The organism is Jannaschia aquimarina (assembly GCF_000877395.1).
Taxonomy (GTDB): Bacteria; Pseudomonadota; Alphaproteobacteria; order Rhodobacterales; family Rhodobacteraceae; genus Jannaschia; species Jannaschia aquimarina.
Genome location: NZ_JYFE01000016.1, coordinates 54,133 through 108,587, shown reverse-complemented (window position 1 = coordinate 108,587; position 54,455 = coordinate 54,133). Strand labels below are relative to the sequence as shown.

Here is a 54,455-nt window from a genome sequence, read left to right as displayed (position 1 = left end):
CTCTCGGTCGTCACCGAGGCGAAGGCCAAATCCCTGACCGCGCGGCTGCTGCTGCAGTCGGCCAAGCTCGCGCGCGGACAGATGGCGAAGCGCTACAAGGCCCGCGTCGCGGCCTTTGCGGCCCGCCTGGAAGGCGACCGGAAGGCCTGACGGCTCGGCGGTTTTCCGCCTTGGATTGCCCCGCGATCAACCTCCCGGACCGAGGTACGGCTAGCGAGGCGTAGCCTCGGAACGGGGCCCGCGCCTTCGGGCCCGGAGGGAGGACATCATGGAAGATCGAACGAACCGCCTCAGCCGGCGGCGAGCCCTTGGCGCGTTGGGGGCCGGAGGAGCGGCGCTGGCCGCGCTGCCGGCCATGGCCCAATCCACCGCAGTGGAGCCGCGGTCGACGGTTTCAGAGCCGCGCCGACGGTTCGATGCGGACGCGCCGCCCAACGTCTATTTCTGGGACCCCGATATGGTCGCCGCGGATGACCGGTTCTGGGGCCTGATGCAGCCCAACGCGCCGATCCAGCGACTTTGGACCGGCGCGCTCTGGGCCGAGGGGCCCGCCTGGAACAGCGTCGGTAAATTCCTCGTCTGGTCGGACATTCCGAACAACCGGCAATTGCGCTGGCTCGACGAGGACGGGCATGTCAGCACCTTCCGCGCCCCATCCGGCAACTCCAACGGCAACACATTCGACTTCCAGGGCCGGCAGCTGAGCTGCGAGCACCTCAACAGGCGTGTGGTCCGCTACGAGCTGGACGGGTCGGCCACCGTGATCGCATCCGACTTCGAGGGGCAGCGGTTCAATTCCCCCAACGACGTGGTCGCCCATCCGGACGGCAGCTACTGGTTCACCGATCCGCCCTATGGCGGACAGCTCTACGAGGGGGCCCCCGATGCCGCGGGCGGGCCATCGAATCCGGATGGCCTGTTCGACCCGACGCTGGGGCAGCCGCCCGGGATCGGCGACTTCGTGCGCGAGATGGAAACCGCGACCTATCGCGTGGGTCCCGAAGGCACGGTCACGCGCGTCGCCTCGGAGGCGGATGCGCCGGACCCGAACGGGCTGTGCTTCTCGCCGGATTACCGCACGCTCTACGTCGCCTCGACGGGACGGGGGCCGGGCGATCAGGGCCCGGGCGGAGAAGGCAACATCTTCGCCTTCGACGTGGGCGACGACAACACGCTCTCGAACGGTCGGGTCTTCACCGATTGCGTGGTCGACGGCGTGAAATGCGGGCCGGACGGACTGCGATGCGACGTGCAGGGCAACCTCTGGGCGTCGTCGAATGCCGGACGGAATGTCGGATATTCGGGCGTGACGGTCTGGGCACCGGACGGAACGCTGTTGGGCCGCATCCGCCTGCCGGAAATCTGCGGCAACGTCTGCTTCGGCGGCCCCAAGCGGAACCGGCTGTTCATGGCGGCGTCCCAGTCGCTCTACTCGGTCTATACCGGGACCCAGGGCGCCGCGCCGGCCTGACGCCACAATGGTGGGGGGCCCTACAGCCCCTCGCCGAATTCGGCGGCCAGTTCGCGGACGACCTCGCGGAGCGCCTCGTCCCGGTCGGCGCCCCCCTCGATCGCGCGTTCCAGCGTCGCGACCTGCCGCATGGCGCTCGTCCCCCGCTCCGGGATCGTGGCGGCATGCTCCACTTCGGCCAGACAGCCCAGCGCCTCGGCATGGGGGCGCAGAAGCTCGATGAACTCAGCCAGAAGCTTCGGAAACGGGACCATCTCGCCGATGCCGAAATCGATCAGCTCGCCGGTGACGCCGTAGCGCTGCGCCCGCCAGCGGTTCTCCTCGACCAAAAAGCGGTCATATTGGCGCCAGCGCTTGTTTTCCTGCCGCAGGGTCCAGAGCATCCGGAACAGGCTCTGGATCATCGCGGCCAGCGCGATCGTATCGTCCAGGCGCGGAGCCACGTCGCAGATGCGCGCCTCCAGCGTCGGGAAGCGCGCCGAGGGGCGCAGGTCCCACCAGACCTTCGTCGCGTCCTCGATCACCCCGCAGCCGATCAGGGTGTCAATCGAACGCATGTATTCGCCATGGCTCGACAGAAGCGGCGGCAACCCCGTGCGGGGGAGGTTGTCGAAAACCGTCAGGCGATAGGATTGCAGACCGGTCTCCATCCCCTCCCAGAACGGAGAGGACGTGGAAAGCGCCAGCAGATGAGGCAGGAAATAGGACGCCTGATTGAGCAGGTCGATGCGCAGGTCCTCGTCCTCGATACCGACATGGACGTGCATTCCGCAGATCAGCATCCGGCGGGCGACACCGGCCAGGTCCTCCTCCAGCGAGCGATAGCGCTCTTTGTCGGTGAAATGCTGCTTGTGCCAGTCCGCGAAGGGGTGGGTCGAAACCGCGAGGGGAACGATGCCGTGGCTCTCGGCGCTCTCGGCGATGGTGCGGCGCAGCCCGGCCAGATCATCCCGTGCTTCGGCGATGGTGCGGCAGACGCCGGTGCCGACCTCGATCTGGCACTGGAGGAATTCGGGGCTCACCTTGTCGCCCAGCTTCTCGCGGCATTCCTCCATCAGGCCATCCGGCGCGGGGACGAGATTCAGCGTCTCGCGGTCGACGAGAAGGTATTCCTCCTCAATGCCAAGCGTGAAGGACGGGGCCGTGTTCGCCATGGGGGTACCTCCTCGGCCGCACATCCAGCCGTCGGCCCATCGTTCCCTTCGGACCGGCGATGCGCAAGCCCGAGATCAGCGCGAGCGCAGATACTCCATCACCGGGCCGCGCACCGATTGCTCGCCCGTCTCCCGCGCCTCGGCGATGACCTTGTGCACTTCAGACAGGTTCGATCGCAGGAGCAAATGCTTGACCGGCCCGATCGAAGCGGGCCGCATGGACAGGCGCCGCAGACCCATCGCGGCGAAGCAGAGCGCCTCGACCGGACGGCCGGCATCCTCGCCGCAGAAGCTGACGGGAGTTCCGGTTTCGGCGCAGCGGGCGACGATCTGCTCGATCAGCGACAGGAAGCTGACGTTCAGCGTATCGTAGCGGCGGCGTACCCGCTCGTTCTCCCGGTCGGCCGCGAAGAAGAACTGCTTGAGGTCGTTTCCGCCGATCGAGACGAAATCCGCCTCTTCATAGAACCGGCGGGGGGCGAAGGCGATGGACGGCGTCTCGATCATCGCGCCGACGCAGATCCGCTCGGGCAGCGGATGTCCCAGGCTCTTTTCTCGGTGGATCTCGCGCGTCAGATGGGCGCGGGCCTCGATGAATTCCTCCGTCTGCGCGATGAAGGGAAACATCACCCGCAAGGGCCGTCCATTGGCCGCGCGAAGCAGTGCCTGAAGCTGCATCCGCATGATGCCGCGCTTGTCGAGACCGACGCGGATCGCCCGCCAGCCAAGCGCCGGGTTCGGCTCGTCGGCCGGCTTCATGTAGGGCAGCACCTTGTCGGACCCGATATCGAGCGTCCGGAATGTCACGTCCTTGCCCTGTGCGGCATCCATCACCCGGCTGTAGAGCTTGGCGAGGTCCCCGCGCCGGGGCATCTGGTTGCGCACGAGGAATTGCAGTTCGGTCCGGAACAGCCCCACCCCTTCCGCGCCCGAGGAGGGCAGACTGGGCAGGTCGGCCATCAAACCCGCATTCATCAGAAGCTCGATCCGGTGCCCGTCGCGAGTGACGCAGGGCCGATCGCGGATCGCAGCATAGCGCTTCTGAGCGTCCGCGGCCATGGCCAGCTTTTCGCGGAAGGCACTGCGAACCATGTCATCGGGCCGCAGATGGACCAGCCCCTGATCCCCGTCGACGAGGATCGGGTCGCCCGACAGAGCCTCGGCCGTGACGCCGCGGGCCTGAATCACGAGTGGGATCGCCCAGGCGCGGGCTACGATGGCCGCATGGCTGCCGACGGACCCTTCTTCCAGCACCACGCCGCGCAACCTCTGACGACCGTATTCCAGCAATTCACCCGGGCCCAGATTGCGGGCGACCAGCACGGCATTATCAGGGACGGGAACTGTGTTCCCCTGCCCCGTCAATTCCCGTAGCAGGCGGTTCGAGAGGTCATCCAGATCCGCGAGACGGTCGCGCAGATAGGCGTCTCCGGCCTGTCCCATCCGCAGGCGTGCGGTGGTCTGTTCCTTCTCGACGGCCGCTTCGGCGGAAAGGCCCGCGGCGATGTCTTCCTCCATCCGCCTGAGCCAGGATCGGGAATAGGCGAACATGCGGAAGGCCTCGATCACCTCGGCCTGCTCCCGGTCGCCTGCCGCGCTCAGCATCTGGTCCACCGAGATCCGCAACTTGTCCACGGCATCGCGCAGGCGCCGCACTTCCACTTCGGGGTCGTCGGCGACCGGATTGGACACGACCACTCGGGGATCGTGCAGATGCACGACGCCTTCGGCCGCACCCTCCTGTCCCGTCACGCCCCGCATGAGGATCTGTTGGGCGTGCCGGGGGCGCAGGGCTTCTCCTTCGCCGACAAAGGCGCCCAGTTCCGTCATCTCGGCCAACACCATCGCGACGACTTCGAGTGCGTAGACCTCGTCTTCGGAATATTCGCGCGCCTCCTTCGACTGGACGACCAGGACGCCCAGACGTTCGCCGAGACGCAGGACGGGGACGCCCAGAAACGAGGAGAACACCTCTTCTCCGGTTTCCGGCATGTAGCGGAAGCCTCGGGTCGAGGGGGCGTCGGCCGTGTTGATCGGGGCCCGCCTGCGCGCGACCCGGCCCACGAGGCCCTCGCCGACCCGCATCCGGGTGACATGCACGGCTTCGGGGTTGAGGCCACGGGTTGCGCAGAGTTCGAGCGTCTGCTCGTCGCGGTGCAGATAGATCGAGCACACATCCGTGCCCATCGAGTCGGCCACGAGCTCGGTGATCTTGTCGAGACGCTCCTGCCCCTGAGCGTCCTCGGCCATGACAGCCTGCAGGCGCCGCAGCAGCTTGCGGCTCTCGGTTTCCGATCCCATGGGCATATGCGGCGTTCCCCAACTCTCCGACCGCTATAGGGGAGCGGGACGCCGGGGGAAACGGCGCGTTTCCGCATGGGGAAAAAGAAGCGGCGTGGCCCGTGGGACCGTGGTCGGCGCGCCCTCCGGTCAGGCCGCGTGATACGTCACTCTCCGGCGGGGCCCTTTATGGACAGCGGCATCGCAGGCGGCTCTTGAACGGCGACGTGGGTCGGGGCGACCAGCCGACGGGCCTGCCATGAGGATCCGCGGGCCGGCCCGGCGGCGCTACCGGCTGATGGCCTGTTTCGCCGGAAGATCGGCGACCATCGGCCGGCCGGTATCCAGAACGGCCGGGATCGACAAGCCGAGGGCGACGGCGGCGGCGATCCAGAAAAGGGGAAACCTGCTGCGCTTCATTTCGCCGTCATGCGACGGAATGGTGGACAAATCGTTACCGAAGTGGGGCAGGAATGCGGCGGCGGGGCGCGTGTTGTCGAAATGTGTCATGCGGACCGACATGGGAAATCGCCCCGCGCAAAGCCAAAACGCACGTCTGCTAGGCGATAACACAGGGAAAATGTCCACCGCTCGGGGCGGAGGCGACCTGCCGGTTGGCCAGCCTGCCCTGCCTCAGACCTTTTCGAGCTCGAAAACGTCGTGGAGCGCCTGGACCGCGAGTTCCATGAACTTCCTGTCGATCAGAACGCTGATCTTGATCTCCGACGTGGTGATCACCTTGATGTTGACCCCGTAATCCCGCAGCGCCGCGAACATCTGCGCCGCGACCCCCGCATGGGAGCGCATTCCGATCCCCACCACGCTGACCTTCGCCACCTCCGTGTCGGCGATCAGATCGTGGAAGTTGATCGCGCCAGCGGCCTTGGCCCCCTCCATCGCCGTGCGGGCCCGGTCGACCTGATCGACGGGCAGGCTGAAGGTCATGTCCGTGCGCCCGTCCTCGGCGATGTTCTGGACGATCATGTCGACGACGATGCCCGCTTCGGCCAAGGGACCGAAGATCGCGGCCGAGACGCCGGGACGATCGGCGACGCTGACCAAGGTCATCTGTGCCTCGTCGCGGCTGAAGGCGACACCGGAGACGACGTTCGATTCCATGATGTCCTCCTCTGGACAGACCAGGGTGCCGGCATTGTCGCTCATCTCCTCGAACGAGGACAGGACGCGCAGCCGGACATTGTAGCGCATGGCAAGTTCGACCGACCGCGTCTGAAGCACTTTCGCGCCCAGAGAGGCGAGTTCCAGCATTTCCTCGAAGGCGATCTTGTCGAGCTTTCGGGCCTTGGAGGCGACGCGCGGATCGGTCGTGTAGACGCCGTCGACATCGGTATAGATGTCGCATCGGACCGCGTCGAAGGCGGCGGCGAACGCCACGGCAGTCGTATCGCTGCCGCCCCGGCCCAGCGTGGTGATACGGCCCTCAGGGCTGATGCCCTGAAAGCCGGCGACGACGGCCACCTTCATGCCTTCGGAAAACTTCGCGTCCAGATTGGCGGACGGGATCTCTTCGATGCGGGCCGACCCGTGAGCGGAGGTCGTCTTCACGGGAACCTGCCATCCCTGCCAGGATCGCGCATCGATCCCGTTCTCTTGCAGGACCAGGGCCAGCAAGCCCGCGGTAACGTTCTCGCCCGAGGAGACGACAGCATCGTATTCGCGCGCGTCGTAAAGCGGAGACGTCTCGCGCACCCAGCCGACCAGCTCATTGGTCTTTCCGGACATCGCTGAGACCACGACGATGACCTCATGGCCATTCGCGACCTCGACGCCGACACGTTTGGCCACGCGCCTGATGCGTTCGAGATTGGCGACGGACGTGCCGCCGAACTTCATGACAAGGCGCGACATGGCCCCTCCGTGCGGTCGGGGGCCTGTTATGGGAGCGTCCGGCGAGGCGCAAGATGCGGGAACGCCCACCCTTGGGGGCGCCCGCAAACCGGATTGTTGGGTGTGATCTGCGCTGCGGGCCGGGAAAGCGCCGGGCGAAAGCCCGCCGGTTCAGACGTCCGCGGCCGACACGGTCGGGAGATCCGACGGGAGGTCGGGGACGTTCGTCGTCACCCGGCCGTTTCCATCGTACCAGGTCGTCTCGCTCGAGCCACCGGCATAGGAGGTCGTCGACTTCGTATAGGTCGTGCCATCGGTCATGAAGTAATGCTCACTCACCGTCTCGGACGACTTGCCGCAATTCGACGTGAACTCTCCGCACGATACCTTCGCGACCGTCTTCGTGGTCGTCGGCGAACGACCGAGAAAGCCGAACTCCACCGGGGTTCCGTCCTCATTCAAGGTGGCATGCCGGATTTCCATGATATCCCCCTTCGCGGACGCATTGGTCTGAGCATCCGCAGCAAGGTTCGTCGTGAATCTGTCGATCCCGCCAAACATCACTCCAGCCGCCACGATCGCCGTCCCGGTGACGAGTGCCGTCATGATCGACCAGTCAACGGTGATCGCGCCGCGTTCGCTGCGAATGAAGGTTTGCACGGTGTACTTCATACTCATCCATCTCCTGCTACCCGCGAGGGTGGCCCCAAGCGGTTAATCGCCGATGAATTTGGCTGGATCTTGACACGGATCGGGTGATTCCCCAGCGGCTCGGAAGGATGCTTCGCAAATCCGTCACATCTCCGCCGTTCGTCTGACGCGGATCACTCGACCGTGACGGATTTCGCCAGATTGCGGGGCTGATCCACATCCGTACCCTTATGGACGGCCGTGTGGTAGGCCAGCAATTGCGCGGGCACCGCATAGAGCAGCGGCGTCACCATCGGATCGCAGTCGGGCATCGTCAGGATGTCGCGGCAGCCCTGCCCGCCCGCCGCGGCGCCCTCCGCATCGGTGACGAGCAGGACCTGCCCCTCGCGTGCCATCACCTCCTGGACGTTGCTCACGGTCTTGTCGAACAGCGCATCGGATGGGGCGAAGACCACGACCGGCAAGCTGCGGTCGACCAGCGCGATCGGGCCGTGCTTCAACTCGCCCGAGGCGTAGGCTTCGGCATGGATGTAGGAGATTTCCTTGAGCTTCAGCGCGCCCTCATGGGCCAGCGGGAACATCGGCCCGCGGCCCAGGAACAGGATGTCGGAGGCCTCTGCCAGCCATGACGCGAGGTCGGCGCACCGGCTTTCGATGGCCAGCGCCTGACTGACGAGGCCCGGCAACCGGCGCAGTTCGCTCACCAGTTCCGCCTCTCGCTCGGCATCGAGGGTTCCCCGCTGACGTCCGGCGAGGATCGCCAGGCACAGCAGCACGGCGAGCTGGTTCATGAACGCCTTTGTCGATGCGACGCCCACTTCGACGCCCGCCGCGATGGGAAAGGCAACGTCGCTTTCCCGTGCGATGGACGAGGTCGGCACGTTGACCACGGAGAGGATCGAGGCAGCCTCACCCGCCGCATGGCGCATCGCGGCCAGCGTGTCCGCCGTCTCTCCCGACTGGGAGATGAGCATGACCGCCCCGGCCGGATCGATCACCGGATCGCGGTAGCGGTACTCGCTGGCGATATCGCATTCGACCGGCAGACGGGCAATCCGCTCGAACCAGTACTTGGCGACGGTGCCCGCGATATGCGCCGTGCCGCAGGCGACGATCGTCAGGCGCGACAGCGCGGCGAAATCGACCTCGGCGGGCGGCACGATGCGGTCGCCTTCGATATAGAGCTCCAGCACATCCTTCAGGGTCTGCGGCTGCTCGTGGATCTCTTTCGCCATGAAGTGGCGATGGCCGCCTTTCTCCGCACGAGCCAGATCGATATAGACCGCCCGCTCCTCACGATTGGTCTGATGGCCGTCGGCGTCCCAGATCCGCGCCCCCGCGCGCGTCACGACCGCCCGGTCGCCATCTTCCAGATAGGTGATGCGGTTGGTCAGCCCGGCCAGCGCGATCGCGTCCGACCCGACATACATCTCGCCCTCCCCCCGGCCGATGGCCAGGGGCGGCCCGTGGCGGGCACAGACCAGAAGGTCCGGCTCTCCTTCGAACAGGAAACACAGCGCATAGGCGCCGCGGAGCCGGTCGATCGTCGCAAAGGCGGCCTCTTGCGGGGTCTTTCCGGCGGCGAGGAAGGTCTCACACAGACGGACGACGGTCTCGGTGTCGGTCTCGCTCTCCCACGGACCGTCCAACTCATCGCGCAACTCACGGAAATTCTCGATGATGCCGTTGTGCACGATGGCGACACGGCCCGCGCGATGGGGATGGGCGTTCGCCTCCGTGACCCCGCCATGCGTGGCCCAGCGTGTATGGCCGATGCCCGCCTTCCCGGCGAGCGGATCCTCGACCAGCAGGTCGGCGAGGTTCACCAGCTTGCCGACCGCGCGGCGCCGCTCCAGCGCCCCGTCATTGACCGTTGCGATGCCTGCGCTGTCATAACCGCGATACTCGAGGCGTTTGAGCGCATCCACCATGATGGGTGCCGCCTGGTGGTCGCCCAGAATGCCGATGATCCCGCACATCAGTTGGCGCTCCGCTTCTTGGCGGCGCGCAGCTTGGCCATGAGCCGCGCCGCGAGGCCGTCCTTGTTCACCTGCTTGGCACGCGCAAGGGCCAGCGCTCCGTCCGGGACGTCCTCCGTCACGACGCTCCCCGAGCCCGTCATCGCGCCCTCGCCCACCCGGACCGGTGCGACCAGCATGGTTGAAGACCCGATGAACGCATCCGCGCCGATCTCGGTCCGGTGCTTGAAGACGCCGTCGTAATTGCACGTCACACTGCCCGCCCCGATATTGGCTCGCGCCCCGACATGCGCGTCGCCGACATAGGTCAGGTGGTTGATCTTGGCGCCCGCATCGACCTGAGCGGACTTCACCTCGACGAAGTTCCCGATCTTGACGTCCCGGTCCAGCTCGGCGCCGGGGCGGAGGCGGGCATAGGGTCCGATCACGCAGCCTTCGGCGACATGGCAGCCCTCCAGATGACTGAACGCGCGGATGGTCGCGCCGCTTTCGACGGTGACGCCGGGCCCGAAGACGACATGCGGCTCGACGACCACGTCACGCCCCAGATGGGTGTCATGTGCAAAATGCACGTTTTCCGGATCCGCCAGCGTCGCCCCGTTCTCCATCGCCGCCGCCCGCGCGCGGGTCTGAAAGGCGGCCTCGGCGGCGGCGAGGTCGGCGCGGGTGTTGACGCCCATGGTCTCGGCCTCGTCGCAGACGACGACGCGGGCCGACATGCGCCCGGCTCGCGCCAGACCGACGATATCGGTGAGGTAGTACTCGCCCGCCGCATTGTCGTTGCCCACCTGCTCGATCAGCGTGAACAACGTGCCCGCATCGGCGGCCATCACGCCGGAATTGCACAGACGGATCGCCCGCTCCTCCTCGGTGGCGTCCTTGAATTCCACGATGCGCTCCAGCTGGTCGCCTTCGGCGACCAGACGGCCGTACCGGCCCGGATCGGCCGCCTCGAAGCCCAGCACCACGAGGTCGGCTCCGTCGCGGCGGGCCTCGACCATCGCCTGCAACGTCTCGGGTCGGATGAAGGGCGTATCTCCGTAGAGGACGATCACGTCGCCCTCGAACCCTTCCAACAGCGGCCGGGCCTGCGCGACGGCATGCGCAGTGCCGTCCTGGCTCTCTTGGCGGGCCACATCCGCCCTGGCGTCGAGCCCGGACAGCGCCGCCTTCACCGTCTCTGCGCCATGGCCGACGACGACGATGGTCCGTTCGGGCGACAAAGCGGCGCCAGCCGCCAGCGCGTGGCCCAAGAGCGGCAGATGCGCCACCTCGTGCAGCACCTTCGGACGGTCCGACGCCATGCGGCTGCCCTGTCCCGCCGCCAGCACGATCAGTGCGGTGCCCATGCGCTTGCCCTTTCCTCTGCCTGCCGCGCGTTCTAGCTGCCCCCCATACCGGCGCAACCCGCCCCTTGGCCGAGGAGGACGATCTTGAAACCTTGCGTGATCTTCGACCTGGACGGAACGCTCTGCGATACATCCGCCGACCTGATCGCGGCGGCCAATGCCGCCTTTCGCGAACTCGGGCGCGACATCGCGCTGGACCACGACCGACCCGAAGACCGGGCGACGGCGCTCAGGGGCGGCAAGGCCATGCTGCGACTGGGGCTGTCGCGGCTGGGCGCGGTGGACGATGACGAGGTCGATGCCGGCTACCAGCCCCTTCTAGACGCCTATGAGAGCGCGGTCTGCGTGCACACCACCTTCTTTCCCGGCGCGCGCGAAGCGAACCTTCGTCTGCGCGAAGCGGGCTGGGCCACCGGGATCTGCACCAACAAGCCGGAGCGGATGGCCCACGCCTTGATGACCGAATTGGGCGCGCGGCAGGAATTCGACAGCCTCGTCGGGGCCGACACCCTGCCCGTGCGCAAGCCTGACCCTGCCCCCTTGCGGGAAGCGGTCGCCCGCGCCGGGGGCGACCCGATGCGATACGTTCTGGTCGGCGACACCACGACCGATCGCGATACCGCGCGCGCCGCGGGCGTCCCAGTCCTCCTGGTCGGCTTTCTGTCTCCGGTCGCGCATCTCGAGGGGGACGCAGAGTTGGACGGTTTCCACGAAATCGAGACCGCATTGTCCGCCGTGTTGCCGTTGGCGCAAACCTCCCGCTAGACTCGGCGGATGGCGAAGCTCGAAGCGAAGATCGATGTATTGGCGGGCGGCTTCGCCTCGCAGCAGCTCGCCTTCGCGCACCTTCTGGACGCCGCCGGAGCGCAGAACCTGTCGCCGGATCTGGATCATGTCGAAGTCATCGCGCCGGGGCAGGACGCGCGGCTGCGCGGATATTTCGACGCGGCGACCGCCGCACGTATCAAAGAAGCGGCGGGCGAGGACATGATCGTGCTGATCCTTCCCGGCACGCTGGTCACCGGAGCCTTCGCATCGGACATGCGCCTGCGGCGGATCGGCTCCTTCGTCGGGCGGATGATCCGGGCATGAAGGCCGGGCCGCGCAATCTGATCACCGACATCGCCGGGCTGCGGGTGGGCAACGCGGAGGATACGGCCGTGCGCTCCGGCGTGACCGTCCTGACCGGCGATGCGCCCTTCGTCGCCGGCGTGCATGTGATGGGCGGCGCGCCCGGCACCCGCGAGACGGACCTGCTGGCCCCTGACAAGCTGGTGCAGGAGGTGGACGCGCTGGTCCTGTCAGGCGGGTCCGCCTTCGGGCTCGGTGCGGCGGATGGCGTCATGGCGGGCCTGCGCGCCGCCGGAAGGGGCTTTGCCGTCGGTGAAATGCGCGTCCCCATCGTACCCGGCGCGATCCTGTTCGACCTGCTGAACGGGGGCGACAAGGACTGGGACACCGCCCCCTATCCTGCGCTCGGCCGTGCGGCGCTCGGGGCAGCCGACACCGATTTCGATCTCGGCAGCGCGGGGGCCGGATACGGGGCGGGGACGATGGACCTTCGTGGCGGGCTGGGCTCTGCCTCTTGCGTGCTGGACGACGGGACATGTGTCGGCGCGCTGGTCGCGGTGAACGCGCTTGGCGGCGCCTGCGACGATCTCGGCCGTTTCCATGCCGCGCCGTGGGAACTGGACGACGAGTTCGGCGGCCTCGGACCGCCGATGCCGGACCCGGCGTGGGAGCCGTATGGCAAACGCCCGCAAGGTGCGGCCACCACGATCGCCATCGTCGCGACCGATGCGAAGCTGACGCAGTCACAGGCGACGCGGATGGCGGTCGCCGCCCATGACGGGCTGGCACGAGCGCTTGTGCCGTCTCACACACCGCTCGACGGGGATCTGGTCTTCGCGGCGGCGACCGGGACAGGCCGCGACGTCAAGGATCCGTGGGACGCGCTGCGGCTCGGCCACGCCGCCGCCTGCTGCCTGGCACGGGCGGTCGCCAGAGGGGTCTATGCCGCCGGACCGGGGGGCCACCTGCCGGCTTGGTCCGAGCAGTTCGGCTCCTAGCCGCAGCGCACCGATCACGCGGTCGGGAGCATCGTGCGCCGTCGGCCGCCCTCTGTGCACCAACGCACCTCAATCACGGCATTTTCGCGGCAACGTTCATTGAACCGAAAGCCATTCGAGCGCATTTCAGTCTCATCGAGAAGACGCGGACACATCCGCCCGCGCCGCAGATAGCAAGGAGATGAGCCATGGCTTTCCGCATCGCTCCCGTCCTGCTGGCCGCTCTGCTGGCAGTTCCCATAACCGCAACGGCGTCGGAGCCGCCCGCCGACGAGACCCCGGTTCTGCTGACCACCACGAAGAGCGACCGCGGCCTGTGACCCGCTAGCGTCGCGCCGCGAAGAAGGCGCGCAAGAGGGCGCTCGCGTCATCGGCGCGGGCGCCTTCGTGTATCTCGCAGATATGGTGCGCCTGGGGCTGCGAGAGCACTCTGGCGCCATGCACGACCCCTCCGGATTTCGGGTCGGACGCCGCGAAGTGCAGTCGGTCGATCCGTGCGGCGGCAATGGCCCCCGCGCACATCGCGCAAGGCTCCAGCGTCACCCATAGCGCGCAGCCAGTCAGTCTCGGGCTGCCCAATTCGTCGCAGGCCGTGCGGATCGCCAGCATTTCGGCATGGGCAGTCGGGTCGCCCAGTTCCACCATCCGGTTTCGTGCGCGGGCGACGATCTGGCCTCTACGCGAGATCACGGCGCCCACCGGCACCTCTCCGGCCTCCGCGGCCTCCCGTGCTTGATCGAGCGCATCCTGCATGAACGACCGGAACATGGGGCTGCGATGACGCGTGGGCGGCGCGTATGCAACCTTTCCGTCCGCCTTGCGGCACGCTAGGGCAAGAGGATGACCAAGCCCCCCCATCGCGGCGCAGACGCGCAACGGATCGCAAAACGGATCGCCCGCGCAGGCGTTGCCTCCCGCAGAGACGCGGAGGAGATGATCCGCGCCGGCCGCGTCGCGGTGAACGGGACGAAGATCGACGATCCCGCCCTGAACGTGATCGACTCGGATCGGATCGAGATCGACGGTGACGTCCTGCCCGATCCCGAACCGACGCGGCTCTGGCTCTATCACAAGCCGGTCGGCCTGGTGACGACGGAGCGCGACGAGAAAGGGCGCGAGACGGTCTTCGACGCGCTGCGCGACAAGCTCGGCCGCGTTTTGTCGGTGGGTCGTCTGGACCTGACTTCCGAAGGGCTGCTGCTGCTGACCAATGACGGCGAGCTCAAGCGCAGGCTGGAATTGCCCGAGACCGGATGGCTGAGACGCTACCGGGTCCGCGTCAACGGGACGCCGGACGAGGCCGCGCTTCAACGCCTGCGCGACGGGATCGAGATCGACGGAGAGGCCTTCGCGCCGATGCAGGCCGCGCTCGACCGGGTTCAGGGTGCGAATGCCTGGCTGACGGTCGGGCTGCGCGAGGGGCGCAACCGCGAGGTGCGCCGTGCCATGGAGGCGGTCGGCCTGATCGTCTCACGCCTGATCCGCGTGAGCTACGGCCCGTTCCAGTTGGGCCATCTGAAACCCGGCGAGACCGATGAGATCAAGCCGCGCGTCCTGAGGGACCAACTCGGTGGCCTGTGGCAGGGGGAACTGCCCGAAGGCCGGCGCGACGGGCCGAAGGCGATGAGCGGCGACCGGAAGGATGGCGGGCGTCGCGGCGGCGGCAAGCCGGACGGCAAGGGATCTCGCGGTCGCGACGGGCAGCGCGAGCGCCCCGCACGGGACGACGCCTCGTTCGGCAAGAGGCCGGGCAAGCCCCGCCGCGAGGATGCGGATGCGGGGCGGGACGGCGGCAAACGGCGCCCGCGCCCGGCCGGCGACCGGCTGGTCGATCAGGGTCGGGGCGGACCGGAGCGGCCGCGCGGCGACAAGCCGTCCGGTCCGCGCGCGGACCGCGCAAGGGGACATGCCGGCGCCAAGGGCGGACCGCGCACCGCGAAGCCGCCGGTGACCCGGAACGATGGCGACGGATCCCGTCCGGCGAAACCCAAGGGGGACGAAAGGCAGGCAGCCTTGCGCGGCGATCCGTCGGCCAGCCTCCGGAAAGGCGGCAAACGGGGCGGCCCAAAGCGGACGATGCCGCGAGGGGGGCCATCCGGCGGCAAGGGAGGTCCACAAAAAGGGCCAAAGCGCGGCCGCTAGGCATGTGACCGGTGCAGGCGGTGAGGACGGACTTTCAGCTCTCTTCTTCGGTCGAGTGCCGCTTGAGCAATCCCGCTTGGCTCATCAGGAAGGCGAAGAACAGGACCGGCAGGCCGAAGGTCCGGAAGTTCACCCAGGCATCCGTGGAGAGCGTGCGCCAGACGACTTCGTTGGTCATCGCGAGCGCCACGAAGAAGATCGCCATGCGCTTCGTCAGGATCATCCAGCCTTCGTCGGTCAGCGGCAGCGCGCTGGCAAGCACCATCGAAAGGTAGCTGCGCCCCCTCAACAGACCGAACCCCAGGATCGCGGCGAAGAGCGAATAGATCAGGGTCGGCTTCATCTTCAGGAAGCGTTCGTCGTTCAGCCAGACGGTCAGCCCTCCGAAGATCGTCACCAGGACGGCCGTCACGATCTGCATCACGCTCAGATGCCCGGTCAGCCGCCACAGAACGATCGTCGCGACGATGATGAGCGGGATGAACCCCGCCGTGACGAGGATGAAGGCGGAATACTCGGTCCCGCCTAAGGTGTAGGTCTGCCCGCGGGTCGAGATGTAAGCCAGGAAGAACAGCGCAACGGGGCCCAGTTCCAACGCCGTGCGCAACCAGCCGGGGACGTCGCGGCGCTCGGGCTGGTCTGGGGTGGGGGCCATCGGACGCTCCTGTCTGGGACCGTGCCGATGTAGGCGGTCCGGTGCGTCGGGTCCAGTGCGGCGCTCAGCCGCCCATCTCGACGATGACGGCGCCCAGCGCGATCAGCGCCATCAGCAACAGACGCCGCGGCCCCACGCTCTCCTTGAGCCAGACCCAGCCGATCACGGCCGCGAAGACGGTCGAGGTTTCGCGCAGGACGGCGGCTTCCCCGACGCTGTCGAGACGTGTCGCCATCATCACGGCGCCGAAACTGCCCCAGGCGATGACGGCTCCGGTCAGGCCCAGCCGCACGAGGTGCGGCGACGGCCGAAGCGCCCTGCGCGCCGCGGCGATCAACGGGAAGTCCAGCGCGGTCAGGAAGAAGAACCAGAACAGGAAGGTGAACGGGTTCGGCGTAGCCCGGATCCCGTAGGCGTCCCACGTCGTGTAGACGGCGACCATGAGCCCCGTGAGCACGGCAAGACCAAGGGCCGAGGGCAGCAAGCGGCGGGCAGTCGCATCGACGTTGCGCGCATTGTAGATCGACAGGCCGAACAGGCCCGCAAGCAGGACGCCGACGCCTGCCCACTGGATCGCGGTGAAGGTCTCTCCGAAGACGATGCTGGCCCCCAGCACGGTAAAGAGCGGGCCGGTCCCCCGCACGACCGGGTAGACGACGGTATAAGCGCCGCGGCGATAGGTCTCGGCCTGCAAGACCTTGTAGACGAAGTGGATCGCAACCGCACCGAGCAGCAGCAGCCATTGGGTGCCTTGCGGCCAGGGCACCAGAAAGAGCGCCACCGGCGCCGAGATCGCCACCAGCCCCGCATCAATCGCGGTGCGCGCCGCATAGGGTGGAACCGCACCTTTCTGCAGAGCCCCGAAAAGCGCGTGCAGGAACGCCGCCAGCAGGGCGAGCCACAATGCCACGACATGCCCGGCCTCGGTGCCCTCGATCCCGGCGATCCAATCCGTCACCGCAACAACCGGTCCCGCAGGTCGGGGCCGAGCGCGTCCAGCGTCGACAGCAGGACCGGCACGCGCGCCTCTCCGACCCAGATAAGCGCGTCACGGCATGGGACGCGGATGCGGAACCGGTGCAGGAGAGCGCGCAGCAGGCGCTCTTCCAAGCCGCTTTCGCGGTATTCCGGGATCACGCAAAGCAACTCGACCAGGCCCACCGGGTGCGGCCAGTCCGCAGGGGCCAGACGCGGACGCGCCACGGCCCTGCGGTGCAGTTCGAGCACCACTCCCTGACCGACGAGCATGTCGCGATCCCAGGCCCACAGGGCGGCCACACCCCGGAAGCCCTCCGGCGCGCGGGCCTTCGGCGGCTGTCCGGCCGCAAGCAGGAACGCATCGCGGGTCTCGTCGTCCGGGGGAATCTCTCCGAGGTCGATCGTGTCGCTCATTCGAGCACGGGCGACAGGCGCGCCGCGCCCGCGTAGCGATCCATCCCCAGGCAGCGCTCGAATCCGACCCTCGCATAGAGCGGCTCGGCCCGCTCCGAGGAGACGAGCGAGACGTGGCAGCAGGCCGGCAGGTTCGTCTCGATCCAGTCGATCAGCCGGTTCACGACCGCGCGGCCCAGCCCGTCTCCCTGACAGGCGGGCTCGACCGCGACATCCACGATCTGCACGAAACACCCGCCATCCCCCACCACGCGGCCCATGGCAACGAGGCGCTCCCCGTGATGGACGGTCACAGTGCACAGGCCGGCAGGCAAGGCGCGGCGGGCGGCTTCGAGCGTGCGCGGTCCCAGACCGGCGGCGGCACGCAAGGCGACATAGGCTTCGGGCGATGGCGGCGCATCGGACCAGTCGAAACCTTCGGACGTCACTCTCCGATCTCCGCGCCGGTCAGCGCTGCCGCGAACTCCTCCGGGTCGAATGGTTGCAGATCGTCGATCTGCTCTCCGACCCCGATGGCATGGATCGGAAGGCCGAACTTGTCGGCCAGCGCGACCAGCACGCCACCTCGCGCCGTGCCGTCGAGCTTGGTCATCACGAGCCCGGTCACATCGGCGACCTGCCGGAAGACCTTGACCTGCTCCAGCGCGTTCTGCCCGGTGGTCGCGTCGAGCACCAGCAGGGTGTTGTGCGGCGCACTCTCGTCCCGCTTGCGCAGGACGCGCACGATCTTCGCCAGTTCCTCCATCAGATCGGCGCGATTCTGAAGCCGCCCGGCCGTGTCGATCATCAGCAGGTCGGCGCCCTCGGCCTCGGCCCGCTTGTGTGCCTCGAAGGCGAGGCTTGCGGGGTCGGTCCCCTGATCGGCGGCCATCACCGGCACGCCGGCCCGCTCGCCCCAGACCTTGAGTTGCTCGACGGCAGCCGCGCGGAACGTGTCCCCCGCGGCGATCACGACCGATTTGCCCGCTGCGCGGAACTGGCTGGCCAGCTTGCCGATCGTCGTCGTCTTGCCGGATCCGTTGACGCCCACGACCAGGACAACCTGCGGCTTCTTCGGGAAGATCGGCAGCGGCGTCGCGACCGGCTCCATCACGCGGGCGATTTCGGCTGCGAGCAGGGACTTGATCTCCGGTACGGACAGCTTCCGTCCCATCCGTCCTTCGGCAAGGTTCGCGGTGACACGCAGCGCGGTGTCGACCCCCATGTCGGAGGCGATCAGCAATTCCTCGAGCTGTTCCAGCATCTCGTCGTCGAGCACGCGGCGCGGGGCGCTCGGGGGGGCGACCCGGTCTAGCAAGCGACCCAGCAGGCCTCGTTGCGGCGGCTCTGCCGCGGGCACCGGCGCGGGCGGCACATCGAGAGGCGGGACGACAGGCTCGACCGGTGGAGAAGGTTCGGGCTCCGGTGCTGGTTCGAGGGCCGGTCGCGACGCTTCCTCCTCGACCGGTGGGTCGGGTTCCGGCGCTGGTTCCGGGATCGGTTCCGGATCCGGTTCCGCCACAGGTTCGGGCGTAGAGGGAGGTGCCGCGACAGCATCGGTTCCTCGGTCGGGCGACGGCGACGGCGTGGGCGAAGGACGCTCGGCCGCCGGTTCGCCGCCTTCCTCGACGATGCTCTCCAGCCCCTCCTCCAGTTTGGAGGATGACTTGAACATCCGATCCTTGAGCTTCTTGAAGAACGACATCGCGCGGCCCCTTTCGCCGCCCGACCTAACGTGCCCCCGCGCCGGGGAAAAGCGTGGTTGACTTGTGCGGACCATGCGCGACCCTCGGACCATGCGCTTGTCGTTCGCCGTCCTGCTCGTCCTGGTGGCCGTCCCGGCCGCGGCCCAGATGCGCCCTCCTCCCCGACCGGCACCCGCTGAGCCGGTCACCTGGTGCTCTGAAGGACGTTGGGGACCGGCGCATTGCATACGTATGCAAAGCTTCGCTGCCGATCTCTGCGTGCAGATCGAGGCGGAGGCGCTGCGCCATGGCTTGCCGCCGGGCTTCCTCGCGCGGCTGTTGTGGCAGGAAAGCCGATTCGACGCGAACGCGGTCTCGCCCATGGCCGCGCGCGGCATAGCGCAATTCATCGACGAGACGGCGCGCCTGCGGGGCCTGCGCGATCAGTTCAACCCCGCCGAGTCCGTCGAGAAGTCGGCCCAGTATCTCGGAGAGATGACGCGCCGCTACGGGAATCCGGGGCTTGCGGCGATCGGATACAATGGCGGAGAACGCCGGGTCGAAGGTTGGATCGCCGGCACGGGCGGACTGGCGCGCGAAACTCACGACTACGTCGCGATCATCACCGGCGCCTCGGCTTCGGCCTGGCGCGACGCCCCGCCGAAGGCTGACTTCAGGCTGGACCGGGGACCATTTCGCAAAGCCTGCGAAACGATGGCCACAAGAAGGCGGGTGTCTCCGCCGCTGTCATCCCAACGCTTCGCGCCTTGGGGGGTTCAGGTCGGCTGGGGGCGGACCCGCGCAGGGGCGCGCGACAGCTTCCGCCGCATGACCGCATCCTGCTCCGGACCCGCTGCGGCCCTCCGCCACGAGATCGTGCCCCTGCGCGGACGCGGGCCGGGACGCCCGGACTATCTGGCCGTGCGGCTGGCCGCGGATGACCGCGCCGACGCGGTCCGGATTTGCGCGCGCTTGTCCCGCGCCGGATGCCGCTGTTCCGTCCACCGCAACCCCCGCTGAGGCGGCCGGTCGCCGGTCCTTAATCCTGCCGCGTTTTGCCGCTAAGACAGGGGCGACGGAACGCGCTAACAGGGGGATCATGCTCGCGCTCGTGCCGTATCTCGTCGCTTTGGGATTGTCCGTCGCCCTGCTGATCGCGGGCGCTGTCTTCGATGGTGCGTGGGATTTCGCGTCCTTCATCTGGATGGCGGGCGTCGTGGCGGTGCTGGACCATATCCTGCCCGAACACGAAGCCCCGCCATCGGAAGCCGCCGCCAAGACCCTGACCGTGATCCTGGCCGCGATCCACTTCCCGATGCTTGCGCTCGCCGTCTGGGCGCTGGCCCAGGGCGGCCCCCTCTGGAACTGGATCGCCTATTTCTCGGCCGCGGGTCTGTTCTTCGGGCAGATCATGAATTCCTGCGCTCATGAATTGATCCATGCGCGCGGGTGGATCCGCCGCGGCCTCGGACGCTGGACCTACATCACCCTGCTCTTCGGCCATCAGACGACGGCGCATCCGGGCATCCATCATAGTGCCGTCGCCACACCCGAAGACCCGAACACGGCCCGCTACAACGAGACATGGTGGAGGTTCGTTCTCCGCGCCTGGCGCGACAGCTTCCGCAAGGGGCTGGCGCTGGAGAAGCGGCGCCAGCGGGCGGCAGGGCGTCATGGCTGGAATTGGCGCAATCCTTATTGGCAATATCTTCTCGGCGCCGCCGGAAGCCTCGCCCTTGCTGGGACCGTGTTGGGCTGGTCCGGCGTGGGCGCCTACATCGCACTCTGCCTCCTTGCGCAAAGTCAGCTTCTGATCACCGATTACGTGCTGCATTATGGAATGCGGCGCGTCCGTGTGGGCAAGCGATGGGAACCGGTTGGCCCACAGCATTCCTGGAACGCGCCGCACGTGGTGACCAACCTTCTCACTCTGCACGCCCCCCGCCACTCCGAACATCACGCCCATCCCAGCCGCGGCTTCGAGGAGTTGCGCGTCGGAGCGGACGTGCCCCTGCTCCCATATTCCTTGCCGGTCATGGTGACGATCGCGCTCGTCCCCGCCCTGTGGCGCAAGGTGATGAATCCACGCGTCGACGCCCTAGGTCAGGGCCGGATCGTCAGACCAACGGAGGCCGCATGCGTCGCCTGACCCTCGCCCTGTCCCTTGTCATTGCCGGCGGCCCCGCCTTCGCGGAGCGGACAGTCTCCGGAGCCGAATTCGAGCGGATGGTGACGGGGAAGACCTTCTATTTCGACCGCTTCGGCCGGCCATTCGGGGCCGAGCAGTATTTCGAAGACAAGCGCGTGATCTGGGCATTCGAGGGTGGGCAGTGCCAACGCGGCATCTGGTTCGAGAACCGGTCGGGACAGATCTGCTTTGTCTATGACGGCGATCCCGCGCCGCAATGCTGGGATTTCATCGAGATGCCTTCGGGCGACTTTCACGCGAGGGCGGATGGCGCAGACCCGTCGGAGGATCTGGTGACCAGCAATGTCGACACCGGAGATCTCGACTGCCCCCTCCCCGACCTGGGCGTTTGATATTCAGAAGCGCCGCTGGACGCCAATTCTGTGCTCGAACGGTTCTGTGTTCGAACCGGCATCATCGTGGAGTCGCGAGAGCCGAGGGCCGGGGATCTGGTCGTTGTGTCGCGCGATTTCCGTCCGGCTGCGCTGTTCCAGTCGCAGACGGACGCAGGAAGACCCGGGAAGATCCGCAGACCGGTGCGGGCGCAAATCCCGCGCGCTGACGGATCGCGCTGCGTCGCGGCCATCCGGGGAACCACCTGGTAGGAGCCCGCGAAGATTCCTCCGGTGCGGTGTTCCGTAGCAGGCGTCAGCGAGGCCTACACAAGCGAAGGGAGCGGGGACCCGGACTCTGTTTCGGGAGGCGCCCCGACCACGTCGCCCCCTGAGCCTGCGCGGGTCCTATCAGGTCAGGCTGGTGGCGAGCGCCTTCTTGAGGTCGCTCAGACGCACGGGCTTTGGAATGAAGCCGGAAAACCCTGCCGCGTCGCATTCCGATTTCTGGGCCGCAGAGGCGTTCGCCGTCACGGCGATGACCTTCGGACCGCGAGGGCGCAACTTCCGAGCGATTTCCCGCGTCGCTGCAACCCCGTCCAGATTGGGCATGTTGATGTCCATGAGGACCACGTCGTACTGCCCCTCCTCGGCTTTCTGGACGCATTCCAGGCCGTCATGGGCGACTTCGCAGGTCAGCCCGCAATGCTCGAGCAGCTTCTGCAGGATCCTGAGATTGATTGGCTCATCATCGGCCACGAGGATCCGAGGATGAGGTCGGGACGTCTCTGACTGGGTCATGCGGCTTCCTTCTCGTTGAAGCGTCCGGTCTCGCTCTGGTCGGCCAGTCGTGTCGGGATCTCGAACACGAAGATGGATCCTTTGCCCAGCTCGCTCGTCATGGTGATGTCCCCTCCCATCTCCCGGGCGAGGCCACGGGCGATCGCGAGGCCCAGACCCGTGCCGCCCGCCTTACGGCTGGAGGAGCTGTCGGCCTGCGTGAATCGCTCGAAGATCTTCTCGCGATATTCGGGCGGTATGCCGGAGCCGGTGTCGGCCACCCGCACCCGGAAAGCCGGTCGCTCGCCGTCCTCTTCCAGGGTTGCCCGGACCTCGACGCTGCCTTCGTCGGTGAACTTCACCGCATTCCCGACCAGGTTCACGATGACCTGCCGCAATCTCTTCGGGTCCCCCATGATGCTGGGTGCGGCTTCGGGCATCTGGACCGTCAACGAGACCCCCTTCTTGCCGGCGCCGATCGTGGCGAACCCGGTCGATTCCCGGATGATCTCCGAGATCTCGATCGGTTCCTCCACGATGCGGAGGGCGTCGGCCTCGACCTCGCCGAAGGTCAGGATCTCTTCGATCAGGGTCATCTGGGACTCGGCACAACTCGCGAGGATTTCGAGCAGTTCGCCATCCTCGGCCGACAGGTCCGAATGCTCAAGCAACTGGACTGCGCCGATGATGCCGTTCATCGGTGTGCGCAATTCGTGGCTGACAGTCGAGAGAAACTCCGACTTGGCCCGGTCCGCGGCTTGCGCGGCTTCTGCCTCGTGCGCGAGTGCGGCCTGACTGCGCGAGACCTCTTGGATGAGGGGCTTGGCGACGAAGACCCATGCCGCAGCCGCGCCCCCAAGCGCGACCCCAAGGACACCGATCGCAAGGAAGAGTGGCGCCCGGCTCGCAACCTCGACGCCGTCCTGAAGCGTCTCGACCACCTCGACATGCTGCACGTCGGAGAGCTTGCCCGACGCCTCCCAGTAGGCATCCAACGTCGCTGCATCACGTCTATCCTCGAGAATGACCGGAGCAGCCGCCAGAATGATCCCCGCGAACGTGGCCTCAAGCGATGGCGACATGCTGGAAGCCGACGTCCAAGCCTCGTCCTCCTCCCAGATCTCGACGAGTTCGTCCGGCATTTCATTTCCGAAAAGACCAAGCTCGCGACTCAGGGAAACCGGTTCTACCCCGAGGGCGGCGGTCAGGGCGGACAGGGCCTCGCGTTTTGCGGATTCACTGCCTTCGAGAATCTCGTCGCCATCCGGATCGGCGGCGCGGATCGCCCCATAGAGGCCGACCGCATCCGTCAGCGATGCGCGGACGGCAAGATTGACCCGGTCCCTTTGGGCTTCGATGCGGGCCACATGTCCGTCGATACGGGCCATCGCCTCGACAAGCTGACTGAGAGCCACGACATAGCGCGCCTTGATGGCCGCGGTCCGATGGAACTCGATCGAAGCCGCGCTCACCACGAACATCGGCAAGAGAAGCACCGCCAGGGCGAGCAGGACATGGCGTCGCAGGCGTTTGGGATCTTTCAGATTGCGACGGTCCATTCCTACCTCTCACGCATCGAGGAAGCACACCGCCCCCTCACGATCCGGACCATCGGCGCAATGTCCTACGAAATCGCTAACGGCATGCGGCCGGCAGCGCGTGATCGTTGAAATCGTGGCGCCAGCGACGTGCGAACGGAATGTTGCCAGTATCGATCCGCGATCTTCACGTCCCGTTAGGCTGCTTGGGTTAGTCCACCGGTGCCGATGAACTATCCGTCCGAAACGAATGCCGCGGGGAAAGAACCTTTGCAGACCGACCAGAAAGTGCAGGTCGTCGTAGCCGAAGACGATGCGAGCAGCCGTTTCATACTCTGTCGCATGCTCGGGCGGCTGGGGTGCGAGGTCGTTCGCGCGCTCGATGGCGAACATTCGGTTCGAATGGCGCGCATGTTCGATGCCCCGATCGTGTTCATGGATCTCAACATGCCGGGCACCGATGGCTACGAAGCCGTCCGAATCATCCGGTCCGAACCCGCTTTGGCAAAGCTGCGCGTGGTCGCCGTGACAGGGGATGTCAGCGAGAAGGCGGTCAGGTCATGCGCGGAAGCGGGCTTCGACGCCCTCCTTCCGAAGCCGGTCCGGATCGAAGACCTCGAAGCGGAACTGGCCTTGGCGCGACACTAGCCGATGAAGGTTGCCCCTCCGCGCGACTTGGGACGACTGAAGCGGCGAGAGCGGGATCCTGTCTAGAAGAGAGTGCCCTGATCGGGTTCTTCCCGCCCCACCCCCTTCTCCCGCGGCTTTCGTTGCGCGGGCTGCGCTCGGGGTTGCGCTTCGATCTTGCCGTCCGCGAATTCCACGGTGAGCCCGCTGGCCTGTCTGGCCTCTGACGCCGTCACGACCACGGCCTCTCCTGCACGCACGATCGCGTATCCGCGGGACAGCGTTTCGCGGTAGCCCAGCGACAGGCGAAGGCGATCCAGCGCCATGAGACGGTCGCCCAGACGCTCCTGTCTGCTGCGCGCCAGGGAGGAAAGACGGGAAAGCGCCGCCGAGAGCCGGGCCGCCTCCACTCTCGACCGGCGGGACAGAGAGGCCGGATCAAGCCGTCCGGCAAGGGTCGCGAACCGGGTGCGCGGTTCTCGGAACAGACGCACCGGAGCGGGAAGGCGGAGCCCCTCGAGATCGGTCCGCCGCCTCTCGGCCCGTCTTCGTGCCGCCTCGTGCAATCGGCGTTCGACCGCATCGAGACGTCCGCGGGCCTGCACAAGCCTCACGCGGAGCGCTTCGGGTGCCAGAGCGGTGTCGAAGTGCCGCAGGTTCAGTCTGGCCTGAGCGGTTCTCTGCCGCAGCGCGGTCGGGAGGCGGTCGCTGGCCCGGTCCAGCCGTGCCGCCGGTCCTTCCAACAGCGCGCCCGGCCTCGGAAGCGCCCGGGCCAGATCCGCGAGGCGTTGCCGAGCCCGGCCGGTCCGGCTGCGGGTCGCCCGCTCCTGCCGCGCGCCGAGCGCGTCGATATGCGCGGTCAGGTCGACACGGACCGGAACGGCGCGTTCGGCGGCAGCGGTCGGGGTCGGCGCGCGCCAGTCGGCCACGTGGTCGATCAGTGTGGTGTCGGTCTCGTGTCCCACGGCCGAGATCAGCGGGATCGTGCAATCCGACGCCGCCCGAACGACGATCTCTTCGTTGAACCCCCAGAGATCCTCGATGGACCCACCGCCTCGCGCCACGATCACCAGGTCCGGCCTGCGGATCGGTCCGCCCGGAGCGAGCGCGTCGAAGCCTCGGATCGCCGCCGCCACTTCGGATGCGCTGGACTTACCCTGCACGGCAACCGGCCAGATCAGGACATGCCGGGGAAAGCGGTCGCGAAGACGATGCAGGATGTCGCGGATCACCGCGCCTTGCGGGCTTGTGACGACGCCGATGACATCGGGCAGAAATGGCAACGGGCGCTTGCGCCCCTCCTCGAACAGGCCCTCCGCCGCCAGTTGCGCGCGACGCCGCTCGAGCATCGCCATGAGCGCGCCCTGCCCCGCGACCGCCATGTCGTCGACGTTGAGATTGTATTTCGACTGTGCCCCGAATGCCGAGAGACGGCCGGTCACGACGACTTCCAGCCCTTCTTCCGGCTGCACGGAAAGCTGAGCGATCTGGCCCTTCCAGGTCGTGCAGGCGAGCACATTCCGGTCGTCCTTGACGTCGTAGTAGAGGTGCCCGGAGCGGGCGCGGAAGATGCGGCCGATCTCCCCTCGGACGCGGATTCGACCGAACCGGCCTTCCAGTGCCCGCTTCACCTCGCCGGAAAGTTCGCTGACCGTGTATTCCGGCTCGTTCCGGCCGGGGCGGTCGTCGTCCAGAAGATCGTCCATGTGACGGGTCTAACGGCGGGACTGGGCGGCGACCAGCGGGTCCTCAGTCGCCGCCGCAACTTCCGCAGCCGCCGCCATCGAAACCGTCATCGCCACCTCTGCCGACCCCATTGAACAGGCTCATCTGGCGACCGGAGCGCGGCCACAGGACCCAGACGAGTATGACCGCCAAAAGCGCCGTGACCCAAAGCGGCCAACGCTGCCACAGGCCGATCGCAGCAACACCACCCCCGGAAAGCAAAGCCGGCAGGAACCGTCGCCAACGGATCCGGGCCGGGCGCAGGAATTGCTCATATGGGTCCTTCAATCGCCGCACCCGCCGCAACTCGACCCGCAATCACCCCCCGAGCCATCCGCCCAGACGTCGATCCCGACCTGAATTCCGTCGCCGGTCTGCACGGTCTTTACCAGCTGCCACACCATCAGAACCCCGATCACCATCAGCACGAAGACCGGCGCGCCCATCGTCCAGAACGCGACGAGACCGATCCCCAGCAGGCCGGAGGTGAAGAACCCCTCGGTGCGGGCGCGAGAGCGGGTGCGGCGACGCCAGAAACCGCGAGGCGGCGCCTCTCCGAACTCACGCTCGTAGCGGGCGATGGTCTCGTCGAAATCCGCCGCATGGGCGTCCCCCGCACCACCGGGATTGTGGTGAACCGGTTTGCCGGCCAACGCATTCGGAACGAGCCGCTCCCAGTAGTCGCGGGTATGCTGAAGATGCAGGTGCCAGACTTCGTCCACAGCACGGGACGGGACACATCGGCCCCGATCCAGGGCGCTGAGATAGAGAAACCGCTTGTAGTCGAGGACCGCCCTCTTCGCGGTCTCGGGCTTCAGGTCGTATTTCGCCCTGAGCTGATCGACGAACGAAAGACCGGTGCTGTCCGCCGGCATCTGATGGGCTTCGATCCGGGCCCAGAGACCGGGGTCGGAAAGGGGCATGCGAAATGTCCTGTCGCAGTCCTTGGGACGACTGCATGACAGGACTTCGTGACGATTCGATGACGCCTTACGCGCAGCAGGTCTGGCAGCCCTTCACGCTGTCGAACTCATCCCTGGCGCGTCCCACCGCGGTCTCGGGCTTTGCGGCCTCGCCGAGCGCCTTGCGGCCCTCCTCGTTCGGCAGGAATTGGCAATCCTCCCGGTGGACGACGTGGTCGCCGCGATCATTCGCTTCTGTTTTCACGTAATACCTCATCGTTCGCTCCTTTGCCTTCCAGCGCGGAGCCGGCCGATTCGGTTCCGCGCACCTTGCGATCCGGCGACCGCCCCGATACGCCGCCCGCGACCAGTGGAGGGGCCCATGAACATCCTTATCCTCGGCGGCGGCGGACGAGAGCATGCGCTGGCCTGGGCCGTCCTCCAGAACCCGAAATGCGACCGCCTCGTCGTCGCGCCCGGCAATGCGGGGATCGAGCAGATCGCGGAATGCGCGTCTCTCGACATCCTCGATCCGGCGGCCGTGGTCGGGTTCGCCGACGAGGAGTCGATGGACCTCGTGATCGTCGGACCGGAAGCGCCGCTGGTGGCGGGGGTCACCGATGTGTTGGCCGATGCGGGCATCGCCTGTTTCGGACCCAGCCGGGCGGCTGCGCAACTCGAGGCTTCGAAGGGCTTCACCAAGGAAATCTGCGCGGCGGTCGGCGCGCCGACCGCGGCCTACACCCGTTTCGATGCGCTTGACCCCGCATTGGCTGACCTGCGATCGCGAGGCGCGCCGATCGTGATCAAGGCGGACGGCCTCGCCGCGGGCAAGGGCGTGACCGTGGCGGCGACCATAGACGAAGCCGAGGCGGCGCTTCGTGACATCTTCGACGGTGTTCACGGCCGCGCGGAGGTTGTCATCGAGGATCTGCTGACCGGAGAGGAGGCCAGTTTCTTCTGCCTCGTCGATGGTGAGACCGTGCTGCCCCTTGGCACGGCTCAGGATCACAAGCGCGCCCATGACGGCGATGCGGGCCCGAATACCGGCGGCATGGGGGCCTATTCGCCCGCGCCGGTGATGACGCCCGCTGTCGAACGCCGCGCGCTCGAAGAGATCGTCAAGCCGTGCATGGCCGAGATGATGCGACGGGGCACACCGTTCCGCGGCGTTCTCTTCGTCGGCCTGATGATCGAGGACGGGGCGCCCAGCCTGGTGGAGTTCAACACCCGGTTTGGCGATCCTGAATGCCAATGCCTGATGATGCGCCTCGGCGGCCAAGTCCTGGATTTGCTTCAGGCATGTGCCGCAGGACAACTTGGGGACGCGAAAGTCCGCTGGGCCGACGACCACGCGATGTGTGTCGTGATGGCGGCCGAAGGATATCCGGGACGCTATGAGAAGGGCGAGGCGATCGGGGGTCTGGGCGATCTGCCCGACGACAGCTTCGCCACCTGCTTTCATGCCGGCACCCGCCGGGAGGCCGGGCAGTTCCTATCGGTTGGTGGACGTGTTCTGGGGCTGACGGCGCGCGGGGCCTCACTGGCGCAGGCGCGAGAGCGAGCCTATGCGATGGTCGATGCCATCGATTGGCCCGGGGGGCGAGTGCGGCGCGATATCGGCTGGCGCGCGCTTCAGGACAGCGGTTCACCCTCGCAGCCGACATAGTCCCGCGTGATCGCCTCGACCCTCTGGACTTCGCCGTTCAGGGTCGATCGGACATGAAGGCGGTCGTCCAGCCGAAAGGTCGTCCAGCAATGCTCCACACCCGGAGCATCGTCCTCATAGGTGAAGCAGAGAAGCGGCCCGCGCAATTCGACCAGACCGTAGGCGCATCGGCCGGTCGGCTGGGTCCAGACCGTCCGGTCGCGCCCGAGAAACCGCTCTATCCCGACGAGGCTGCCATCATCGGCCATCACGAAGGTCAGCGTCCGGCTCTCGGCCTCGTTCAGGAACGCCTCCGGCGGGATCGGCTTCTCCTGAGCCAGGGCGGGCAGGGCAGCAAGCGAGAAGAGAAAGCAGATCAGAACACGCATGGCACCTTCCTGCCGCGACCCGGGCCGAAGCTCCAGTGTCAGCATGGCAGCGGGTCCCCATCGGCGGCCCCGAGGTCGCGCGCGCGCAACTGTCCGCCGACCAGCGTGACGCCGACATGGCGCTGCCTGTCGGCCGAGAAGAGGAGGATTTCGCGCCGGTTCGCGCAGGTCCGGACCCCACCGGAGATCGTCTCTTCGCCGATGGCGTGGTTGGTCACCCCGTCCAGCGTGGCGATCTGCGTCAGCGCACCGTCCGCATAGCGCCAAACGCTCAGGATCTTCGCCAGGTGGGGCCGGTCGACATAGGCGATCTCGACCGCGCCATCGCCGTCGAGATCTTCCCACGCCGCCGGAGCGAGCCAGCGATGGCGTGTGCCGATATGCGGCGTCGCGGCCAGCAGCGTCAGGTCGGCGCCGGACTGTGCCTGCCCCCAGATCACGACCTGCGCCCCCTGCGTGGCCGACGACCGGACGGTCAGGACCTCGAGCCGCCCGTCCCCGGTCACGTCGACGAGCCGGGGGCGCGTGTCCTCGAAGACGTGCTCCGGGCCCGCCGGCAAGCGACGCGGGACCGTGCCGCAACTCGTCGCGGGGTCGCCCGCGACCGCGTAGCGCAGGGCCGCCGCATCCTCCGCCCGTCCAAGGATGCCGTGACCGTAGGACGCATCGGGCTCTGCGTAGTAGGCGACCTCGATCCAACCGGCCACGACCTCGTCGGCCTCCGCCACCTGCGTCCCGTCGATGCGGTGCTGACGGCCGTTATGGTGCTCGGCCGTCCGGCAGGCCTGCGCCGTCGATGCCGTTATCACCAGCCCGACGACGAGCGCCGCCCCACCTCTTCTTCGCTTCGCAAAAACGCAGGGGGGTTCGGGGGGCTGGCCCCCCGACGGCCTAGGGCGCCACGCCGACCACGCGCCGCGCGCGAGACGGCGCAGCACGCGCGCGGCCCGACGCGGCGCCCCGCTCAAATCTGCTTCTCGGGCATCTGGACCTTCAGGCCGTCCAGTTCCTCGGTCACCTTCAACTGACAGGTCAGGCGGGAGCGTTCCGGGTCGGGCTCATAGGCGAAGTCGAGCATGTCCTCTTCCATCGCGTCCTTCTCGGGCAGCTTCCCGACCCATTCAGGGTCCACGTAGACGTGGCAGGTCGAGCAGGCACAGGCGCCGCCGCAATCGGCCTCGATGCCCGGAATGCCGTTGTCGCGCGCGCCTTCCATGACGGTCAGGCCGACGGGGACATCGACGACGTGTTCCTTGCCGCCATGCTCGACATAGGTGATCTTGGGCATCTCTCGCTCCGGAAATTTCGTCCGCGCCAGAGGTAGCGATGCGGTGGCGCGGGCGCAACAATCGACCGGACGCGGATCGGCTTCCTTCTCGGCGGCCGCGCCGATGGGCTACGATCCGCCCGACCACATCCGCCGAGAGAGCCTGATGATCCGCCTGATCCCGATCCTGATCCTGTCGACCTGCGTGGCGAGCACAGGCACGTCGCGCAACGAGGGCTCGCCGACCGTCCCCGCCAGCCCGGTCCTTGCCGTTGCGGCCCCGTCCGCTCTGCCTCCCGGTCCGGGCGGGGGTGATGCACCAGAGAACGGACGCGATGCCCTCTGACACCGCGCCCGGTCGCCTGATCGCGATCGACCTCGCACGGGCGGCCGCCCTGATCGCGATGATCGTGTTCCACTTCGGGAGGGACCTGGATCTTTACGGCGTCTGGCCGCCGGGCAGCACGTTCACGCCGGGCTGGATGTGGTCGGCCCGGCTGATCGCGGGCACCTTCATCTTTCTCGCCGGCGTCAGCCTCTGGCTTGCTCACGGGCACGGGCTCCGCTGGCCCTCCTATCTGCGGCGCCTCGCGATGCTGATCGCTGCCGCCGTCGCGGTCAGCGTCGCGACCTATGTGGCGGTCCCGGGCGCATGGGTCCGGTTCGGGATCCTGCATTCGATCGCCCTGTCGAGCGTCATCGGGCTCGCCTTTCTGCGGCTGCCGGCCTGGATCGCCGCAGCGGCGGGGACCGCGCTCATCGCAGCCGTCGCGGTCGGCCCCGTTCCGGCCTTGTCGGGATCGGCATGGCTGTGGTTGGGCCTCGGGGCAAACACCCCGCCGATGATCGATTGGGAGCCGGTCATTCCGTGGACAGGTCCCTTTCTACTGGGGCTCGCTCTGGCCAAGCTCGCGGATTCACGGGGCTGGTTCACGGCGATGGAGGGGCGGCCAGCCGCGCCCCTGTGGACGCAACTCTCCTGGCCCGGGCGCCACAGCCTTGCGATCTATCTCATCCACCAGCCGATCCTCGTCGGCGGGATCCTCGCATGGCAGCGCGTGATACCAGGGTGAACGCCCCGGAATGAGAACGGGCGCCCGAAGGCGCCCGTCCAATTCGTCCCGGCGATCGCGATCACTCGCTGCCGGCCTCTTCCTCGTCGAGCGGCAGGGCCACGAACCGCGCATCGCCCTGACGGCGGATCAAGAGCAGGAAGCTGCGCTGACCCGCCTCGCGGGCTTCGGAAATGCGCTCCTCGAGCTGGGTGACCGAGGACACGCGAACCTGTCCGGCTTCCTCGATCAGGTCACCTGCGCGCAGGCCCTTCTCGTAGGCCACCGACGCGGGGTCGATATCGGAGACGACAAGACCTTCGATATTTTCTTCGAGCCCGAGCTGCTCCCGCAATTCGTCGGTCAGTGTCGACACGGTCATGCCCATGATCTCGGCCTCGGCCGGATCCTCGGTCGTGGCCGAGGCCGGCACGGTCCGCTCCGCATCCTCGCGGCGACCGAGGGTCACGAGGAGGGTTTGCGTCTCGCCGTCGCGGAAGACCGTGACGCGGACGGCTTCACCCACCGGGGCATTGCCGACCGTGCGCACCAGCTGCCGCGTATCCTCGATGTCGACGCCATCGAAGGACAGGATCACATCACGCGGCTCGATCCCGGCATCGCGGGCGGGCCCTTCAGGCACATCGGTGATGAGCGCCCCGGCCGCTTCCTCGAGGCCCAGCGCTTCGGCCAGTTCCGGATCTACGTCCTGAATGCGGACGCCAAGCCAGCCGCGACGGGTCTCGCCGAACTCTTGCAACTGGTCGACGACCCGCGTCACGACGTTCGAGGACATGGCGAAACCGATGCCGATGGACCCGCCGTTCGGAGACAGGATCGCCGTGTTCACACCGATCACTTCGCCGTCGAGATTGAAGAGCGGGCCGCCGGAATTGCCCCGGTTGATGGCCGCGTCGGTCTGGATGTAGTCGTCGTAGGCGCCCTGCAGCTCCCGTTCGCGCGCGGACACGATGCCGGCCGAGACCGAGAAGCCCTGACCGAGCGGGTTGCCCATCGCCATGACCCAGTCGCCGGTGCGCATGTCGTCGCTGTCGCCGAACGGAACGAAGGGCAGCGGCTCGTCCGACTCGACCTTCAGAAGCGCGATATCGGTGTTGGGATCCGTCCCGATCACTTCGGCGGGGAGTTCGTCACCCGACCAGAACTCGATCAGGATCTCGTCGGCATTCTCGATCACATGGTTGTTCGTGACGATGAACCCGTCCTCGGAGATCACGAAGCCGGAGCCCAACGCGGAGCCGCGGCGCGACCTCGGTTCGGGGCGGGGCGCTCCGTCGGGACCTTGCCGGCGGCGGAACTCCTCGAAGAAATCCTCCAGCGGGTTGCCGGAGTTCGGGCCTTGGGCGCCCGTCGCTACAGTGGTGTTGGTGGTGATGTTCACCACAGCGTCGTCGACCTGATCCACCAGGTCGGCAAAGGATGACGGCGCGTTGCCCTGGGCGAAAGCGTCCGTCGCGACCGGGCTGGTCGCCAGAGCCACGCCCAACGCCGCGGGTGCGATGAACCGGGCGAAAAGGCCGGTGGTTTTCGTGTCTGCGTTCAAGGTTTCCCCTCCGGATGACAGAACGCGCCCGGTTGGCAAGGGTCCGAAGACCTGCCTCCGAGCGTCGATGAGTGGCATATCCGCATCACCGGAAAAGGATACAACGCGTTGGGCCATCACATCGGTGTGAAGGTTTCTCACCTCGAGTGTAGGCGCGCCCGGTCCAGTGAGCAATGATGCAGTGCGAATGCAAAACCGGCCGCCACGGGTCCCGTGGCGGCCGGTCTTGTCTTTCATGTCCGATCCCCGATGCGTGGTGGGATCGAGAATGGCGGCCAAGTCAATTGCCGAGCGTCGTCCCCTCCTCGGCGACAGCCGAGGCATCGTCGTCACCCGAAATCGAACCTTCCTCGATCTCCTGAGGCTGCTCGATGTCCTCCATCAACTCCTCTGGCGTCGGCACCTCCTCCGGAGCGGGCGGATTTGCCTCGCTCGACCGAGCCGTCTTCAGGTAGCTGAAGAACTCGGAATCGGGGCTGAGAACCATCGTGGAGTTGTCCGCCCGGATCGCCCGCTCGTATGCCGTCAACGAGCGGTAGAACTCGAAGAACTCGGGATCCGCCGTGAAGGCGTTCGCGAAGATCCGGTTCCGTTCGGCATCGGCGACACCGCGGGTGATCTCGGCCTCCCGACGGGCGTCCGAGGTCAGTTCGACCACGGTCCGATCCGCCTGTGCCCGGATGCGCTGCGCGGCCTCTTCACCACGCGCGATCTCATCCGCGGCCTCACGTTCACGCTCGGCCCGCATCCGGGCGAAAGTGGCGTCGAGGTTCTGCGGCGGCAGATCAGTGCGCTTGAGACGCACGTCCAGAACGAAGATGCCCAGATCCGACGCCTCATCCCGCGCGCCGGACGCAATCCGTGCCATCAGCGCGGCCCGATCCTCCGACAGGATCTCGTTGGACGACACCGTACCCAGAACGGCGCGCAATTCGTCACGCAGAATGTCGTCGATCAACCGCTCCGCGTTCATGATGCCGGCGGCACCGACCGAATTCCGGAACTGCACCACATCCGCGATCCGGAAGCGGGCGAAGGCGTCGACGACAAGCCGGCGGTCATCGGACGGCGTCACCTCGATCGGATCGACGTCAAGCGACAGGATCCGGTCGTCGTAGAACACGACGTTCTGAATGAACGGCAGCTTGAAGGCCAGACCGGGATCTTCCTTCACGTTCACGACGCGGCCGAATTGCAGGACCAGCGCCTTTTGCCGTTCGTCCACGACGAACAGTGACGTGAAGGCGAGCAGCAATGCCACCGCTGCGATCGGGAGCAGAAAGGCTGAGCGTTTCATCAGTTGGATCCTCCCGTGCCGGGGCGTCCACCGCTGCCACCGCCACGCAGTTCGTTCAGGGGCAGATACGGGACGATCCCCTGTCCGCCGCTTCCGCCAAGCCCGTTATCGACGACGATCATGTCGACCTCGCCGAGGACCCGCTCCATCGTTTCGAGGTAGAGACGGCGCCGCGTCACGTCGGGCGCGTTGGCATATTCAGCCAGCACGGCGGTGAAGCGGCTCGCCTCACCGGCGGCCTCGTTCACGACCTGCGCGCGGTATGCTTCCGCCTGCTCCAGGACCTGCGCAGCCTCGCCTCGCGCTCCGGCGAGCACTCGGTTCGCATAAGCGTCGGCTTCCGATTGCAGGCGATCGCGCTGCTGTTCGGCGGCCTGAACCTCCCGGAAGGCGTCGATCACCTCCTGTGGCGGATCGGCACGGTCGAAGTTCACGCGTAGCACGTTGATGCCGGCATCGTAGCTGTCGAGGGTCGACTGGATGAGGTCCTGCAATTCGTCAGCAATGATGCCCCGGTCGCGGTTCAGGATCGGCGCCAGTTGTGACCGGGCGACGATCTCACGCATCGCAGATTCGGCCACGGCACGCATCGTCGCGTCCGGATCGCGAAGGTTGAACAGGAACTCGGCCGGATCCGCCACGTTCCAGACCACCTGGAAGTCGATGTCGACCACGTTCTCGTCACCGGTCAGCATCAGGCCCTGTTCGCCGCGGCTGCCGCTGTTCACACCGACATCGATCGTGCGTTCGGTCGTCACCTCGATGACTTCCGCCGTCATCACCGGCCAGGGGGCGAAGTTCAGGCCGGGATCGCCGATTTCCGAAAATTCACCGAGGAAGAGTTCGACCGACCGCTGTTCCGGCCGAACCGTATAGAAGGACTGGAACGCCCAGAGAGCCACGAGCGCCACGCCCAGAATGGCCCACATCGTCCGGTTCATCTCGAAGCCGGAGCCGCCGTTGCCACCGGACCCGCCGGTGCCGCCGCCCTTACCCCCCATCAACACGCGGAGCTGGTCCTGCCCCTTGCGCATCAGGTCGTCGATTTCGGGAATACCCTCGCCGCGATTTCCGCCCGGACGTCGTGGACGCTCTGGTCCGCGCGGGGGACGATCGTCCCCTCCTCCGCCGGAATTGCCGCCGCCCCCCCAGGGGCCACTGGGTCCTGCCATGTGGTCCGTTCCTCGTTCGATTTATCGCATTCGTCGCGTTGGCCCTTAATTGGCATCGCGGGCGGGGGATTCAACCGCGAAGCGGGTGGACAGTGCTTCCCCTGCATCCGATGGTCGCGGCCGGAGGATGGACATGCCGACCGGATCCAGACCGCTGCACCAAAGGACCATCGGCATTCTCGGCGGGTCCTCGAACGTGGCGACAGGCGAATACTATCGTCTGATCAACGAAATCGCGAATGCCCAGCTGGGCGGCTGGGACATTGCCGAGACGCTGATCGCGGGGTGAACTTCGGGAACATCGAGGCCCTGCTGCGTGCCGACGATTGGGATGGGTTGACGGCCTACATGGACGATCATGTCGCCAAGCTGGCCGCGGCGGGCGTCGATCTGCTGATCGGGGTATCGAACACGCTTCACCGGATCCTCCCCGAGCTCGCGGGGCGCCACGGCCTGCGCCTGATCCACACCGCCGATCCCACCGGAGAAGCGATCCGGAGCGCCGGTCTCGATCGCATCGCCCTCTTCGGGACGCGGCCGGTCATGGAGCTGGACTACCTCGCCGACCACTATCGCAGCCGACACGGTATTGATATCGTGACGCCGAACGATGCCGAGAAGGCCGAGATCGACCGCATCATCTTCGAGGAACTGTGCCGGTTCGACGTGCGCGAGACGTCTCGGACGACCTACCTCGACATCGCGGACCGGCTCGTCCGGGAGCAGGGCGCGCAGGGAGTCATCCTTGGGTGCACCGAGATCTTTCTATTGATGCGGCCCGAAGACCGTCCGGACCTGCCGCTCTTCAACACGACCGAGTTGCACTGCCGCGCCGCCGTCGAGGCCGCGCTGGCCTGACGCATCAGTCGGTCTGGCGGACAGGCTCCTTCATCGTCACCATCTCTTCGGCAATGGTCGGATGCAGCGCGCAGGTCCGGTCGAAATCGGCCTTGGTGGCGCCCATCTTCACGGCGACCCCGATGAACTGGATCATTTCCGCCGCCTGCGGACCCACGATGTGGACGCCCAGAACCTTCTCCGTCTCCCGCTCAACCAGCATCTTGAAGAGCACGCGCTCTTCGCCGCCGGCAAAGGCCATCTGCATCGGACGGAATGCCGTGCAATAGACATCCGTAGGCCCGCGCTCCTCGGCCTCTTCCTCGGTCAGACCGACAGTCCCCAACTCCGGCTGGGTGAAGGTGGCCGTCGGGATCAGATCGTAATCCATCTCGGTCGGCTCTCCTCCGAAGACCGTCTTGTGGAAGGCGATGGCCTCCCGGATCGCGACGGGGGTCAGTTCGACACGGCCGATGACATCACCGAGCGCATAGATCGAGGGCACATCGGTCTGGAGGTATTCGTCCACGCAGATCGCGCCGCGACGGTCCAGCTTGACGCCCACCTCTTCCAGCCCCAGGCCCGACGTGTTCGGCTTGCGCCCCGTGGCCCAGAGCACTTCGTCGAACACCTCTTCGTGCCCGTTCGAGCCTTTGACCCAGATCCCACCGTCCCGCTTTTCAAGCGCGGTCGGAGCGCAGCCGGTATGGATCGTCACGCCCCGGCGCTGCATGCAATCGGCGACATGACCACGGGTTTCGTCGTCGAAGCCGCGCAGGATCTGCGCCTTGCGGATGAACATGCTGACGTCGCAGCCCAGCCCGTTGAAGACACCGGCAAATTCGCACCCGATATAGCCTCCGCCCACGATCAGGAGCTTCTTGGGCAGCCGCTCCAGATGGAAGACGTCGTCGGACACGATGCCGAGATCGGCATTCTCCATCGGCGGACGGACCGGGTGCCCCCCGGCCGCGACAAGGATATGCTTCGCGGTCTTGGTCGTTCCGTCAGCCAGTTCGACGGTATGCGGATCGGTCAGCTTTGCGCGCTGCTTGTATATCGTGACGCCGGCCTTCTCGGCATTGGTTGCGTACGCGTTTTCGAGACGATCCAGCTCCGAATGCATGCGGTCCCGAAAGGCGGGCCATTTGAAATCCCCGAGTTCGATGTCCCAGCCATAGGTCTTCGCGAGTTCCGCCGACTCGGCGTATTCGCTGGCGAAGACCATCAGTTTCTTCGGCACGCAGCCCCGGATCACGCAGGTCCCGCCCATCCGGCTTTCTTCCGCCAGCGCAACCTTGTGGCCATCGAGCGCCGTCAGGCGTGCGGCCCGCACGCCTCCGGAGCCGCCGCCAATGACGAAGAGATCATAATCGAAGGCCATGCGGGGCTCCCTGGTCGCTGCCCGATCGGGCCTAACCTACGGAGATACCTAGCCACAAGGGAGGAGGATGCGGGACGGAAAGCCCGACACGCTCACAGCGCCCTTCCGGACCCGAGACGGAAAGATCAGTCTGCGATGGACCCGAAGATATTCTCGCCGCCGCTGATATCGACCGTCTCTTCGGTGACGGTGCCGTGGTTGACGTCGCGCACTTCGACAGTCCCGTCCTGTCGCCCGCAGATCACGACATCCGCGATGTCGAGGAAGAGGCCGTTCTCGACGACGCCGGGGATCTGGTTGAGGAGCAGCGAGAGTTGCCGCGGATTTCCGATGCGCCGCAGATGCAGGTCGAGGATCAGGTTTCCCTCATCGGTCCGGAACGGAAGCTGGCTCGCCAACCGCAGGGTGACGGCGCGACCATCCACGTCCTGGCCGATCAGGCTCTCCTCGATCAGCGCCTTGGTGGTCTGCCACCCGAACGGGATCACTTCGACAGGAAGGGGAAACGCACCCAGCGAAGCCACTTCCTTCGACGGATCCGTGATGATGACGGTCATGTCGGATGCCGTGGCGACGATCTTCTCCTGCAGAAGGGCGCCACCTCCGCCCTTGATGAGGTTGAGGTCGGCATCGAACTCGTCCGCCCCGTCAATGGTCAGGTCCAGCCATTTGGCGTCCTCCAGCGTCGCGACGGGGACGCCGCATTGCCTCGCGAGATCCGCCGTGCGCGTCGAGGTCGGCACGCCGGTGATCCGCAACCCGTCCTCGCGGATCATCTCTCCGAGGCAGCGAACCATCCACGCCGCCGTCGAGCCGGTCCCCAGGCCGACACGCATGCCGTCCTGCACGTAGTCGACCGCACGCCGGGCCGAGACGTACTTTGCCATGTCGATCGGATTCGGCTTGGCGCTCATGTCTCGCTCCCTGAAGATCCCTTGGAGCGTTCTAGCGGTCGGTCCCGGCGATGCCCAGACCCGCCATGAGCGGATCGAGCGCGTCCAGCGGCAGGATGACCAGACAGGGCCCATCGCATGTCAGGGTGACGGGGCCGGTCGCGCGGTTCGACGTGCCGACCCGGCCGTCGGGGCGAAGAACCAGACCGTCCAGCGGCCACCGCAGGCCGGTGGAGGTGAGCCGCACCTCGGCGAGCGGCCAGAGCGACACGCGCGTCCCGGTCGGGAGATCGAGTCGGAGACGGGTCGGACACATCGCCAGGGCGTCGTCGTCCGACAGCAGGAGAACGGGCGGCCCTGTCCGCATACCGAGATGGCTGATCGCGGCGAGCGCGTGATCGAACCGGGCTCCGAGAAATCCGACGGCCAGCACGAAAGGAGCCTCTATCCTGTGCAACGCTTTCGCGAAGTCGGTGCTGTCCTGTTCCGAAACATGTACGATTCGATCGGTGTAGGCGTGCCGCGCGGCCTCGCCGATCGAGTCGAGGTCTCCGACGACAAGTTCCGGCAGAAGATCGGCCGCGAGGCAGGCATCCGCGCCGCCATCCGCGGCGACGACCCGCGGGGCGCGATTTAACGCGGCCTTAAGGGCCAGTGTGGGAACAGGCCCCCCACCGACGAGTGTCACACCACCCGATGGAGTTTCCGCTGTTGCGAAATCCTGAACAGTTCGCTGCAAATCGGGCAAGATTCTGCTCTCCGTTTCGCCAAATGGTCCCGATCCGGGCACGATTAGACTGGAATTCTTTTGTTAGCTGCGTCGAGATCGAGGTAAACAATTCCCGCGCACGGGAAGAAAGCGATGTGACGGCATGATTCCTCCGGCAAACAACAAGATCCTCACCGTGTCCTACGGCGCGTTTTCGTGCACCCTCGAAGGGTTCGACGATCCGTTCTCGGCGATGACCGACATTGCCGAGTATTTCCGCGATCTCGCCGCGAAGGACCGCTATTTCGGGGCGGAACCGCCCCAGCCCGACGCTGCGATGCTCCGTCAGATCGCCGAGGCGAAGACGAACCACGCGATCGAGGCCAGCACAGATGGCGAGGCGGGCGTGCGCCTCCGCCCCGCCATCGCCGATACCTCCGATCCCTTCGCCGAGGCCGTCGCCGAAGTCACAGAGCCGGTCGCGAAGTTCGTCGGCGACGCCGAGGTGGAAGACACGACCGCCGCCGACAAGCTTGCCCGTATCCGGGACGTGGTCGAAGACGCGGACAGCTACGACGATTACCAGCGCGCCATCGGCTGGGCGGCATTCGCCGAGTCCGACGCGGACGATGACGAGGCGCCCGAAGATGCGGCGGCCTCCGAGACCGCTCAAGAACCTGCTCCGGAGGCCCCCGACGACGCCGGAGCCGACGCCGGACAGGAATCGGAGAGCGACGAGTCCGAGTTGGCGGACGCCATCGCGGCGGCCGAAGCCGAAGAGGAGGCTGTCGACGAGGCCCCAACCGAAGAGGCGACCGGCCAGGATGACGCCCCCTTCGAGGACGCGCCGGAGCTTGAAGCAGAAGCAACCGACGAAGCCGAGGCAGGTGACGACGCCGAACTGGCCGCCGGCGAAGAGGAAGCAACCGCGGACGACGTCGCCGAGGAGCCGGAGACGGCAGAAGAGCCGGAGGCCGAGGACGCAACTGCCGAAGCCGATGATCCCGAGCTCGCCGACGCCCTCGCGGCCGAAGCAGCCGAGGAATTGGAGTCGGAACCCGTCGCCGAGGCTGAGGCCGAGGTCGACACCGGTGAGGATGCGCCCGCCAAAGACGAGACGACCCCCGAGGCGGTCGCAGCGGAACTCGATGAAGACGATGCCTCGCCGGAAGAAGAGCGGCGCATTCGCCGCATCCGCGTCCGCCGCGCCCGGCGCGCCCGGCGTGAGCAGGTCGCGAAAGAGGCCGCCCTCGCTCGGGACCAGCAGGACGACGCGGAAGCCGCAAACGCCCACGTCGGTTCCATTACGGAACCCGATGAAGCCGCCGCCGCCTTGCCCGAAGAGGACGAGGTGGAACTGATGGCCGAACTCGCCGCAATCGAAGCGGAGTTCTTGGATCCTGCGGACGACGAACCGGAGGCGCCCTCCGGCACTGCGGATCTCGAGGCCCTCCTTGCCACCGAAGACGAGGATATCACCGACGAGGCCCCCGGCACCGCTGACGCGATGGACGATGCGGACGAAATCGCCGGTGAAGCCAGCGACGACCTCACGGATGCCGATAAGGACGCGGACATCCACGAGCCGATTGCCGACGACGCCGTCGCCGCCGAGGGCGCCGCTCCCATGGGTGACGAAGCGTCCGAGCCGACGGAAGCGGAAGCCGCTCTGGACGAGGCCGATCTGGTGGACCTCTCGGATGAGGGGGAAGACGAGATCTCGCTTGCCGACGATGACGATGAGGTGACCGCAGAAGAGGAAGAGACCTTCGACGCTTCCGAGGATGAGGGAAGCGATCCGGATGTCGAGCGGCTCTTCGCAACGACCGACAGCAAGCTGTCCGGCGAAGAGACCGCCCGAGCCCATGCGAACATCTCCCACCTGAAAGCGGCCGTTGCGGCCCGCCGGGCGGACAGTTCGATGGATGCCCCCCGGGACGACGATACCGGCGCATACCGGGCAGATCTGGCGAACACCGTTCGTCCCCGCAGGGCGCAAGCCAGCGAAGGAAGCAAGACCGAACGTCCGGCGTCGCGCCCCTCGCCCCTCGTGCTGGTTTCCGAACAGCGGGTCGAAGACAGCCCCGCGCCCGAAGAAAGCTCGCGTCCCCGCCGCGTCAGCCGCGTCCTTTCGGCCGAGGCGGAGCAACAGCCGGCCCCCTCCGCGGCCGAGCCGCAAGAGCCGGTATCGGATTTCGAGGGCTTCGCCCGCGAAATGGGCGCGACGGAGTTGTCGGACATCCTCGAAGCCGCGGCCGCCTACGCCACCAAGATCGAGGGAGATGCGACCTTCTCCCGTCCGCACCTGCTGCATCTCGCGGCCGAGGCCGACGAGAGCTTCAGCCGGGAGGAAGGGCTGCGCGGCTTCGGACAACTCCTGCGTGAAGGCACGATCCGGAAGGTCAGCCGTGGCACCTACGCGCTCTCCGAAGGCAGCCGCATCGCCGCGAAGGCGGAGCGCCGCGCGGGCTGATCCGGTCCGAATTCCGGCGGACAGGCTAAGGGCGCGATCGAGGTGATCGCGCCCTTTTCGTCAAGGCTGGATCCCAATCGTCGTCGCGCGCCTTCCCGGTCCATCGGATCGGCGACGCAATCGCTCTGCCCGATCGCTGCGAAGGCTCCGAGCCATCCGCTGAATATCAGACCCCCTCGTCTTCGGGCGGTGCATCCGGGTCGGGTTTCGCCACTCCCCTGAACACGGATCTGAAGGGGAAGACCCAGACGATCCCGAGTATGATGTAGAGGACGAATTCCAGCAGGACCGGTAATTGCCCGAACCGGTCGTAGATCAGGCCCATCACGCCGATCACCAGAACGACGTAAAGCGGCAGCCCCACGAGCAGGATCAGGAACGCCAGCCGTTTCCGTGTCTTGTAGCCCAAAGCCATGTCAGTCCTCGAATGGGTCGGTCACCAATATGGTGTCGTCGCGCTCCGGCGACGTCGAGAGCAGTGCGACCGGACACCGCACCAGTTCCTCCACCCGGCGCACGTACTTGACCGCCGCCGCCGGCAGATCCGCCCAGCTCCGCGCGCCTTCGGTGCTTTCGGACCAGCCTTCCATCTCTTCGTAGATCGGAACGCAACGCGCCTGGGCATCCGCCGCCGTGGGAAGATGGTCGATCCGCGTGCCGTCCAGATCGTAGCCCGTGCAGATCCTGAGCGTGTCGAACCCGTCCAGCACGTCCAGCTTGGTCAGGGCGATCCCGTTGACGCCGGACGTCGCACATGTCTGGCGCACCAGCACCGCGTCGAACCAGCCGCAGCGCCGCTTGCGCCCGGTCACGGTACCGAATTCGTGCCCACGCTCACCCAGACGCTGTCCGTCGGCATCATTCAGTTCCGCCGGAAACGGCCCCTCGCCCACCCGGGTCGTGTACGCCTTGACGATGCCGAGAACGAAGTCGATGGCGCCCGGCCCGATCCCCGTCCCGGTCGCAGCCTGCCCGGCAATCACGTTGGACGACGTGACGAAGGGATAGGTCCCGAAGTCGATATCGAGGAGCGACCCCTGCGCGCCCTCGAAGAGGATGCGGCGCCCGGCCCGGCGCTTTTCGTCCAGAACCTTCCAGACCGGCGCGGCGTAGGGCAGGACCTCTCCGGCGATGTCCCGCAGCGAACCCAGAAGCGCCTCGCGATCCACGGGTTCCAGCCCGAGGCCCCGCCGCAGGGCGTCGTGGTGAACCAGCGCACGGTCCACGCGCGCCTCCAAGGTCGCGTCGTCCGCAAGGTCGGCCACGCGAACGGCGCGACGGCCGACCTTGTCCTCGTAGGCAGGCCCGATCCCGCGCCCGGTCGTCCCGATCTTCGCGACGGAGTTCTGGCTCTCGCGGGCGCGGTCGAGTTCCCCGTGGATCGGGAGGATCAGCGGCGTGTTCTCGGCGATCATCAGCGTCTCGGGCGTGATGTCCACGCCCTGCCCGCGCAGGCCCTCGATCTCCTGGACCAGATGCCATGGATCCAGCACCACGCCGTTGCCGATGACCGACAGCTTGCCGCCGCGGACGATGCCCGACGGAAGAAGGGACAGTTTGTAGACGGTGCCGTCGATGACCAGGGTGTGACCGGCATTGTGCCCCCCCTGAAAGCGGGCGATAACGTCGGCCCGCTCGCTCAGCCAATCGACGATCTTGCCCTTGCCTTCGTCGCCCCATTGGGCGCCGACCACCACCACGTTTGCCATGCCGCTCTCCCGGATGTCCGGTCGCCCCTGTAGCGCGCGGGCCGCAGGGGGAAAAGGGCGGGGTTGCGGTAGGCCGGGGCCGTCTCTAGGTAGCGCGGGTCCCGATACCCCGGAAGCGGCCCTGTCCATGGAAAACGTCCTCCTCGTCATCCACCTGATCCTTGCGCTCTGCCTCATCGGCATCGTGCTGCTGCAACGGTCTGAAGGCGGCGGGCTGGGGATCGGCGGCGGCGGCGGTGCCGCGACGGGCCGACCGGCGACGACGGGAATGGCCAAGCTGACCTGGGTCTTCGCGATTGCGTTTCTGACGACGTCGATCACGCTGACCATTCTGGCGGCCCAGAATGCCGGCGGCGGGTCGGTGGCGGACACGGTGCCCGAAACCGAAGAGGTCGTGCCCGGCAGTTCGCTGCCCGCCGGATCGGAGCTTTTGCCCCCGTCCCCGACGGATGCGCCCCTGACGCCGCCCCGGTCCGAATAGGAACGGCAACTCGCCTATCTAGTTTTCGTCGCGTCGCGATGCACCGGATATGGGGCCGAGCGGTTGCGGCGGACCGATCTCCGGTGTAACGCTCGAGTCCCGTGATCATCGGATCGGCTGGACCGGTTCAACCAGATTCGCGGGGGGCCAAAACGCATGGCGCGCTTCATCTTCATTACCGGCGGCGTGGTCTCTTCGCTTGGCAAGGGGCTGGCATCGGCGGCGCTCGGCGCGTTGCTGCAGGCCCGCGGATACACAGTGCGCCTGCGCAAGCTGGATCCGTATCTGAACGTCGACCCCGGAACGATGTCGCCTTTCGAACACGGCGAGGTGTTCGTCACCGACGACGGAGCGGAGACCGATCTCGATCTGGGCCATTACGAACGCTTCACGGGCGTCGCGGCGCGCGGCACCGACAGCGTCTCTTCCGGACGGATCTACTCCACCGTTCTCGAGAAGGAGCGGCGGGGCGATTATCTGGGCAAGACCATCCAGGTGATCCCGCACGTCACCAACGAGATCAAGGACTTCATCGACATCGGCGGCGACGAGGTCGATTTCATGCTCTGCGAGATCGGCGGCACCGTCGGCGATATCGAGGGGCTGCCCTTCTTCGAGGCGATCCGGCAGTTCGCTCAGGACAAGCCGCGCGGCCAGTGCCTCTTCATGCATCTGACGCTGCTGCCCTACATCGCCGCCAGCGGAGAGTTGAAGACAAAGCCCACACAGCACTCGGTGAAGGAACTGCGCTCCATCGGCCTTGCCCCGGATATCCTCGTCTGCCGCTCCGAAGGGCCGATCCCGGACAAGGAACGCGAGAAACTGGCGCTGTTCTGCAATGTCCGCGCCGACAGCGTGATCGCGGCACAGGATCTCAAGTCGATCTACGAGGCCCCGCTGGCCTATCACCGCGAAGGGCTGGACCAGGCGGTGCTGGACGCGTTCGGCATCTCTCCGGCCCCGCGTCCGGATCTGCGCCGCTGGGAAGATGTCGTCGACCGGATCCACAATACCGATGGCGAGGTACGCGTGGCGGTGGTCGGCAAGTACACGCAGCTCGAAGACGCCTACAAATCCATCGCCGAGGCGCTGACCCATGGCGGGATCGCCAACCGGGTCAAGGTCCGCGCGCAATGGATCGACAGCGAGATCTTCGAGAACGAGGATCCGACGACCCATCTGCAGGGATTCCATGCGATCCTCGTGCCCGGCGGATTCGGCGAACGCGGGACCGAGGGCAAGATCCGCGCGGCCCAGTTCGCCCGCGAGAAGAAGGTGCCGTATCTGGGGATCTGTCTCGGCATGCAGATGGCCGTCATCGAGGCGGCCCGGAATACCGCCGATCTCGGCGATGCCGCCTCGGAGGAGTTCGCCGAAGGTGTCGACCCCCGCAAGTTCACGCCCGTGGTCTACCACCTCAAGGAATGGGTGAAGGGGAACGCGAAGGTCACCCGCAAGAAGACCGACGCCAAGGGCGGCACGATGCGCCTTGGTGCGTATGACGCGCTTCTGACCGAGGGGTCGCGGGTCGCGGAGGTCTACGGCACCACCAGCATCGAAGAACGCCACCGCCACCGCTACGAGGTGGACATCGCCTTCCGAGAGAAGCTGGAAGAGAAGGGGCTCTGCTTTTCGGGTCTCTCCCCCGACGGGCGCCTCCCGGAGATCGTGGAATGGACGGACCATCCGTGGTTCATCGGCGTCCAGTTCCATCCGGAACTCAAGTCGAAGCCGTTCGAGCCGCATCCGCTCTTCCGCGACTTCATCCGCGCCGCCAAGGAGCAATCGCGCCTCGTCTGACATTCTGGGTCGCGGGGGCGATGACCGCCCCCACAGGATGTGGTCAGGCCTTCTCCAGGAGGGCCTCGCCCGCGGACACCTCGCAGACGCCGGGGCTTTCCTCGACGCCGATCGTCTTGACCACGCCATCGTCGGCGATCAGCGCATAGCGCTTGGACCGCCCGAACAGTCCCGCGGGCGGCGCGTCGAAATCCATCCCCATCGCCTTGGTGAAGGTGCCGTCCGCGTCTCCGAGCATCTCGATCCCGGCCGGCGTCGCGCCCGTATCCTCGCCCCAGGCCTTCATCACGAACGGATCGTTGACGCTCACGCAGATGATCGTGTCGATCCCCTTCTCGGCGAAGCCGTCCTTCGTGCGGATGAAGCTGGGAACATGCGCGGTGGAACAGGTCCCGGTAAAGGCACCGGGCACCGCGAACAGCGCGACGCGGCGCCCCTTGGTCAGGGACGACAGCTCGACCGCTTCCGGGCCGCCATCGCCCCCGCGGATCAAGGTTGCGTCCGGCAGCCGGTCGCCTTCTGTGATGGCCATGTCCGTCTCTCCTCTTTCGCGGGCATCGTTCTTGGGCATATACACCCGGACCGCGGCGCGCACAGGGGAGAGCGGCATGGACCACATCGCGGTGATAGGCGCGGGCCAGGCCGGCGCGACCCTGTGCGAGACGTTGCGCAAACGGGGCTACGAGGGCCGCCTGACGCTCTGGGGCGACGAGATGGCCCTGCCATATCAGCGCCCGCCCCTGTCCAAGGCCTACCTGCTTGGGGAAATGACGCGGGACCGGCTCCTGTTGCGGCCCGGAAGCTTCTGGAAGGAGCAGCGGGTCGAGATGCGCAACGGCAAGCGGGTCGAGGCGATCGACCCTGCCTCCCGCACGCTGCGCCATGCCGGTGGAACCGAAGAGTGGGATACGCTTGTCCTCGCGACCGGGTCGGTGCCGAACCGTTTGCCCGCCGCGATGGGCGGCGATCTGGAAGGCGTCCACGTGGTGCGCACGCTTCCGGATATCGAGAGGATGCGGCCGGATCTGCGCCAGGGCGCGCATCTGCTCGTCGTCGGCGGAGGGTATATCGGCCTCGAAGCGGCGGCGGTCGCCCGCAAGCTGGGCGCCGAGGTCACCCTCGTCGAAACGGCGAGCCGTCTGCTGGCTCGCGTCGCCGCGCCAGAGACGGCGCGGTGGTTCGGGGCCCTGCATCGGGGACACGGTGTCCGCATCCTCGAGAACGTGACGCTCGACCGTCTGGAAGGCGACCCCAAGGTCGAACGGGCCGTCCTGGCGGATGGAACCGTCCTCCATGTGGATGCCGTGATCTGCGGGATCGGGATACGGCCCGCGACGGATCTGGCAGAGGCGGCGGGGCTGACGGTCGCGAACGGCATCGCGGTCGATGACTACGGCCGGACCTCCGCGCCGGGGATCTGGGCGATCGGGGATTGCGCGTCGTTTCCCCATCGGGGCGGGCGGATCCGCCTCGAATCCGTGCCCCATGCGATCGACCATGCCACCTGCATCGCGGGCAACATCCTGGGCGGCGAGGAAGCCTATCACCCCAAGCCGTGGTTCTGGTCGGACCAGTACGACGTGAAGCTGCAGATCGCGGGGTTGAACACGGGCTACGAGGATGTGGTCGTGCGCCAGACCGGTCACGGACGCTCGCACTGGTATTTCGCCGGCGACACCCTGCTGGCGGTGGATGCGATGAACGCCCCGCGCGATTACATGGCGGGCAAGCGGCTGATCGAGGCGGGGCGTTCGCCGGATCGCGCGTCGGTCGCGGATCCTTCCGTTTCCGCAAAGGCGCTGATGGGGTGAGGATCGTCGGCGGACGCTGGCGAGGTCGGCGCCTGGCACCCGTCGGCAAGGGCGACGCGGCGGCCCGGTTGCGGCCGACCGCCGACAGGGTCCGCGAGGCGATGTTCAATGCGCTGACCCACGGCCCAGATGCGGTGGATCTGGACGGGCTTCGCGTGCTCGACGTCTTCGCCGGGACCGGAGCTCTGGGCTTCGAGGCGCTGTCGCGGGGTGCGGCCGAGGCGACATTCATCGAAAGCGGTCGCCCGGCGCTCGCCCTCTTGCGGGCCAATGCCGACCTCCTCGGGGCCGAGGCGCGGATCCACGCCCGCGACGCCTTGCGGCCCGGACCGGGCTCGCCTCATGACCTGATCTTCCTTGATCCGCCTTACGGAAAGGGCTTGGGCGAGAAGGCCGTGGCGATGCTCCTGCGCGAAGGATGGATCGCCCCCGATGCGTTCATCGTCTGGGAGGAGGCCGCCCGCCCCGCCCTTCCCGTGGGATGGGATCGGCTGGACGAGCGGCGCTACGGCGATACGCTGGTCACCTTCGCGCGGGCCGGTATCCAGGATCGGGCCGGGGCCTGACCGGTCCCGGCCCGGCGGCCGTCACTCGGCTGCTTCCATCGCGGCGCGCGCATCTGCGACCAGTCCCGCGCCATCCAGCCCTTTGCCTTCGGCTTCGGCGATCCAGGCGGCGACGACGGCCTCTCCGGTCGCCTTCAGATCGGCGGTGGCGTCCGCGGACAGGACCGCGATCTCGTTGCCGGAGGCGATCATCGCATCGCGCCCTTCGGCATCGCCGATGTCGTGTGCGCGGCCGGCCCAGGCGCTGGCCATGGCACCGGAATTGGCGTCGATCACCGCGCGCAGGTCGTCGGGCAGCCCCTCGTAGACATCCTTGTTCATCGCCCAGAGGAAGTAGAGGTTGTAAAACGCCCGGTCGCCCGCGACATCCGTATGACTTTCGGTCAACTCGTCCAGCTTCAGCGCCCTGGCCTGCTCCCACGTGATGACACCGCCGTCCAGGACGCCCTTGGCCAGCGCCTCGGGGAAGGCCGGCACGGGCATCCCCACGGGTTCGGCGCCCAGTTTTTCCAGCAGCAGGATCGAGGCGCGCGAGGGGCCGCGAAGACGCAGGCCACGCAGGTCGTCGGCCATTTCGGGCGCGGGACCGTCGACATGGATCAGACCGGGCCCATGCATGTGCGCGGCGATGACATGCACATCCGCGAAGTCGTCCATCAGATGCGCCTGCGTGAACTCCCACGCGGCGACGCTGGCGGCTTCGGCGGATTTCGGCGTCATGAAGGGAAGCTCCAGCGCCTCGGCCTCGGGGAAGCGGCCCGCCTGGTAGGCCGGGATGACCCAGCCTCCGTCGACGACACCGTCGGCGATCAGGTCGTACATTTCGGGCGCGGCGCCGCCCAATGCCATCTGGGGATGAAGCTGCACCTCGATCCGGCCGCCCGATTGCTCTTCGATCGCGTCGGCCCAGGGCTGCATGAAATTCGCCGGGTTGGCGGAATTCGGGTTCACGAAGTGCTGGAAACGCAAGGTCACCTCTGGTTCGGCCAAGGCCGGTGCGGCGACGAGACTTGCGGCGAGAAACGTACGGAACAGGGTCATGGCGGCCCCTCCATCTGTTAGGTCAGCGACACTTACCCAAGTGCCGCGCAACCTCAGGTAGGTCCACATCCTGATATTTGCAAGTCGTTCGCAACAAGATGTGGGATAGACGTCTTGTTCACCTCGGATTCATATGGGATTCGGGGGGGCAATCGGGCAGGGCAGATCGACACGGCATGACGGCGCACGACCGCATTCTTTCGGACATTTTCGGCTTCGACGCCTTTCGCCCCGGTCAGCGCGACGTGGTCGAAGCCGTGGCAAGCGGGCGCGACGTGCTTGCGATCATGCCGACGGGCGGGGGCAAGTCGCTTTGCTACCAGCTGCCCGCGCTTGCCCGGGACGGGCTGACGGTCGTCATCTCGCCGCTGATCGCGCTGATGCGCGACCAAGTGCGCGCGCTGGCGCAGGCGGGCGTCGCCGCCGGTGCGCTGACGTCGGGCAACACCGAAGAGGAAACCGACGCCGTCTGGCAGGCGATCGAGAACGGAACGCTCAAGCTGCTCTACATCGCGCCCGAGCGGCTGGCGTCCGGCGGGACCGCGCGGATGCTTCGCCGCGCGGGATGCGCCCTGATCGCCGTGGACGAGGCGCATTGCGTCGCGCAATGGGGCCACGATTTCCGCCCGGACTACCTGCGCATCGGAGAATTGCGCCGCGCGCTCGACGTGCCCCTGGCCGCGTTCACCGCCACCGCCGATGCCGAGACCCGCGAAGAGATCCGCGCCCGTCTCTTCGAGGGGCGCGACGTGGTCGAGTTCCTGCGCGGCTTCGACCGACCGAACCTGACGCTCGCCTTTCAGCCCAAGGCGCAGCCGCGACGCCAGATCCTGTCCTTCGCGGCCGCCCGCAAGGGCCAGTCCGGCATCGTCTATTGCGGCACCCGCGCCAAGACGGAGAGTCTGGCCAAGGCCCTGCGCGACGAGGGGCATTCCGCGGTCCATTACCACGGCGGGATGGAGGCCGAGGACCGCCGCATCGTCGAGGCGCGCTTCAGCCGCGAGGACGGTCTGATCGTCGTCGCGACCATCGCGTTCGGCATGGGCGTCGACAAGCCCGATATCCGTTGGGTCGCCCAGGCGGACCTGCCGAAATCCATCGAGAGCTACTACCAGGAGATCGGCCGCGCCGGCCGCGACGGCGCCCCGGCCGACACGCTGACGCTCTACGGCGCCGACGACATCCGCTTTCGCCGCTCCCAGATCGACGAGGGATTGGCCCCGCCCGAACGCAAGGCCGCCGATCATGGCCGCCTCAATGCATTGCTGGGTCTGGCCGAGGCGCAGGGCTGCCGCCGCCAGGTCCTCCTGCGCTACTTCGGAGAGGACCCGGAGCCTTGCGGCAATTGCGACCTGTGCAAGGCCCCGCCGGACCTGTTCGACGGCACCACGGCCGTGCGCAAGGCCCTGTCGGCGATGCTGCGCACGGATGAACGCTTCGGCACGGGTCACCTGATCGACGTGCTGACCGGCACGCAGACCGACAAGACCCGCCGGTTCGGCCACGACGCCCTGCCCACGTGGGGCTGCGGCGCGGACCTGCCGCGCCCGCAATGGCAGGCAGTGTTCCGGCAGATGATGGGGCTCGACCTCGTGCGGCCCGATCCCGAACGCCACGGCGCGCTGCGCTTCATGGAGGCCGCGCGGCCGGTCCTGCGGGGCGAGGCCGAAGTGACGCTGCGCCGCGACACGATCCAGAAGGCTGAGCGGCGGCCCCAGGTGAGGACGCTCGTCTCCGAAGAGGACGCCCCGCTCCTGAGCGCGCTCAAGGCCAAGCGCCGCGCGTTGGCCGAAGCGCAGGGCGTGCCCGCCTATGTGGTCTTCACCGACCGCACCCTGATCGAGATGGCCGAACGGCGGCCCGTGACGCTGGACCAGATGGCGGGCATCTCGGGGGTGGGCGCCACCAAGCTGGACCGCTACGGCGCAGCCTTCCTCACCGTCATCACCGGAGAGGCGCCCGCGCCCGTGCATCCGGCCCGCGCCAAGCTGGCCGGACGGGACGCGGGAGAGACCTACGACCGCTTGCTGACCGCGCAGGCCGACCTGATCCGTGGCGAAGACGGGACGGGCAAACCGCTGAGCTGTTCCTCCGCCCTGCTGGCCAAGGTCGCGAAATGCCCGCCCGACCGTGCCGCTTTGGGCCGTGTGCTGGGCGACCGCTACGACGAGCGGTTCGGCGCTGCTTTCCTGGAGGTGCTGCGCGAAGCTCAGGACGCCTGAGCCGTCGCGTCCGCCTCCGCCGGCAATCGTCCCTCGTAATAGGACCGGAAGGCGTCAGCATCGACCTCGCCCAACCACGGGGGGCTCCAGGCCGCCGCCAGTCGCTCTTCGATCTCCGGAGAGCGGATCGGTGTCCGCCCGCCATTCGGGACCAGACCGATCTCGCCGAGATAGATCGTTTCACCCAACCGGAACATGTCCACGCGGATGAAGTCGAAATGCTGGCCCACCGCCTCGGCGGCCTCGATCATGATGTCCAAGTCGTCGGGCATCGGGACCGGGTCGCCGGTGGGGGCGTAAAGCTCGTGGGGAATGAACCGACCCTCTCGGTCGTAGAGCGTCTGGATATGGTCGCCGAACCTGTCGGCATCGTGCTGGAACAGCGCGACCCGGCCGTTGCAGACGAAGAACTTCCAATCCGCGGCGCTTTCGCCCGAAGCGGGACGCAGATCCTCTTCGAGATAGACGAACCGATCCATCGACTCGTACCACCAAAGGGCAAGGCGCGCGTTGTGGACCCGCGTCAGCCAGTCCCGCGCGGTCGCTTCCAGCCGGCGCCGGCGCCGGGGTTCCAGCGGGTAGCGGATGCACTGGTTGGTCCCGCTGCCATGGTTCGACTTGAACCAGACGTCTCCGGGCGGGAACGCCTCGTTGGCAGGCAATTCAGCCCTTTGGGATCGCCACAAGACCTTGGGTTGTCTGATCCGGTCCCGGTACGCGTCCGGAAGATAGACCCGGCTGCCGAGCTTGTCCGATGGGGACATCAGGGGAATGGGCGCGAAGAACTTGAAGAGAAGCTGGCGCTCGGTGAAGCGGCGCGGGGCGATCAGATCCGGCAGGTCGCCATGGCCCCGCCGGAAGATGCGAACCGAGGGGCCCATCGCGTCGGCCAGCCCGTCGCCGAACCGCTCGAAGCCTCTGGCATAGCCGACGGGCGTCGGCAGGCGGGTGCCGTGCAATCCCTCCTCGAAGATCCGGCGGAGCGCCGCGTCGATCGCCTCTTTGACGTTCATCCTGTCCGCGACATGGTGCCGGATCCCTTGAGCCTGCTGCGCCGAAGGATAGGTTGCCCGTAAGACCGGAGGAAGCCCATGCTGACAGTAATCTCGCCCGCGAAGCGGCTCGACCTGACACCTGTGGACCACGATCCGACGCGCCCGCGCTTCGAGGACGACACGGCGGCCCTGCTGACGACCGCCCGGCGTCAGGGCATCGGCGACCTGCAGCGTCTCATGTCGATTTCCGAGGATCTGGCGCGTCTCAACCGGGATCGCTTCCGCGACTGGGATACCGCCGAAGAGAAGCCCGCGGCCTTCGCCTTCGCGGGTGACACCTATGCCGGTCTCGACGCCCCCTCGCTGGATCGGGACGCGCTTCGGTGGGCGCAGGACCACCTCTGCATCCTCTCGGGCCTTTACGGGCTGTTGCGCCCGCTCGATGCGATCCGGCCTTACCGGCTGGAGATGGGAACGAAGCTCGCGACGCGACGGGGCAAGGATCTCTATGCGTTCTGGGGCGACCGGATCGCACGTGCCCTGAACGAGCAGGCAGAGGCCGTCGGGGCGCGATGGCTCCTGAACTGCGCGAGCCAGGAGTATTTCGGCGCGGTGGACCGCGATGCGCTGACCCTGCCGGTGATCACGCCCGTGTTCCAGGAAGACCGGCCGGGCGGCCCGAAGGTCATCTCGTTCCACGCAAAGAGGGCTCGGGGGGCCATGGCGCGCTTTGTGGCCGAGACCAGGATCGAAGACCCGGCACAATTGCGGGACTTCACGACTGGCGGCTACGTCTGGCAGCCGGATGAGTCGACCGAGACAGAGCCGGTGTTCCTGCGGAGCGAAGAGGCCGCCAGGGCCGCCTGACCGCAGGCAGGCCTTCGATTACAGGCTCAGATGCCGCGCCCGTGCGCCCCGCTCGATCGCGGCTGCGTGGAGCGGGTCGATCTCCAGTTCGTGGCGCAACTCCTGCAGCAGGCGCAACTCGGCCTGACGCAGATTGCCGTCGGCGGCGGCGACGTCGCAGGACAGCGCATAGGCCGTTTCCCAGTGGGTCGAGGGGACGGCATTGCGGACGAGCCCGATGATCGCGTCGAGGCCGTCCTCCTCCTCCAGCAGGTCGAAGACGGTCTGGCTGACGGATTGCATCCGGTCGGCGTCGTATTCGGCGAAGATGGGCAGGTGATCGACGATCTGCTCGATCGTCAGAAGCTCGGCCGTGCGGATCGTCGCATCCGAGACCGACACGGTGATCATCAACGCCACCAATGCGTCCTGGGGCGAGAAGCCCTGCTCGTTCGTGATCTCGGCCATGGCGCCCCCTTTCCCGCCGGGATTTATTGACCGTGCCGCGTTGCCGCAATAGGTGAGCGCCCTGTTTCAGCCGAAGGAAAGCCGATCATGACCGCGCTCCGCGACGCAGCGATGCAATCGAAGGCCTGGCCGTTCGAAGAGGCCCGCCGGCTGCTGAAACGCGTGGAGAAGGCGGGCAAGGACCATGTCCTGTTCGAAACCGGCTACGGCCCGTCGGGCCTGCCCCATATCGGGACCTTCGGAGAGGTGGCCCGGACCACGATGATCCGCCGCGCGTTCGAGGTGATCAGCGACATCCCGACACGCCTGATCTGCTTTTCCGACGATCTGGACGGAATGCGGAAAGTGCCGGGCAACGTCCCGAACCCCGAAGCACTGACGGAGCATTTGCAGAAGCCGCTGACATCGGTCCCCGATCCGTTCGGAACGCATGAGAGCTTTGGCCATCACAACAATGCGATGCTGCGCCGGTTCCTGGACACGTTCGGCTTTGCATACGAATTCATCTCGGCCACGGAGTTCTATCGTTCGGGTCAGTTCGACGACGTCCTGCGCCGCGCCGCAGAGCGCTACGACGATGTCATGGCGATCATGCTGAAGTCGCTGCGCGAGGAACGGCGGAAAACCTATTCGATCTTCCTGCCGATCCACCCCGAAACAGGCCGCGTGCTGTACGTCCCGATGAAAAATGTGGATTCTGCACAGGGCACGGTGACCTTCGACGACGAAGAGGGCCGCGAATGGACCCTGCCGGTGACCGGCGGGAACGTGAAGCTGCAATGGAAGCCGGATTTCGGCGCCCGTTGGGCCGCTCTCGGTGTCGATTTCGAGATGTACGGCAAGGACCATTCGACCAACACGCCGATCTATGACGGCATCTGTCGCGTCCTGGGTGGCCGTCCGCCGGAGCACTTCACTTACGAGCTGTTCCTCGACGCCGAAGGAAGCAAGATCTCCAAGTCGTCGGGGAACGGGTTGTCCATCGACGAATGGCTGACCTACGCCGCGACCGAAAGCCTGTCGTATTTCATGTATCAGAAGCCCAAAACCGCCAAGCGGCTCTGGTGGGACGTGATCCCGAAGGC

58 protein-coding genes (2 of these 58 only partly in view) are annotated in these 54,455 nt (G+C 67.0%); 24 read left to right on the top strand and 34 right to left on the bottom strand.

Annotated elements, in window-relative coordinates; translation table 11 throughout:
• Together jaqu_RS20425 and jaqu_RS03070 are read left to right on the top strand one after the other, a co-directional pair.
• Window positions 1–150 carry the final stretch of an SRPBCC family protein gene (locus jaqu_RS20425; protein ID WP_052500743.1) on the top strand. 309 nt of this gene lie to the left of the window's left edge, so the window shows 150 of its 459 coding nt (coding positions 310–459); its start codon lies off the left edge, out of view; the stop codon is at window positions 148–150.
• A gap of 118 nt (window positions 151–268) precedes the next feature.
• Window positions 269–1,471, top strand: coding sequence for an SMP-30/gluconolactonase/LRE family protein (locus tag jaqu_RS03070; protein ID WP_043917462.1), 1,203 nt, complete (start codon window positions 269–271; stop codon window positions 1,469–1,471).
• A 20-nt stretch (window positions 1,472–1,491) separates the two neighbouring features.
• Here the strand turns inward: jaqu_RS03070 and jaqu_RS03065 are convergent, their stop codons facing one another.
• From jaqu_RS03065 to glmU, 7 genes are all read right to left on the bottom strand, one after another.
• A complete protein-coding gene (locus jaqu_RS03065; RefSeq protein ID WP_043917461.1) occupies window positions 1,492–2,625 on the bottom strand; it encodes a carboxylate-amine ligase in 1,134 nt (377 codons plus the stop codon).
• Window positions 2,626–2,700: 75 nt separating this feature from the next.
• Window positions 2,701–4,932, bottom strand: a complete 2,232-nt coding sequence (gene ptsP / locus jaqu_RS03060) for a phosphoenolpyruvate--protein phosphotransferase (protein ID WP_043917460.1) — start codon at window positions 4,930–4,932, stop codon at window positions 2,701–2,703.
• Window positions 4,933–5,193: 261 nt separating this feature from the next.
• Window positions 5,194–5,415, bottom strand: coding sequence for a hypothetical protein (locus tag jaqu_RS03055; RefSeq protein ID WP_141134303.1), 222 nt, complete (start codon window positions 5,413–5,415; stop codon window positions 5,194–5,196).
• A gap of 123 nt (window positions 5,416–5,538) precedes the next feature.
• Window positions 5,539–6,774 carry an aspartate kinase gene (locus jaqu_RS03050; RefSeq protein WP_043917458.1) on the bottom strand — a complete coding sequence of 412 codons (1,236 nt, stop codon included), beginning with the start codon at window positions 6,772–6,774 and terminating at the stop codon, window positions 5,539–5,541.
• 150 nt (window positions 6,775–6,924) lie between these two features.
• Window positions 6,925–7,425, bottom strand: coding sequence for a Flp family type IVb pilin (locus jaqu_RS03045; protein WP_043917457.1), 501 nt, complete (start codon window positions 7,423–7,425; stop codon window positions 6,925–6,927).
• Between the two features lie 152 nt (window positions 7,426–7,577).
• Window positions 7,578–9,383 (bottom strand): glutamine--fructose-6-phosphate transaminase (isomerizing), encoded by a 1,806-nt coding sequence (gene glmS / locus jaqu_RS03040; protein ID WP_043917456.1) that lies wholly within the window; start codon window positions 9,381–9,383, stop codon window positions 7,578–7,580.
• Complete coding sequence (gene glmU, locus jaqu_RS03035; RefSeq protein WP_043917455.1) at window positions 9,383–10,732, bottom strand: bifunctional UDP-N-acetylglucosamine diphosphorylase/glucosamine-1-phosphate N-acetyltransferase GlmU; 1,350 nt, start codon at window positions 10,730–10,732, stop codon at window positions 9,383–9,385. The genes glmS and glmU overlap by 1 nt, the downstream gene beginning before the upstream one ends.
• Window positions 10,733–10,816: 84 nt before the next feature.
• Here glmU and jaqu_RS03030 point away from each other — a divergent pair, with 84 nt between their 5' ends.
• The 4 genes from jaqu_RS03030 to jaqu_RS22205 all read left to right on the top strand — a co-directional run bounded on the left by jaqu_RS03030 (window position 10,817) and on the right by jaqu_RS22205 (window position 13,121).
• Complete coding sequence (locus tag jaqu_RS03030) at window positions 10,817–11,497, top strand: HAD-IA family hydrolase (protein WP_089268334.1); 681 nt, start codon at window positions 10,817–10,819, stop codon at window positions 11,495–11,497.
• Between the two features lie 9 nt (window positions 11,498–11,506).
• Entirely contained in the window at window positions 11,507–11,824 is a 318-nt protein-coding gene (locus jaqu_RS03025; protein ID WP_043917453.1) for a hypothetical protein, read from the top strand.
• Window positions 11,821–12,801 (top strand): P1 family peptidase, encoded by a 981-nt coding sequence (locus jaqu_RS03020; protein WP_043917452.1) that lies wholly within the window; start codon window positions 11,821–11,823, stop codon window positions 12,799–12,801. Before jaqu_RS03025 ends, jaqu_RS03020 begins: the two co-directional genes overlap by 4 nt.
• A gap of 188 nt (window positions 12,802–12,989) precedes the next feature.
• Complete coding sequence (locus jaqu_RS22205) at window positions 12,990–13,121, top strand: hypothetical protein (protein WP_269078976.1); 132 nt, start codon at window positions 12,990–12,992, stop codon at window positions 13,119–13,121.
• A 4-nt stretch (window positions 13,122–13,125) separates the two neighbouring features.
• On the opposite strand, the gene jaqu_RS03015 is transcribed toward jaqu_RS22205, so the two are convergent.
• Window positions 13,126–13,569: a nucleoside deaminase gene (locus jaqu_RS03015; protein ID WP_043917451.1), complete on the bottom strand. Its 444-nt coding sequence runs from the start codon at window positions 13,567–13,569 to the stop codon at window positions 13,126–13,128.
• Between the two features lie 72 nt (window positions 13,570–13,641).
• Between jaqu_RS03015 and jaqu_RS03010 the strand changes: the two genes are divergently transcribed.
• On the top strand, window positions 13,642–14,943 hold the full coding sequence (locus jaqu_RS03010) for a pseudouridine synthase (protein ID WP_043917450.1): 1,302 nt from the start codon (window positions 13,642–13,644) through the stop codon (window positions 14,941–14,943).
• Window positions 14,944–14,977: 34 nt separating this feature from the next.
• Here the strand turns inward: jaqu_RS03010 and jaqu_RS03005 are convergent, their stop codons facing one another.
• From jaqu_RS03005 to ftsY, 5 genes are all read right to left on the bottom strand, one after another.
• Window positions 14,978–15,598, bottom strand: coding sequence for an inner membrane-spanning protein YciB (locus jaqu_RS03005; protein WP_043917449.1), 621 nt, complete (start codon window positions 15,596–15,598; stop codon window positions 14,978–14,980).
• Window positions 15,599–15,662: 64 nt separating this feature from the next.
• Window positions 15,663–16,556 carry a DMT family transporter gene (locus tag jaqu_RS03000; RefSeq protein WP_043917448.1) on the bottom strand — a complete coding sequence of 298 codons (894 nt, stop codon included), beginning with the start codon at window positions 16,554–16,556 and terminating at the stop codon, window positions 15,663–15,665.
• Complete coding sequence (locus jaqu_RS02995; RefSeq protein WP_043917447.1) at window positions 16,553–16,990, bottom strand: hypothetical protein; 438 nt, start codon at window positions 16,988–16,990, stop codon at window positions 16,553–16,555. Before jaqu_RS02995 ends, jaqu_RS03000 begins: the two co-directional genes overlap by 4 nt.
• The gene (locus jaqu_RS02990) at window positions 16,987–17,418 is read right to left on the bottom strand and encodes a GNAT family N-acetyltransferase (RefSeq protein WP_043917446.1); all 432 of its coding nucleotides are present in this window, start codon (window positions 17,416–17,418) and stop codon (window positions 16,987–16,989) included. The genes jaqu_RS02995 and jaqu_RS02990 overlap by 4 nt, the downstream gene beginning before the upstream one ends.
• Window positions 17,415–18,674, bottom strand: a complete 1,260-nt coding sequence (ftsY, locus tag jaqu_RS02985; RefSeq protein WP_043917445.1) for a signal recognition particle-docking protein FtsY — start codon at window positions 18,672–18,674, stop codon at window positions 17,415–17,417. The genes jaqu_RS02990 and ftsY overlap by 4 nt, the downstream gene beginning before the upstream one ends.
• Window positions 18,675–18,906: 232 nt before the next feature.
• On the opposite strand from ftsY, the gene jaqu_RS02980 reads away from it, so the two are divergent.
• From jaqu_RS02980 to jaqu_RS02970, 3 genes are all read left to right on the top strand, one after another.
• Window positions 18,907–19,674 (top strand): lytic transglycosylase domain-containing protein, encoded by a 768-nt coding sequence (locus jaqu_RS02980; RefSeq protein ID WP_236687746.1) that lies wholly within the window; start codon window positions 18,907–18,909, stop codon window positions 19,672–19,674.
• 79 nt (window positions 19,675–19,753) lie between these two features.
• Window positions 19,754–20,803, top strand: a complete 1,050-nt coding sequence (locus jaqu_RS02975) for an alkane 1-monooxygenase (protein WP_043917444.1) — start codon at window positions 19,754–19,756, stop codon at window positions 20,801–20,803.
• Window positions 20,791–21,195: a hypothetical protein gene (locus tag jaqu_RS02970; RefSeq protein ID WP_043917443.1), complete on the top strand. Its 405-nt coding sequence runs from the start codon at window positions 20,791–20,793 to the stop codon at window positions 21,193–21,195. Before jaqu_RS02975 ends, jaqu_RS02970 begins: the two co-directional genes overlap by 13 nt.
• A gap of 390 nt (window positions 21,196–21,585) precedes the next feature.
• On the opposite strand, the gene jaqu_RS20420 is transcribed toward jaqu_RS02970, so the two are convergent.
• Genes jaqu_RS20420 through jaqu_RS22035 form a run of 3 tightly spaced genes read right to left on the bottom strand, consistent with a single transcriptional unit; the run spans window position 21,586 to window position 23,885 of the window.
• The gene (locus jaqu_RS20420) at window positions 21,586–21,975 is read right to left on the bottom strand and encodes a response regulator (RefSeq protein ID WP_052500742.1); all 390 of its coding nucleotides are present in this window, start codon (window positions 21,973–21,975) and stop codon (window positions 21,586–21,588) included.
• A complete protein-coding gene (locus tag jaqu_RS20415; protein WP_052500741.1) occupies window positions 21,972–23,513 on the bottom strand; it encodes a sensor histidine kinase in 1,542 nt (513 codons plus the stop codon). The genes jaqu_RS20420 and jaqu_RS20415 overlap by 4 nt, the downstream gene beginning before the upstream one ends.
• Window positions 23,514–23,522: 9 nt before the next feature.
• Window positions 23,523–23,885: a hypothetical protein gene (locus tag jaqu_RS22035; protein WP_236687755.1), complete on the bottom strand. Its 363-nt coding sequence runs from the start codon at window positions 23,883–23,885 to the stop codon at window positions 23,523–23,525.
• Between jaqu_RS22035 and jaqu_RS02955 the strand changes: the two genes are divergently transcribed.
• Entirely contained in the window at window positions 23,835–24,140 is a 306-nt protein-coding gene (locus jaqu_RS02955) for a response regulator (RefSeq protein WP_236687753.1), read from the top strand. The two genes, jaqu_RS22035 and jaqu_RS02955, sit on opposite strands and share 51 nt — an antisense overlap.
• 62 nt (window positions 24,141–24,202) lie before the next feature.
• On the opposite strand, the gene xseA is transcribed toward jaqu_RS02955, so the two are convergent.
• The 3 genes from xseA to jaqu_RS02940 all read right to left on the bottom strand — a co-directional run bounded on the left by xseA (window position 24,203) and on the right by jaqu_RS02940 (window position 27,023).
• Entirely contained in the window at window positions 24,203–25,825 is a 1,623-nt protein-coding gene (gene xseA / locus jaqu_RS02950; protein ID WP_043917441.1) for an exodeoxyribonuclease VII large subunit, read from the bottom strand.
• A gap of 303 nt (window positions 25,826–26,128) precedes the next feature.
• The gene (locus jaqu_RS20410) at window positions 26,129–26,767 is read right to left on the bottom strand and encodes a glycine-rich domain-containing protein (protein WP_052500739.1); all 639 of its coding nucleotides are present in this window, start codon (window positions 26,765–26,767) and stop codon (window positions 26,129–26,131) included.
• Between the two features lie 67 nt (window positions 26,768–26,834).
• Window positions 26,835–27,023 carry a hypothetical protein gene (locus jaqu_RS02940; protein WP_043917440.1) on the bottom strand — a complete coding sequence of 63 codons (189 nt, stop codon included), beginning with the start codon at window positions 27,021–27,023 and terminating at the stop codon, window positions 26,835–26,837.
• Between the two features lie 105 nt (window positions 27,024–27,128).
• Here jaqu_RS02940 and purD point away from each other — a divergent pair, with 105 nt between their 5' ends.
• Window positions 27,129–28,415, top strand: a complete 1,287-nt coding sequence (gene purD, locus jaqu_RS02935; RefSeq protein WP_043917439.1) for a phosphoribosylamine--glycine ligase — start codon at window positions 27,129–27,131, stop codon at window positions 28,413–28,415.
• On the opposite strand, the gene jaqu_RS02930 is transcribed toward purD, so the two are convergent.
• The 3 genes from jaqu_RS02930 to jaqu_RS02920 form a co-directional block, all read right to left on the bottom strand.
• Window positions 28,382–28,783, bottom strand: coding sequence for a hypothetical protein (locus jaqu_RS02930; protein ID WP_141134305.1), 402 nt, complete (start codon window positions 28,781–28,783; stop codon window positions 28,382–28,384). The genes purD and jaqu_RS02930 overlap by 34 nt on opposite strands.
• Window positions 28,784–28,821: 38 nt before the next feature.
• Window positions 28,822–29,592, bottom strand: coding sequence for an FG-GAP repeat domain-containing protein (locus jaqu_RS02925; protein WP_052500738.1), 771 nt, complete (start codon window positions 29,590–29,592; stop codon window positions 28,822–28,824).
• A gap of 155 nt (window positions 29,593–29,747) precedes the next feature.
• Window positions 29,748–30,071 carry a 2Fe-2S iron-sulfur cluster-binding protein gene (locus tag jaqu_RS02920; RefSeq protein WP_043917437.1) on the bottom strand — a complete coding sequence of 108 codons (324 nt, stop codon included), beginning with the start codon at window positions 30,069–30,071 and terminating at the stop codon, window positions 29,748–29,750.
• Between jaqu_RS02920 and jaqu_RS02915 the strand changes: the two genes are divergently transcribed.
• Both jaqu_RS02915 and jaqu_RS02910 read left to right on the top strand, forming a co-directional pair.
• Window positions 30,058–30,396: a hypothetical protein gene (locus jaqu_RS02915; RefSeq protein ID WP_141134306.1), complete on the top strand. Its 339-nt coding sequence runs from the start codon at window positions 30,058–30,060 to the stop codon at window positions 30,394–30,396. The two genes, jaqu_RS02920 and jaqu_RS02915, sit on opposite strands and share 14 nt — an antisense overlap.
• Window positions 30,386–31,123, top strand: coding sequence for a heparan-alpha-glucosaminide N-acetyltransferase (locus jaqu_RS02910; protein WP_052500737.1), 738 nt, complete (start codon window positions 30,386–30,388; stop codon window positions 31,121–31,123). Before jaqu_RS02915 ends, jaqu_RS02910 begins: the two co-directional genes overlap by 11 nt.
• 61 nt (window positions 31,124–31,184) lie before the next feature.
• Here the strand turns inward: jaqu_RS02910 and jaqu_RS02905 are convergent, their stop codons facing one another.
• The 3 genes from jaqu_RS02905 to hflK form a co-directional block, all read right to left on the bottom strand.
• Window positions 31,185–32,666 (bottom strand): Do family serine endopeptidase, encoded by a 1,482-nt coding sequence (locus tag jaqu_RS02905; protein WP_043917434.1) that lies wholly within the window; start codon window positions 32,664–32,666, stop codon window positions 31,185–31,187.
• 280 nt (window positions 32,667–32,946) lie between these two features.
• Window positions 32,947–33,963: a protease modulator HflC gene (gene hflC / locus jaqu_RS02900; protein WP_084629311.1), complete on the bottom strand. Its 1,017-nt coding sequence runs from the start codon at window positions 33,961–33,963 to the stop codon at window positions 32,947–32,949.
• Window positions 33,963–35,135, bottom strand: a complete 1,173-nt coding sequence (gene hflK, locus jaqu_RS02895) for an FtsH protease activity modulator HflK (RefSeq protein ID WP_043917433.1) — start codon at window positions 35,133–35,135, stop codon at window positions 33,963–33,965. The genes hflC and hflK overlap by 1 nt, the downstream gene beginning before the upstream one ends.
• 133 nt (window positions 35,136–35,268) lie before the next feature.
• On the opposite strand from hflK, the gene jaqu_RS22030 reads away from it, so the two are divergent.
• Together jaqu_RS22030 and jaqu_RS02890 are read left to right on the top strand one after the other, a co-directional pair.
• Window positions 35,269–35,424, top strand: coding sequence for a hypothetical protein (locus jaqu_RS22030; RefSeq protein WP_236687744.1), 156 nt, complete (start codon window positions 35,269–35,271; stop codon window positions 35,422–35,424).
• Window positions 35,421–35,993 (top strand): aspartate/glutamate racemase family protein, encoded by a 573-nt coding sequence (locus jaqu_RS02890; protein ID WP_236687743.1) that lies wholly within the window; start codon window positions 35,421–35,423, stop codon window positions 35,991–35,993. Before jaqu_RS22030 ends, jaqu_RS02890 begins: the two co-directional genes overlap by 4 nt.
• A gap of 4 nt (window positions 35,994–35,997) precedes the next feature.
• On the opposite strand, the gene gor is transcribed toward jaqu_RS02890, so the two are convergent.
• The 3 genes from gor to jaqu_RS02875 all read right to left on the bottom strand — a co-directional run bounded on the left by gor (window position 35,998) and on the right by jaqu_RS02875 (window position 38,937).
• Window positions 35,998–37,356, bottom strand: a complete 1,359-nt coding sequence (gene gor / locus jaqu_RS02885; RefSeq protein WP_043917432.1) for a glutathione-disulfide reductase — start codon at window positions 37,354–37,356, stop codon at window positions 35,998–36,000.
• Between the two features lie 125 nt (window positions 37,357–37,481).
• Window positions 37,482–38,270 (bottom strand): ribose-5-phosphate isomerase RpiA, encoded by a 789-nt coding sequence (gene rpiA, locus jaqu_RS02880; RefSeq protein WP_043917431.1) that lies wholly within the window; start codon window positions 38,268–38,270, stop codon window positions 37,482–37,484.
• A gap of 31 nt (window positions 38,271–38,301) precedes the next feature.
• The gene (locus tag jaqu_RS02875; RefSeq protein WP_316243053.1) at window positions 38,302–38,937 is read right to left on the bottom strand and encodes a thiamine diphosphokinase; all 636 of its coding nucleotides are present in this window, start codon (window positions 38,935–38,937) and stop codon (window positions 38,302–38,304) included.
• A 184-nt stretch (window positions 38,938–39,121) separates the two neighbouring features.
• On the opposite strand from jaqu_RS02875, the gene jaqu_RS02870 reads away from it, so the two are divergent.
• Window positions 39,122–41,431, top strand: a complete 2,310-nt coding sequence (locus jaqu_RS02870; RefSeq protein ID WP_043917430.1) for a hypothetical protein — start codon at window positions 39,122–39,124, stop codon at window positions 41,429–41,431.
• Between the two features lie 166 nt (window positions 41,432–41,597).
• Here jaqu_RS02870 and jaqu_RS02865 read toward each other — a convergent pair whose 3' ends face one another.
• Together jaqu_RS02865 and jaqu_RS02860 are read right to left on the bottom strand one after the other, a co-directional pair.
• Window positions 41,598–41,846, bottom strand: coding sequence for a DUF2842 domain-containing protein (locus jaqu_RS02865; protein ID WP_043917429.1), 249 nt, complete (start codon window positions 41,844–41,846; stop codon window positions 41,598–41,600).
• A 1-nt stretch (window position 41,847) separates the two neighbouring features.
• On the bottom strand, window positions 41,848–43,140 hold the full coding sequence (locus jaqu_RS02860) for an adenylosuccinate synthase (protein WP_043917428.1): 1,293 nt from the start codon (window positions 43,138–43,140) through the stop codon (window positions 41,848–41,850).
• Between the two features lie 127 nt (window positions 43,141–43,267).
• Here jaqu_RS02860 and secG point away from each other — a divergent pair, with 127 nt between their 5' ends.
• Window positions 43,268–43,621: a preprotein translocase subunit SecG gene (gene secG, locus jaqu_RS02855; protein WP_043917427.1), complete on the top strand. Its 354-nt coding sequence runs from the start codon at window positions 43,268–43,270 to the stop codon at window positions 43,619–43,621.
• 156 nt (window positions 43,622–43,777) lie between these two features.
• Window positions 43,778–45,421, top strand: coding sequence for a CTP synthase (locus jaqu_RS02850; protein ID WP_043917426.1), 1,644 nt, complete (start codon window positions 43,778–43,780; stop codon window positions 45,419–45,421).
• 43 nt (window positions 45,422–45,464) lie between these two features.
• Here jaqu_RS02850 and jaqu_RS02845 read toward each other — a convergent pair whose 3' ends face one another.
• Window positions 45,465–45,953 carry a peroxiredoxin gene (locus tag jaqu_RS02845; protein ID WP_043917477.1) on the bottom strand — a complete coding sequence of 163 codons (489 nt, stop codon included), beginning with the start codon at window positions 45,951–45,953 and terminating at the stop codon, window positions 45,465–45,467.
• Between the two features lie 76 nt (window positions 45,954–46,029).
• On the opposite strand from jaqu_RS02845, the gene jaqu_RS02840 reads away from it, so the two are divergent.
• Both jaqu_RS02840 and rsmD read left to right on the top strand, forming a co-directional pair.
• Window positions 46,030–47,232 (top strand): NAD(P)/FAD-dependent oxidoreductase, encoded by a 1,203-nt coding sequence (locus jaqu_RS02840; protein WP_043917425.1) that lies wholly within the window; start codon window positions 46,030–46,032, stop codon window positions 47,230–47,232.
• Window positions 47,229–47,798 carry a 16S rRNA (guanine(966)-N(2))-methyltransferase RsmD gene (rsmD, locus tag jaqu_RS02835; protein ID WP_043917424.1) on the top strand — a complete coding sequence of 190 codons (570 nt, stop codon included), beginning with the start codon at window positions 47,229–47,231 and terminating at the stop codon, window positions 47,796–47,798. Before jaqu_RS02840 ends, rsmD begins: the two co-directional genes overlap by 4 nt.
• Window positions 47,799–47,819: 21 nt before the next feature.
• On the opposite strand, the gene jaqu_RS02830 is transcribed toward rsmD, so the two are convergent.
• Complete coding sequence (locus tag jaqu_RS02830) at window positions 47,820–48,839, bottom strand: TRAP transporter substrate-binding protein (RefSeq protein WP_043917423.1); 1,020 nt, start codon at window positions 48,837–48,839, stop codon at window positions 47,820–47,822.
• Between the two features lie 176 nt (window positions 48,840–49,015).
• On the opposite strand from jaqu_RS02830, the gene recQ reads away from it, so the two are divergent.
• A complete protein-coding gene (gene recQ, locus jaqu_RS02825) occupies window positions 49,016–51,061 on the top strand; it encodes a DNA helicase RecQ (RefSeq protein ID WP_043917422.1) in 2,046 nt (681 codons plus the stop codon).
• Here recQ and jaqu_RS20405 read toward each other — a convergent pair.
• Window positions 51,049–52,074 (bottom strand): ATP-grasp fold amidoligase family protein, encoded by a 1,026-nt coding sequence (locus tag jaqu_RS20405; protein WP_052500736.1) that lies wholly within the window; start codon window positions 52,072–52,074, stop codon window positions 51,049–51,051. The two genes, recQ and jaqu_RS20405, sit on opposite strands and share 13 nt — an antisense overlap.
• Before the next feature lie 78 nt (window positions 52,075–52,152).
• On the opposite strand from jaqu_RS20405, the gene yaaA reads away from it, so the two are divergent.
• A complete protein-coding gene (gene yaaA / locus jaqu_RS02815) occupies window positions 52,153–52,923 on the top strand; it encodes a peroxide stress protein YaaA (protein WP_043917421.1) in 771 nt (256 codons plus the stop codon).
• 18 nt (window positions 52,924–52,941) lie between these two features.
• Here yaaA and jaqu_RS02810 read toward each other — a convergent pair whose 3' ends face one another.
• Window positions 52,942–53,370, bottom strand: a complete 429-nt coding sequence (locus jaqu_RS02810; protein ID WP_043917420.1) for a tellurite resistance TerB family protein — start codon at window positions 53,368–53,370, stop codon at window positions 52,942–52,944.
• 87 nt (window positions 53,371–53,457) lie between these two features.
• On the opposite strand from jaqu_RS02810, the gene jaqu_RS02805 reads away from it, so the two are divergent.
• Window positions 53,458–54,455 carry the 5' portion of a lysine--tRNA ligase gene (locus jaqu_RS02805; RefSeq protein WP_043917419.1) on the top strand. It continues 577 nt past the right edge of the window, so the window shows 998 of its 1,575 coding nt (coding positions 1–998); it begins with the start codon at window positions 53,458–53,460; its stop codon lies beyond the right edge, outside the window.

Excerpts from the sequence above, each read along its gene's own strand:
- jaqu_RS03070 (WP_043917462.1), top strand. The coding sequence starts at position 269 with ATGGAAGATCGAACGAACCGCCTCAGCCGGCGGCGAGCCCTTGGCGCG.
- jaqu_RS03065 (WP_043917461.1), bottom strand. The coding sequence starts at position 2,625 with ATGGCGAACACGGCCCCGTCCTTCACGCTTGGCATTGAGGAGGAATAC.
- ptsP (WP_043917460.1), bottom strand. The coding sequence starts at position 4,932 with ATGCCCATGGGATCGGAAACCGAGAGCCGCAAGCTGCTGCGGCGCCTG.
- jaqu_RS03055 (WP_141134303.1), bottom strand. The coding sequence starts at position 5,415 with ATGACACATTTCGACAACACGCGCCCCGCCGCCGCATTCCTGCCCCAC.
- jaqu_RS03050 (WP_043917458.1), bottom strand. The coding sequence starts at position 6,774 with ATGTCGCGCCTTGTCATGAAGTTCGGCGGCACGTCCGTCGCCAATCTC.
- jaqu_RS03045 (WP_043917457.1), bottom strand. The coding sequence starts at position 7,425 with ATGAAGTACACCGTGCAAACCTTCATTCGCAGCGAACGCGGCGCGATC.
- glmS (WP_043917456.1), bottom strand. The coding sequence starts at position 9,383 with ATGTGCGGGATCATCGGCATTCTGGGCGACCACCAGGCGGCACCCATC.
- glmU (WP_043917455.1), bottom strand. The coding sequence starts at position 10,732 with ATGGGCACCGCACTGATCGTGCTGGCGGCGGGACAGGGCAGCCGCATG.
- jaqu_RS03025 (WP_043917453.1), top strand. The coding sequence starts at position 11,507 with ATGGCGAAGCTCGAAGCGAAGATCGATGTATTGGCGGGCGGCTTCGCC.
- jaqu_RS03020 (WP_043917452.1), top strand. The coding sequence starts at position 11,821 with ATGAAGGCCGGGCCGCGCAATCTGATCACCGACATCGCCGGGCTGCGG.
- jaqu_RS22205 (WP_269078976.1), top strand. The coding sequence starts at position 12,990 with ATGGCTTTCCGCATCGCTCCCGTCCTGCTGGCCGCTCTGCTGGCAGTT.
- jaqu_RS03015 (WP_043917451.1), bottom strand. The coding sequence starts at position 13,569 with ATGTTCCGGTCGTTCATGCAGGATGCGCTCGATCAAGCACGGGAGGCC.
- jaqu_RS03010 (WP_043917450.1), top strand. The coding sequence starts at position 13,642 with ATGACCAAGCCCCCCCATCGCGGCGCAGACGCGCAACGGATCGCAAAA.
- jaqu_RS03005 (WP_043917449.1), bottom strand. The coding sequence starts at position 15,598 with ATGGCCCCCACCCCAGACCAGCCCGAGCGCCGCGACGTCCCCGGCTGG.
- jaqu_RS02995 (WP_043917447.1), bottom strand. The coding sequence starts at position 16,990 with ATGAGCGACACGATCGACCTCGGAGAGATTCCCCCGGACGACGAGACC.
- ftsY (WP_043917445.1), bottom strand. The coding sequence starts at position 18,674 with ATGTCGTTCTTCAAGAAGCTCAAGGATCGGATGTTCAAGTCATCCTCC.
- jaqu_RS02980 (WP_236687746.1), top strand. The coding sequence starts at position 18,907 with ATGCAAAGCTTCGCTGCCGATCTCTGCGTGCAGATCGAGGCGGAGGCG.
- jaqu_RS02975 (WP_043917444.1), top strand. The coding sequence starts at position 19,754 with ATGCTCGCGCTCGTGCCGTATCTCGTCGCTTTGGGATTGTCCGTCGCC.
- jaqu_RS02970 (WP_043917443.1), top strand. The coding sequence starts at position 20,791 with ATGCGTCGCCTGACCCTCGCCCTGTCCCTTGTCATTGCCGGCGGCCCC.
- jaqu_RS20420 (WP_052500742.1), bottom strand. The coding sequence starts at position 21,975 with ATGACCCAGTCAGAGACGTCCCGACCTCATCCTCGGATCCTCGTGGCC.
- jaqu_RS20415 (WP_052500741.1), bottom strand. The coding sequence starts at position 23,513 with ATGGACCGTCGCAATCTGAAAGATCCCAAACGCCTGCGACGCCATGTC.
- jaqu_RS02955 (WP_236687753.1), top strand. The coding sequence starts at position 23,835 with ATGCTCGGGCGGCTGGGGTGCGAGGTCGTTCGCGCGCTCGATGGCGAA.
- jaqu_RS22035 (WP_236687755.1), bottom strand. The coding sequence starts at position 23,885 with ATGTTCGCCATCGAGCGCGCGAACGACCTCGCACCCCAGCCGCCCGAG.
- xseA (WP_043917441.1), bottom strand. The coding sequence starts at position 25,825 with ATGGACGATCTTCTGGACGACGACCGCCCCGGCCGGAACGAGCCGGAA.
- jaqu_RS20410 (WP_052500739.1), bottom strand. The coding sequence starts at position 26,767 with ATGCCCCTTTCCGACCCCGGTCTCTGGGCCCGGATCGAAGCCCATCAG.
- jaqu_RS02940 (WP_043917440.1), bottom strand. The coding sequence starts at position 27,023 with ATGAGGTATTACGTGAAAACAGAAGCGAATGATCGCGGCGACCACGTC.
- purD (WP_043917439.1), top strand. The coding sequence starts at position 27,129 with ATGAACATCCTTATCCTCGGCGGCGGCGGACGAGAGCATGCGCTGGCC.
- jaqu_RS02930 (WP_141134305.1), bottom strand. The coding sequence starts at position 28,783 with ATGCGTGTTCTGATCTGCTTTCTCTTCTCGCTTGCTGCCCTGCCCGCC.
- jaqu_RS02920 (WP_043917437.1), bottom strand. The coding sequence starts at position 30,071 with ATGCCCAAGATCACCTATGTCGAGCATGGCGGCAAGGAACACGTCGTC.
- jaqu_RS02910 (WP_052500737.1), top strand. The coding sequence starts at position 30,386 with ATGCCCTCTGACACCGCGCCCGGTCGCCTGATCGCGATCGACCTCGCA.
- hflC (WP_084629311.1), bottom strand. The coding sequence starts at position 33,963 with ATGAAACGCTCAGCCTTTCTGCTCCCGATCGCAGCGGTGGCATTGCTG.
- hflK (WP_043917433.1), bottom strand. The coding sequence starts at position 35,135 with ATGGCAGGACCCAGTGGCCCCTGGGGGGGCGGCGGCAATTCCGGCGGA.
- jaqu_RS22030 (WP_236687744.1), top strand. The coding sequence starts at position 35,269 with ATGCCGACCGGATCCAGACCGCTGCACCAAAGGACCATCGGCATTCTC.
- gor (WP_043917432.1), bottom strand. The coding sequence starts at position 37,356 with ATGGCCTTCGATTATGATCTCTTCGTCATTGGCGGCGGCTCCGGAGGC.
- rpiA (WP_043917431.1), bottom strand. The coding sequence starts at position 38,270 with ATGAGCGCCAAGCCGAATCCGATCGACATGGCAAAGTACGTCTCGGCC.
- jaqu_RS02870 (WP_043917430.1), top strand. The coding sequence starts at position 39,122 with ATGATTCCTCCGGCAAACAACAAGATCCTCACCGTGTCCTACGGCGCG.
- jaqu_RS02865 (WP_043917429.1), bottom strand. The coding sequence starts at position 41,846 with ATGGCTTTGGGCTACAAGACACGGAAACGGCTGGCGTTCCTGATCCTG.
- jaqu_RS02860 (WP_043917428.1), bottom strand. The coding sequence starts at position 43,140 with ATGGCAAACGTGGTGGTGGTCGGCGCCCAATGGGGCGACGAAGGCAAG.
- secG (WP_043917427.1), top strand. The coding sequence starts at position 43,268 with ATGGAAAACGTCCTCCTCGTCATCCACCTGATCCTTGCGCTCTGCCTC.
- jaqu_RS02850 (WP_043917426.1), top strand. The coding sequence starts at position 43,778 with ATGGCGCGCTTCATCTTCATTACCGGCGGCGTGGTCTCTTCGCTTGGC.
- jaqu_RS02845 (WP_043917477.1), bottom strand. The coding sequence starts at position 45,953 with ATGGCCATCACAGAAGGCGACCGGCTGCCGGACGCAACCTTGATCCGC.
- jaqu_RS02840 (WP_043917425.1), top strand. The coding sequence starts at position 46,030 with ATGGACCACATCGCGGTGATAGGCGCGGGCCAGGCCGGCGCGACCCTG.
- jaqu_RS02830 (WP_043917423.1), bottom strand. The coding sequence starts at position 48,839 with ATGACCCTGTTCCGTACGTTTCTCGCCGCAAGTCTCGTCGCCGCACCG.
- recQ (WP_043917422.1), top strand. The coding sequence starts at position 49,016 with ATGACGGCGCACGACCGCATTCTTTCGGACATTTTCGGCTTCGACGCC.
- jaqu_RS20405 (WP_052500736.1), bottom strand. The coding sequence starts at position 52,074 with ATGAACGTCAAAGAGGCGATCGACGCGGCGCTCCGCCGGATCTTCGAG.
- yaaA (WP_043917421.1), top strand. The coding sequence starts at position 52,153 with ATGCTGACAGTAATCTCGCCCGCGAAGCGGCTCGACCTGACACCTGTG.
- jaqu_RS02810 (WP_043917420.1), bottom strand. The coding sequence starts at position 53,370 with ATGGCCGAGATCACGAACGAGCAGGGCTTCTCGCCCCAGGACGCATTG.